The 57,671-nt window shown below is 44.7% G+C and carries 54 protein-coding genes and 1 riboswitch (1 of these 55 running past the window's edge); of the genes, 18 read left to right on the plus strand and 36 right to left on the minus strand.

Annotated features, from left to right (window positions below):
• Positions 1 to 262 precede the first annotated feature (262 nt).
• Positions 263 to 733, plus strand: coding sequence for an RNA recognition motif domain-containing protein (locus BSR11_RS09330; RefSeq protein ID WP_072670143.1), 471 nt, complete (start codon positions 263 to 265; stop codon positions 731 to 733).
• On the opposite strand, the gene murI is transcribed toward BSR11_RS09330, so the two are convergent.
• The gene (gene murI / locus BSR11_RS09335) at positions 687 to 1,496 is read right to left on the minus strand and encodes a glutamate racemase (protein WP_072670201.1); all 810 of its coding nucleotides are present in this window, start codon (positions 1,494 to 1,496) and stop codon (positions 687 to 689) included. The genes BSR11_RS09330 and murI overlap by 47 nt on opposite strands.
• Before the next feature lie 162 nt (positions 1,497 to 1,658).
• Entirely contained in the window at positions 1,659 to 3,509 is a 1,851-nt protein-coding gene (locus tag BSR11_RS09340; protein ID WP_072670144.1) for a TonB-dependent receptor domain-containing protein, read from the minus strand.
• Positions 3,510 to 3,555: 46 nt separating this feature from the next.
• A riboswitch (cobalamin riboswitch) is annotated at positions 3,556 to 3,752 on the minus strand.
• A gap of 154 nt (positions 3,753 to 3,906) precedes the next feature.
• Between BSR11_RS09340 and trmA the strand changes: the two genes are divergently transcribed.
• Positions 3,907 to 5,016, plus strand: coding sequence for a tRNA (uridine(54)-C5)-methyltransferase TrmA (trmA, locus tag BSR11_RS09345; protein WP_072670145.1), 1,110 nt, complete (start codon positions 3,907 to 3,909; stop codon positions 5,014 to 5,016).
• A gap of 24 nt (positions 5,017 to 5,040) precedes the next feature.
• On the opposite strand, the gene BSR11_RS09350 is transcribed toward trmA, so the two are convergent.
• Positions 5,041 to 5,403, minus strand: coding sequence for a YijD family membrane protein (locus tag BSR11_RS09350; RefSeq protein WP_072670146.1), 363 nt, complete (start codon positions 5,401 to 5,403; stop codon positions 5,041 to 5,043).
• Positions 5,403 to 6,044, minus strand: coding sequence for an HTH-type transcriptional repressor FabR (gene fabR, locus BSR11_RS09355; protein WP_072670147.1), 642 nt, complete (start codon positions 6,042 to 6,044; stop codon positions 5,403 to 5,405). The genes BSR11_RS09350 and fabR overlap by 1 nt, the downstream gene beginning before the upstream one ends.
• A gap of 264 nt (positions 6,045 to 6,308) precedes the next feature.
• Here fabR and sthA point away from each other — a divergent pair, with 264 nt between their 5' ends.
• The gene (gene sthA / locus BSR11_RS09360; protein ID WP_072670148.1) at positions 6,309 to 7,709 is read left to right on the plus strand and encodes a Si-specific NAD(P)(+) transhydrogenase; all 1,401 of its coding nucleotides are present in this window, start codon (positions 6,309 to 6,311) and stop codon (positions 7,707 to 7,709) included.
• 64 nt (positions 7,710 to 7,773) lie between these two features.
• Here sthA and dinF read toward each other — a convergent pair whose 3' ends face one another.
• From dinF to lexA, 3 genes are all read right to left on the minus strand, one after another.
• Positions 7,774 to 9,111 (minus strand): MATE family efflux transporter DinF, encoded by a 1,338-nt coding sequence (gene dinF, locus BSR11_RS09365; protein ID WP_072670149.1) that lies wholly within the window; start codon positions 9,109 to 9,111, stop codon positions 7,774 to 7,776.
• 107 nt (positions 9,112 to 9,218) lie between these two features.
• Positions 9,219 to 10,037, minus strand: coding sequence for a class I SAM-dependent methyltransferase (locus BSR11_RS09370; protein ID WP_139299823.1), 819 nt, complete (start codon positions 10,035 to 10,037; stop codon positions 9,219 to 9,221).
• A 79-nt stretch (positions 10,038 to 10,116) separates the two neighbouring features.
• On the minus strand, positions 10,117 to 10,743 hold the full coding sequence (gene lexA / locus BSR11_RS09375) for a transcriptional repressor LexA (protein ID WP_072670151.1): 627 nt from the start codon (positions 10,741 to 10,743) through the stop codon (positions 10,117 to 10,119).
• Positions 10,744 to 11,034: 291 nt separating this feature from the next.
• Here lexA and plsB point away from each other — a divergent pair, with 291 nt between their 5' ends.
• On the plus strand, positions 11,035 to 13,461 hold the full coding sequence (plsB, locus tag BSR11_RS09380) for a glycerol-3-phosphate 1-O-acyltransferase PlsB (protein ID WP_072670152.1): 2,427 nt from the start codon (positions 11,035 to 11,037) through the stop codon (positions 13,459 to 13,461).
• A gap of 89 nt (positions 13,462 to 13,550) precedes the next feature.
• Here plsB and ubiA read toward each other — a convergent pair whose 3' ends face one another.
• The gene (ubiA, locus tag BSR11_RS09385; protein WP_072670153.1) at positions 13,551 to 14,408 is read right to left on the minus strand and encodes a 4-hydroxybenzoate octaprenyltransferase; all 858 of its coding nucleotides are present in this window, start codon (positions 14,406 to 14,408) and stop codon (positions 13,551 to 13,553) included.
• Complete coding sequence (locus BSR11_RS09390) at positions 14,409 to 14,948, minus strand: chorismate lyase (RefSeq protein ID WP_072670154.1); 540 nt, start codon at positions 14,946 to 14,948, stop codon at positions 14,409 to 14,411. It lies immediately after the preceding gene.
• A gap of 166 nt (positions 14,949 to 15,114) precedes the next feature.
• On the opposite strand from BSR11_RS09390, the gene BSR11_RS09395 reads away from it, so the two are divergent.
• Entirely contained in the window at positions 15,115 to 15,522 is a 408-nt protein-coding gene (locus BSR11_RS09395) for a flagellar basal body-associated protein FliL (protein WP_072670155.1), read from the plus strand.
• 28 nt (positions 15,523 to 15,550) lie between these two features.
• On the opposite strand, the gene glpG is transcribed toward BSR11_RS09395, so the two are convergent.
• The 6 genes from glpG to ftsY form a co-directional block, all read right to left on the minus strand.
• Entirely contained in the window at positions 15,551 to 16,390 is an 840-nt protein-coding gene (gene glpG / locus BSR11_RS09400) for a rhomboid family intramembrane serine protease GlpG (protein WP_072670156.1), read from the minus strand.
• Positions 16,391 to 16,395: 5 nt separating this feature from the next.
• Complete coding sequence (gene glpE, locus BSR11_RS09405) at positions 16,396 to 16,716, minus strand: thiosulfate sulfurtransferase GlpE (protein WP_072670157.1); 321 nt, start codon at positions 16,714 to 16,716, stop codon at positions 16,396 to 16,398.
• A 391-nt stretch (positions 16,717 to 17,107) separates the two neighbouring features.
• Positions 17,108 to 17,965 (minus strand): RNA polymerase sigma factor RpoH, encoded by an 858-nt coding sequence (rpoH, locus tag BSR11_RS09410; RefSeq protein WP_004393939.1) that lies wholly within the window; start codon positions 17,963 to 17,965, stop codon positions 17,108 to 17,110.
• 136 nt (positions 17,966 to 18,101) lie between these two features.
• Positions 18,102 to 19,067 (minus strand): permease-like cell division protein FtsX, encoded by a 966-nt coding sequence (gene ftsX / locus BSR11_RS09415; protein WP_072670158.1) that lies wholly within the window; start codon positions 19,065 to 19,067, stop codon positions 18,102 to 18,104.
• Entirely contained in the window at positions 19,054 to 19,731 is a 678-nt protein-coding gene (gene ftsE, locus BSR11_RS09420; RefSeq protein WP_072670159.1) for a cell division ATP-binding protein FtsE, read from the minus strand. Before ftsE ends, ftsX begins: the two co-directional genes overlap by 14 nt.
• A gap of 104 nt (positions 19,732 to 19,835) precedes the next feature.
• The gene (ftsY, locus tag BSR11_RS09425; RefSeq protein ID WP_072670160.1) at positions 19,836 to 20,987 is read right to left on the minus strand and encodes a signal recognition particle-docking protein FtsY; all 1,152 of its coding nucleotides are present in this window, start codon (positions 20,985 to 20,987) and stop codon (positions 19,836 to 19,838) included.
• 212 nt (positions 20,988 to 21,199) lie between these two features.
• Between ftsY and rsmD the strand changes: the two genes are divergently transcribed.
• Positions 21,200 to 21,805 carry a 16S rRNA (guanine(966)-N(2))-methyltransferase RsmD gene (rsmD, locus tag BSR11_RS09430; protein ID WP_072670161.1) on the plus strand — a complete coding sequence of 202 codons (606 nt, stop codon included), beginning with the start codon at positions 21,200 to 21,202 and terminating at the stop codon, positions 21,803 to 21,805.
• Positions 21,806 to 21,874: 69 nt separating this feature from the next.
• Here rsmD and BSR11_RS09435 read toward each other — a convergent pair whose 3' ends face one another.
• From BSR11_RS09435 to BSR11_RS09445, 3 genes are all read right to left on the minus strand, one after another.
• Positions 21,875 to 22,465 carry a YhgN family NAAT transporter gene (locus tag BSR11_RS09435; protein ID WP_072670162.1) on the minus strand — a complete coding sequence of 197 codons (591 nt, stop codon included), beginning with the start codon at positions 22,463 to 22,465 and terminating at the stop codon, positions 21,875 to 21,877.
• Between the two features lie 61 nt (positions 22,466 to 22,526).
• A complete protein-coding gene (locus BSR11_RS09440) occupies positions 22,527 to 23,162 on the minus strand; it encodes a lysoplasmalogenase (protein WP_181397624.1) in 636 nt (211 codons plus the stop codon).
• A 1,002-nt stretch (positions 23,163 to 24,164) separates the two neighbouring features.
• Entirely contained in the window at positions 24,165 to 24,551 is a 387-nt protein-coding gene (locus BSR11_RS09445; RefSeq protein ID WP_072670164.1) for a DUF4145 domain-containing protein, read from the minus strand.
• A gap of 331 nt (positions 24,552 to 24,882) precedes the next feature.
• Here BSR11_RS09445 and BSR11_RS09450 point away from each other — a divergent pair, with 331 nt between their 5' ends.
• The gene (locus tag BSR11_RS09450; RefSeq protein WP_072670165.1) at positions 24,883 to 25,218 is read left to right on the plus strand and encodes a DUF2500 domain-containing protein; all 336 of its coding nucleotides are present in this window, start codon (positions 24,883 to 24,885) and stop codon (positions 25,216 to 25,218) included.
• On the opposite strand, the gene BSR11_RS09455 is transcribed toward BSR11_RS09450, so the two are convergent.
• Positions 25,215 to 26,228, minus strand: coding sequence for an acyltransferase (locus tag BSR11_RS09455; RefSeq protein ID WP_072670166.1), 1,014 nt, complete (start codon positions 26,226 to 26,228; stop codon positions 25,215 to 25,217). The two genes, BSR11_RS09450 and BSR11_RS09455, sit on opposite strands and share 4 nt — an antisense overlap.
• Positions 26,229 to 26,551: 323 nt before the next feature.
• Between BSR11_RS09455 and BSR11_RS09460 the strand changes: the two genes are divergently transcribed.
• From BSR11_RS09460 to BSR11_RS09470, 3 genes are all read left to right on the plus strand, one after another.
• Positions 26,552 to 27,022, plus strand: a complete 471-nt coding sequence (locus BSR11_RS09460) for a Dps family protein (protein WP_072670167.1) — start codon at positions 26,552 to 26,554, stop codon at positions 27,020 to 27,022.
• A 303-nt stretch (positions 27,023 to 27,325) separates the two neighbouring features.
• Positions 27,326 to 28,339, plus strand: coding sequence for an alpha/beta fold hydrolase (locus BSR11_RS09465; RefSeq protein WP_072670168.1), 1,014 nt, complete (start codon positions 27,326 to 27,328; stop codon positions 28,337 to 28,339).
• Between the two features lie 86 nt (positions 28,340 to 28,425).
• Positions 28,426 to 29,265, plus strand: coding sequence for a Cof-type HAD-IIB family hydrolase (locus BSR11_RS09470; protein ID WP_072670169.1), 840 nt, complete (start codon positions 28,426 to 28,428; stop codon positions 29,263 to 29,265).
• 116 nt (positions 29,266 to 29,381) lie between these two features.
• On the opposite strand, the gene BSR11_RS09475 is transcribed toward BSR11_RS09470, so the two are convergent.
• Complete coding sequence (locus BSR11_RS09475) at positions 29,382 to 29,849, minus strand: EVE domain-containing protein (protein WP_072670170.1); 468 nt, start codon at positions 29,847 to 29,849, stop codon at positions 29,382 to 29,384.
• A 47-nt stretch (positions 29,850 to 29,896) separates the two neighbouring features.
• On the opposite strand from BSR11_RS09475, the gene BSR11_RS09480 reads away from it, so the two are divergent.
• Positions 29,897 to 31,441, plus strand: a complete 1,545-nt coding sequence (locus BSR11_RS09480) for a COG3650 family protein (protein ID WP_072670171.1) — start codon at positions 29,897 to 29,899, stop codon at positions 31,439 to 31,441.
• The gene (locus tag BSR11_RS09485) at positions 31,441 to 32,040 is read left to right on the plus strand and encodes a tRNA-uridine aminocarboxypropyltransferase (protein ID WP_072670172.1); all 600 of its coding nucleotides are present in this window, start codon (positions 31,441 to 31,443) and stop codon (positions 32,038 to 32,040) included. The genes BSR11_RS09480 and BSR11_RS09485 overlap by 1 nt, the downstream gene beginning before the upstream one ends.
• Here BSR11_RS09485 and BSR11_RS09490 read toward each other — a convergent pair.
• The 8 genes from BSR11_RS09490 to BSR11_RS09525 form a co-directional block, all read right to left on the minus strand.
• Positions 32,017 to 34,515: a bifunctional diguanylate cyclase/phosphodiesterase gene (locus BSR11_RS09490; protein ID WP_072670173.1), complete on the minus strand. Its 2,499-nt coding sequence runs from the start codon at positions 34,513 to 34,515 to the stop codon at positions 32,017 to 32,019. The two genes, BSR11_RS09485 and BSR11_RS09490, sit on opposite strands and share 24 nt — an antisense overlap.
• Before the next feature lie 85 nt (positions 34,516 to 34,600).
• Positions 34,601 to 35,320, minus strand: coding sequence for a 5-amino-6-(5-phospho-D-ribitylamino)uracil phosphatase YigB (yigB, locus tag BSR11_RS09495; RefSeq protein WP_072670174.1), 720 nt, complete (start codon positions 35,318 to 35,320; stop codon positions 34,601 to 34,603).
• A 3-nt stretch (positions 35,321 to 35,323) separates the two neighbouring features.
• Complete coding sequence (gene xerC, locus BSR11_RS09500) at positions 35,324 to 36,253, minus strand: tyrosine recombinase XerC (RefSeq protein ID WP_072670175.1); 930 nt, start codon at positions 36,251 to 36,253, stop codon at positions 35,324 to 35,326.
• On the minus strand, positions 36,246 to 36,929 hold the full coding sequence (locus BSR11_RS09505; RefSeq protein ID WP_072670176.1) for a DUF484 family protein: 684 nt from the start codon (positions 36,927 to 36,929) through the stop codon (positions 36,246 to 36,248). Before BSR11_RS09505 ends, xerC begins: the two co-directional genes overlap by 8 nt.
• Before the next feature lie 14 nt (positions 36,930 to 36,943).
• On the minus strand, positions 36,944 to 37,774 hold the full coding sequence (dapF, locus tag BSR11_RS09510; protein ID WP_072670177.1) for a diaminopimelate epimerase: 831 nt from the start codon (positions 37,772 to 37,774) through the stop codon (positions 36,944 to 36,946).
• A gap of 11 nt (positions 37,775 to 37,785) precedes the next feature.
• Positions 37,786 to 39,039 carry a diaminopimelate decarboxylase gene (gene lysA, locus BSR11_RS09515; protein WP_072670178.1) on the minus strand — a complete coding sequence of 418 codons (1,254 nt, stop codon included), beginning with the start codon at positions 39,037 to 39,039 and terminating at the stop codon, positions 37,786 to 37,788.
• Between the two features lie 30 nt (positions 39,040 to 39,069).
• Positions 39,070 to 39,186 (minus strand): LPS translocon maturation chaperone LptM, encoded by a 117-nt coding sequence (gene lptM, locus BSR11_RS17645; RefSeq protein WP_419796212.1) that lies wholly within the window; start codon positions 39,184 to 39,186, stop codon positions 39,070 to 39,072.
• Between the two features lie 285 nt (positions 39,187 to 39,471).
• Positions 39,472 to 42,000 carry a class I adenylate cyclase gene (locus tag BSR11_RS09525; protein WP_072670180.1) on the minus strand — a complete coding sequence of 843 codons (2,529 nt, stop codon included), beginning with the start codon at positions 41,998 to 42,000 and terminating at the stop codon, positions 39,472 to 39,474.
• A 413-nt stretch (positions 42,001 to 42,413) separates the two neighbouring features.
• Between BSR11_RS09525 and hemC the strand changes: the two genes are divergently transcribed.
• From hemC to BSR11_RS09545, 4 genes are read left to right on the plus strand one after another with little or no spacing between them, the layout of a single operon-like run.
• Entirely contained in the window at positions 42,414 to 43,352 is a 939-nt protein-coding gene (gene hemC, locus BSR11_RS09530) for a hydroxymethylbilane synthase (RefSeq protein ID WP_072670181.1), read from the plus strand.
• Between the two features lie 3 nt (positions 43,353 to 43,355).
• A complete protein-coding gene (locus BSR11_RS09535; RefSeq protein ID WP_072670182.1) occupies positions 43,356 to 44,078 on the plus strand; it encodes a uroporphyrinogen-III synthase in 723 nt (240 codons plus the stop codon).
• Positions 44,079 to 44,098: 20 nt separating this feature from the next.
• On the plus strand, positions 44,099 to 45,301 hold the full coding sequence (locus BSR11_RS09540; protein WP_072670183.1) for a uroporphyrinogen-III C-methyltransferase: 1,203 nt from the start codon (positions 44,099 to 44,101) through the stop codon (positions 45,299 to 45,301).
• Positions 45,298 to 46,479 (plus strand): heme biosynthesis HemY N-terminal domain-containing protein, encoded by a 1,182-nt coding sequence (locus tag BSR11_RS09545; RefSeq protein WP_072670184.1) that lies wholly within the window; start codon positions 45,298 to 45,300, stop codon positions 46,477 to 46,479. The genes BSR11_RS09540 and BSR11_RS09545 overlap by 4 nt, the downstream gene beginning before the upstream one ends.
• A 62-nt stretch (positions 46,480 to 46,541) precedes the next feature.
• On the opposite strand, the gene hemN is transcribed toward BSR11_RS09545, so the two are convergent.
• The 4 genes from hemN to BSR11_RS09565 form a co-directional block, all read right to left on the minus strand.
• Entirely contained in the window at positions 46,542 to 47,930 is a 1,389-nt protein-coding gene (gene hemN, locus BSR11_RS09550) for an oxygen-independent coproporphyrinogen III oxidase (protein WP_072670185.1), read from the minus strand.
• Positions 47,931 to 48,170: 240 nt separating this feature from the next.
• The gene (locus BSR11_RS09555; protein WP_072670186.1) at positions 48,171 to 48,659 is read right to left on the minus strand and encodes a DUF2489 domain-containing protein; all 489 of its coding nucleotides are present in this window, start codon (positions 48,657 to 48,659) and stop codon (positions 48,171 to 48,173) included.
• Between the two features lie 9 nt (positions 48,660 to 48,668).
• Positions 48,669 to 49,241, minus strand: a complete 573-nt coding sequence (gene yihI, locus BSR11_RS09560) for a Der GTPase-activating protein YihI (RefSeq protein WP_072670187.1) — start codon at positions 49,239 to 49,241, stop codon at positions 48,669 to 48,671.
• The gene (locus tag BSR11_RS09565) at positions 49,241 to 49,879 is read right to left on the minus strand and encodes a class I SAM-dependent methyltransferase (protein WP_072670188.1); all 639 of its coding nucleotides are present in this window, start codon (positions 49,877 to 49,879) and stop codon (positions 49,241 to 49,243) included. The genes yihI and BSR11_RS09565 overlap by 1 nt, the downstream gene beginning before the upstream one ends.
• A 415-nt stretch (positions 49,880 to 50,294) precedes the next feature.
• Between BSR11_RS09565 and yihA the strand changes: the two genes are divergently transcribed.
• The gene (yihA, locus tag BSR11_RS09570) at positions 50,295 to 50,951 is read left to right on the plus strand and encodes a ribosome biogenesis GTP-binding protein YihA/YsxC (protein WP_072670189.1); all 657 of its coding nucleotides are present in this window, start codon (positions 50,295 to 50,297) and stop codon (positions 50,949 to 50,951) included.
• A 422-nt stretch (positions 50,952 to 51,373) separates the two neighbouring features.
• Here yihA and spfP read toward each other — a convergent pair whose 3' ends face one another.
• The 3 genes from spfP to hemB form a co-directional block, all read right to left on the minus strand.
• Positions 51,374 to 51,421 (minus strand): small protein SpfP, encoded by a 48-nt coding sequence (gene spfP, locus BSR11_RS17650; RefSeq protein ID WP_438356636.1) that lies wholly within the window; start codon positions 51,419 to 51,421, stop codon positions 51,374 to 51,376.
• Positions 51,422 to 51,614: 193 nt separating this feature from the next.
• Positions 51,615 to 54,410 (minus strand): DNA polymerase I, encoded by a 2,796-nt coding sequence (polA, locus tag BSR11_RS09575; protein ID WP_072670190.1) that lies wholly within the window; start codon positions 54,408 to 54,410, stop codon positions 51,615 to 51,617.
• A 723-nt stretch (positions 54,411 to 55,133) separates the two neighbouring features.
• A complete protein-coding gene (hemB, locus tag BSR11_RS09580; RefSeq protein ID WP_072670191.1) occupies positions 55,134 to 56,177 on the minus strand; it encodes a porphobilinogen synthase in 1,044 nt (347 codons plus the stop codon).
• Between the two features lie 233 nt (positions 56,178 to 56,410).
• Here hemB and BSR11_RS09585 point away from each other — a divergent pair, with 233 nt between their 5' ends.
• The gene (locus BSR11_RS09585; protein WP_072670192.1) at positions 56,411 to 57,172 is read left to right on the plus strand and encodes a TatD family hydrolase; all 762 of its coding nucleotides are present in this window, start codon (positions 56,411 to 56,413) and stop codon (positions 57,170 to 57,172) included.
• A gap of 31 nt (positions 57,173 to 57,203) precedes the next feature.
• On the opposite strand, the gene tatC is transcribed toward BSR11_RS09585, so the two are convergent.
• Positions 57,204 to 57,671, minus strand: partial view of a twin-arginine translocase subunit TatC gene (tatC, locus tag BSR11_RS09590; RefSeq protein WP_072670193.1) — the 3' portion only. The gene runs 276 nt beyond the window's last position; the window shows 468 of its 744 coding nt (coding positions 277–744); the start codon falls outside the window, past its right edge; the stop codon is at positions 57,204 to 57,206.

Here is a 57,671-nt window from a genome sequence, read left to right on the forward strand (position 1 = left end):
GCCTGAAGCCTTGTGGCGTCTGCCGTGTCAGTGAGGGCGCATTATAGAGATCATCTTCACCTTAGCAAGCACTTTTTTTCATTAATTTTCTGTTCGCTCAAAAAGCCATCGGATCATTAATTTTTGAATAAAATTCCAACATTTGAAGAGGGTCACAGCAATCGATTGGAAAAACTCCAAGCATAAACGTAAGATTCATGTGTCTATATTGTTAATCTTAGATACGCCTCTTACTTTCATTCTGATTAAGTAGTATTTCAATATGAGCTCGAATAAATCTACATTATTTATTATTGCACTGGCTATCATTGGTGCACTGGTTTTTTCTCTATTATCGATTCATCCTGCGGTAAGTTTTGTTATTGGTGTTATTTCTGCCGCGATCACTTTACAACTTTTATCTAATCCTTTAGCAGCATCAGTCAGTGCTCCATCAATCGATGAGCCATCCGGTAATACAAAAACACTTTATGTCGGAAACCTACCTTATAAAGCGAATGAATCCGATGTACGTGATTTGTTTGCGCAATACGGTGATGTGTTTGCGGTCCGACTAATGAAAGATAAACGTACAGGAAAACGTCGAGGATTTGGATTTGTAGTCATTGCCACCGCTCATGCCTCGGCGGCAATTCATGCACTCAATGAAAAAGACTATATGCAACGTACGCTGAAAGTACGAATTGCTAATGATCCAAAACATCCAGATGAGGAAATGGACGAACAGGATTAAAACCCATTTTAATTAAGTTTCCATTCAGAGCGCTCTCTTTCCAAGGGGGCGCACTGGCGAAAATTGTGTGCGGATGCTGATGCTTTAAGCCAGATTCTACATCAAGCAACTGCTGTACTCGACGTGCTATCGCCTGACCAGAATCAATCAACATCACATCATCACCTAATACTTGTTGAATCTCTGCTTTAATAAGTGGGAAATGGGTGCATCCTAATACCGCAACATCTATCCGCTGAATCAGTGGACTTAAAATCGCCGCCAATTCATCTTTATCAACTTCTTGCCCACGCAGCTTCTCTTCTGCCATATCCACTAAACGTGTCGACCCAAGTAATTCAACATTTTTTTCACTCGAGAAATTACGGATCAAATCATGTGTGTATTGCCTGGTAATCGTTGCGGGGGTAGCAATAAGCCCAATCGCTTTATGAGCAACGAGTGAGGCTGGCTTTATCGCAGGAACAACACCTACAACAGGAATGGATAATTTGGCACGTAGCATGGGGAGCACAATAGTACTAGCGGTATTACAAGCTATCACGACTAAATCAAAAGATTGCCGTTTGACTAGCGATAAAATTAAACGCTCAACACGATCAAGCAATACCTCTTGCGCTAACTCTCCATAGGGATAAGCAGCATTATCAAACAAGTAGGTATAATCAAGCTGTGGTAGTAATGAAACTATCTCTTGATAAACTGACAATCCACCAACACCCGAATCAAAAATCAGAACCTTATGTGATGACTGTTGCTGCATACTACACCCCAAGAATAAAGAGTCAGTGATCATACTCCCTCTTTATCATTAGACAACCACTCTCACCCTAATGAAACAGTAATATTATGAGTGATCATAGAAAATGATGGTTCGTCAGGTAGCTCTTCTCTGAACAAGACCGCCTTAAGGCGGTCTTGTATTTTAGAATTGGTAACTGGCATTTAGGTAATAAGCCCGCTCTGGAGCACGATACCCGAGCGCACTTTGATACTGCTCGTTAAAGAGATTTTCTATCCGACTACGAATGACCATGGCATCACTTATCCAGTAACCCACTGACACATCCCACAAGTTGGTTGAATGAATATAATCGTTACTGGTTGGCTCTGGTGTAGGCAAGTCTAGGCGCTTACCCGTATAGGTATAAGTTGTATTTATATCAAAGTTACCCAATTGTATGGCTGTAATCCACTTGTAGTTTTCTTTTGCCCGACGAGCCAACTGCACATGATTATCATCTTTATGATCTTTGTACTCCGCCACTAAAGTATGATTGATTGGACCAGTATCAAAGTTCACTTCCAATTCCACCCCTTTAATTCGTGCATCGGTATTCAAAGTGCATCCTCCCCAATTCACCACATCACACACGGCACCGTTAGGATCAGAATACCAGATAATCAAATTATCCACCTGGTTGTCATAAGCCGACACACTCACTCGCGCTAATGGATAAGTGATATCGAATCCAATCTCACTATTCTTAGACTTTTCTGGTTCAAGATCTTGTGCCGTTGATAAATCGGTGTAACTCGGTGCTTTAAATGCTGTGCCGTAGCTGGCTCGCAAACGATAATGATCGTTAACTTGATAACCGGCAGCGAAAGACCAAGTGGTGTAGTCATCATATTTATCATGCTTATCGTGACGAATATTCGCTTCAAAAATCCAATCGCTCACCGTCAGTTTGCCAGAACCAAAAATACCGTAGGTATCTCGGCTTTCTCCAGCCAACACATGACGACTACCATAACTGAGCGCATCATGGTCTAATTTTTCCCGGCGGCCATCAATACCCGCTCCAAGTTGAATCATGTCATTCAGCTGATAAAGGTTCGCCCATTGCGTCTGGGTAAGGTCGATGTTCGCCTTGGTATTAGCATTATGTTTACCCTCGCTTTGGGTATAATCGAGTTTTTCTGTTTGCTGATAATTAAGCATCAACAAACTTTTTAAGCGCTTCCCTTCGTAATTCATCTTCCCAGTAAAACTCTGGTTGTCGGAGAAACTGTGGTAGAACGTACCGAAAGAATTGTATTCTACATCGCTATCAAACCAGCTAGCCGATACATACCCCAACCAGTTCTGATTGAAGCGATACTCATAGCCACCCATCAGGTTCTGGCTTTCATAGCCATAGTCCACACCTGTCTGAAGGCTTTTTATATCGTAACCATCCGTTTTCTCAAAACCTGCAGAAAGTTGTAGATGCCCCAGCTCGTTCACATCCGTCCTCGTGACCACTTCACCTTTACGGGATTGGTTGCTGCCAACACCAACCGTCACTTGCTTAAGATTATTTCCACGATGAGAACGAGTGATAATATTGATCACACCACCGATAGCATCAGATCCATACATCGCGGCACCAGAACCACGAATCACCTCTAAACGCTCAACTAAGCCAATTGGAAAACGATTAATGGCAACCCCACCAGCGGCTGAATCAATCCGAACTCCATCCACTAAAATGAGAACATGACTACTATTGGTTCCTCGCATAAAAATAGAAGCATTCTGCCCTCGGCCACCATTTTGAGCTATCTCGATTCCGGGTACTCGACGTAAAACTTCCGTCAAAGATCGCGCTTGATATTGTTCAATTTCTTGGCGATCAATCACCGTTGTGGCCGCCAGTACCGATGCCTGCTTTTGCTCAAACCGATTGGCTGTTATCACCATGGTCTCATCAACGGGTGCAGTTTCGGCATAGGTAAGAGGGTGATAAGAGAGCGCTGACAGCATTGTCAGGCTAAGATAAGATTTATTCATTATGTAGTTATCCTAAAACGCGTAGATTCTCCTGAGCAAAACACCACTGCTAGCCCAGTTGCTGGCAGGTATTCGGACTCGAGAGCATTGACCTAGTAACTCGACTTCCCACCGTTAGGCAGTGTCTTAATGAGCGTTCGTTCTCTCTTACCGCTGCGCGTCAGTTCTGGATTTACACCAGATTCCCTTTTCAGAATTCAGCCATCTAGGCAGCTAAATATCACCAGCTACAATGATACTATTGACCAATGGTTAGCTTGTCTAGTATCGCTGATGATAATCAAGTGATTTGTCATTACCTTAACTCAGTAAATCGCCAACAAAACTGGACATGTAGGTCAGATTGAATAAAATCTGCGCTCTTTCAATAAATGCACCAGTAAAAGGTAATACCATCATGGCGACGCTTGACGTAAATCCTGAACATTATTCAGCACAACTGGCTGAGAAAATCACCCGCCTCACTGAAATGTTTCAGCCCTATCACGTCCCAAAGCTAGAAGTATTTGAATCTCCAAAACAATATTACCGGATGCGCGCAGAGTTTCGGGTTTGGCATGAAGGGGATGAAATGTATTACGTCATGTTTAATCCAACCACTCGAGAAAAGTATCGAGTTAATCAGTTCCCCGCCGCCAGCCGTTTAATTAACGACCTAATGCCACTATTAATAGAACTGATGCAAGGTAATAACACATTACGTCACAAGCTGTTTCAGGTGGATTTTTTATCAACCTTGAGTGGCGAGCTATTAGTTTCTTTGATCTATCATCGTCAGCTTGATGAAGCATGGACATCTGAGGCCAAGAAACTCAAACAACGACTGAACGATGAAGGCTTTAATCTCAACGTGATCGGACGAGCTCGGAAAATGAAAATTGTCCTAGACCGAGACTACGTCGTTGAAAAACTTCACGTAAACGGTCAACCTTATCTTTACCAACAAGTTGAGAATAGCTTTACCCAGCCTAACGGAAAAGTCGCAGAAAAAATGTTAGAATGGGCAGTAGATTGTACACAAGAGAGTCAAGGGGATTTACTGGAGTTGTATTGTGGTAATGGTAATTTCTCGCTTGCACTCGCGCAAAATTTTGACCGCGTATTAGCCACAGAATTAGCCAAACCTTCAGTTGAGTCCGCCCAATATAATATTGCTGCGAATCATATAGATAATGTACAAATTATTCGTATGTCTGCAGAAGACTTTACACAAGCAATGGAAGGCAAACGCGAATTTAATCGCTTAAAAGAGGCTGGGATTGATCTCAAAAGCTATCGTTGTAATACGATTTTTGTCGACCCTCCGCGCGCAGGAATGGATATCGACACTTGTAAAATGGTACAGGGGTATGAGCGTATTTTGTATATTTCTTGTAATCCTGAGACCTTAAAAGAGAATCTAGATATCTTATCTACTACTCATAACATCACCCGCTTTGCTTTATTTGATCAATTCCCGTACACCCACCACATGGAAGCGGGTGTAATGCTAGAGCGTAAAGCATAAAAAATTAACGAGCCGTCAGGCTCGTTAATTTTTGCGTCCGATGAAGCCGAGCTTTTTACCGATCCACCACAAAAGCCCTAGTACCACAATCACTGAGAACAAGATTGATCCGGAGTCGGGGTATTGAGCCTTCATAAACGCCGAGTGACCAAAAGCCCCAACAAAAAAGCAGGCTAAACCAACCAACGGAATATCTTCAGCTACCGGATGGCGTAAATAGTCTTGGTATAGCATTTGTACCGATAGCACGAGAGCGATCAGTGGAAAGATGGAAAAAGAGACCTCGCTGATCGTCAGCCATGATAACAGTGCATCGCCACACATGCCGCTAATCAGAGCAAGTAGCAATGTTTTACTATTGGAAGTGGGTGATGTTTCGTTACTCATTACTCTATCCCATTTTTTAGTCGATTACGTTCACGCTCTTTGCGATACCAAAGAGCTCCTTTGGCCATCATGCGCAACTGCATAATCAGTCGCTCTGACAATTCATCACGCGCTTGTCGTTCTAGATCCAGAGCTTGCGCACCTGAACTAAAAACTAATGTGACTGACGCTTCGGCTTGGATCGCCGCTTCCTCTCGTCCCATGCCAGTATTGATCAGATATTCAGTCAATTCAGCTGAGAAATGTTGAATTTCACGTACCACTGCGGCGCGAAACTCAAAAGAGGTCCCAGAGCGTTCGCGCAGTAACAAACGAAAAACATTGGGGCTACTTTCAATAAATTCCATAAAGGTTTCGACTGAAGTACGTATCACACTGCCCTCTTTAACAATTCTCTGTCGAGCCTGACGCATCAATTGACGTAGCAGTAAGCCACCTTCATCAACCATGGTCAGTCCCAACTCATCCATATCCTTGAAATGACGGTAAAAAGAGGTGGGAGCAATCCCAGCTTCACGCGCGACCTCACGTAAACTTAAATTAGAAAAGCTGCGATCCGCGCTCAATTGACTAAATGCTGCGTCAATCAAAGAACGACGAGTTTTTTCTTTTTGTAATGCGCGAATTCCTGTGGATTTCATACTGAACCTATTCTCATAACCCCATCATCAACCGCATACTATAACGCGAAAGGCATTATTGTCGATCCTCACCTGTATTGTGATGTGAGCATTTTCTCAATGGCTTAACAACACAAAAATACCACACTTAAATTCTCCAGCCGCTATCCTATAAAATGTCGTGATCCTAAACACCCTATCAGGGAAATGGGATTTACCTAGCAACACTATCGGTTACAATCTCGCTACAGCACTGATAAGCATCGATAACAACAAGGATATCCTATGACACAAAAGCACCAGTTTGACGTTATCGTCATCGGCAGCGGACCGGGTGGAGAAGGCGCAGCAATGGGATTAGCCAAAGCTGGCATGAATGTCGCGATCATAGAAAAGGAAAGCACCGTCGGCGGTGGGTGCACTCATTGGGGAACCATTCCTTCCAAGGCTTTACGTCACGCCGTTAGCCGAATCATTGAATTTAATAGCAACCCATTGTTTTGTAAAAACAATACTAGCATACACGCCACATTTTCATCCATTCTCGGCCATGCAAAAACTGTTATCGATAAACAGACCCGCTTACGCCAAGGCTTTTATGACCGAAACCAATGCAGTTTAATTTTTGGTAGCGCCGAATTTATCGATCCTCACACTATCGCGGTCCATAAACACGATGGCAGCATCGAACATTATCAAGCCGATAAATTTGTGATTGCCACAGGATCTCGCCCTTACCAACCGAATGATATCGATTTTAGCCATCCTCGTATTTACAACAGCGATTCGATTTTAAATTTAAAGCACGATCCACAGCATATTATTATTTATGGCGCAGGGGTGATTGGCTGTGAATACGCCTCTATTTTTCGAGGATTAGGTGTAAAGACCGATCTGATCAATACTCGCGATCGCTTATTGGCTTTTTTAGATAATGAGATTTCTGATGCGCTCTCTTACCATTTTTGGAACAGTGGCGTAGTCATTCGTAATGATGAAACTCATCAAAAAATTGAAGGCACTGATGATGGCGTGATTGTCCACTTAAAATCCGGTAAAAAAATGAAAGCGGACTGTTTGTTGTACGCTAACGGTCGTACTGGTAATACCGATCAACTGAATTTATCCGCGGTTGGTCTCGCCGCAGACGCTCGTGGTCAATTAACCGTCAACCACAATTATCAAACCGATGTTGAGCACATCTATGCGGTTGGGGATGTGATTGGTTACCCAAGCCTTGCCAGTGCCGCTTACGATCAAGGCCGTTTTACCGCCCAAGCGATTACTCAAGGCCAAGCGGTAAATAAGTTGATCGAAGATATCCCAACGGGTATCTATACCATCCCAGAAATCAGTTCAGTTGGAAAAACCGAACAAGAACTCACCGCAGCGAAAGTCCCTTACGAAGTAGGACGATCCTCATTTAAGCATTTAGCGCGCGCGCAGATCTCCGGCAAAGATATCGGTAGTTTAAAAATTCTCTTTCATCGCGATAGCAAAGAGATTTTGGGTATCCACTGTTTCGGAGAGAGAGCAGCGGAGATCATCCACATTGGACAAGCGATTATGGAACAAAAAGGCCCTGCCAATACCATCGACTATTTTGTCAACACGACTTTCAACTACCCCACCATGGCTGAAGCTTATCGTGTTGCCGCACTGAATGGATTAAACCGTTTATTTTAACAATGGTTGACGACGACGGCTTAAACAAAAAAGTCGTCGTCAGTTTCAACTGTCTCTTCCTGAGTTAGAGAAAATCGCCTCGCTGCCACTGTCGCTTTAATACCCAACCTAAACTTAGTCCGCGCAGCGCCATAAACGTTAACATTGCCAGCCATAAAGCGTGATTTTGCCAAGCAGAAAACAGTATAAACACCAGAAAAAAACCACTGGCGGCAATAAACATGCTGTTACGCATCTCTCGCCCTTTCGTGGCACCAATAAATATCCCATCGAGTAAAAAACACCACATCGCCACCAACGGCATCGCGACTAACCACGGCAGATATTCCTGCGCGGTCTGTTGTACACTTGGAATAGACGTAATGAAACCAATCAAGTTAGACCCTGAGATCGCAAAAACGGCCGTTAACCCAAGGCAAATTAACAAACTCCAAAACGTACTGCCAATGATAGAAGCTTTAAGTTGCGACGGGCTTTTCGCTCCTACCGCTTTGCCCACCATCGCCTCAATCGCGTATGCAAAACCATCCATGCCGTAAGAGATCATCATCAAGAAGCTCATCAGCACCGCATTCGCAGCCACTACCTGATCGCCAAAAGCCGCACCTTGAAAAGTCATAAAACTAAAAGCAGCCTGTAAACATAACGACCGCAAGAAAATGTCACGATTCAAGCGTACAAAACGACTGATCCCTTGCGTACTTTGTGACAATAAGCTCCAAGGTGATGGTAAGCCTTTCGCACACCAAAAACGCCAGACACACCATAAACCAAAAGCCATACCGAGGTAATCAGCGATCACAGAAGCCAATGCGACACCTGAGACTTTCCAACCAAAACCAAGCACAAACAGGACATCGAGCGCTATGTTGGTCAGATTGGTAATGATCACCATCCACATTGGCGCTTTAGCATTTTGCGTTCCTAATAACCAACCAAGCAATACAAAGTTGATCAATGCCGCTGGAGCACTCCAAGCCCGAATCATAAAGTATTGCTGAGCGTAATGTTTCACTTGCTCACTGGCTTCACTTAAAGCAAAAACCCCCTCGCCAATCAAACGATGCAGTACTAAAAATACGGCTGCAAAGCCAAGAGACATTAGCATGCCCTGTACCCAAACTAAGGCCAGTTGCTTCGGATCATCGGCGCCATAAGCCTGCGCTGTTAATCCGGTCGTCGACATGCGTAAAAAACCCAATAGCCAGAAAGAAACGCTGATCAGCATGCTGCCAAGCGCCACGCCGCCGAGATACCATGCGTGCTGTAAATGGCCAATCACCGCCGCATCGACCAAGCCAAGCAATGGAATGGTAATGTTGGACAACACCATAGGAATGGAAAGCAGTAAGACTTGACGATGAATGGTGCGGTTGGTAAGAATTTGGACTAGCGACGCCACAGAGAAACCCTCTTAAAATCAGTCGTCCAGTGTACCGAAAATAACCAGCATTCCCAAATTATGACGACGGACAGAGATCAATGAGCGTCAATCCCAATAAAGCCATATTACCAACGCACTTGGACCACCACGGGGGTTAGGCGATATTTGAATCCATTGATTTTACTCACCAAACGTTGCCAAAGTTTCCAACGATGGCAATGCCTGTCAAGGGGCGACAACAGTAAGGCGCTATGTGCCCAAGGCAAAGCATTAAGTATCGCTTGATCAGGTTTGGCAAAACCATGTTGGTAATCACCGGAACCCATTTTTTGTCCTAGACGAGTCATGGTTTTATCACCAGCCAGTACTAAACAAGCGCGAGCATTAACAAAATGCAGCCCTAAAGCACGGATAAAAGAGGAAAGCTGTCTTGCATGGCAATCTAATAATGCATGTTCACATAAGATAAATATCGGAGCCGAATCAGGAATGATTAACCGCTCTAACCAGTCAAGGTTATCAACACTACCGCAGCAATGCTGATAACGCTCACTACGATGAAAGAGTTTTTGCCGCCATAACAAATGCTCACTCACATCAACTTCCACCCAGTGACAGCGCCCATTATCGACTCGATAAAAACGTGTATCCAAACCAGCGCCAACATTAATGATCCATCCATCTGGATGAGTCGCTAAAAAGCGATGTATTTGCTGATCACACAGTCGAGCCAACGTAACATGTAAGAGCTGTTTTTGCGGAATATCGCCCGCGAGACAATCTGGTGCCAGATGACAACGCTGACAGGCACGAGCGGCTATCGGATCATAAACTAAGCCATCATCGACTAAGCTTTCACGACTACGCAACCAAAGTGGCTGCACTAAACGAGTGGGTACTTGATAACGTGGTGATGAATGAGTGTACTTAGAGGGCATTATCATCTTCCTTATGTCACCATAAAAAAGATGATAATGAATATCAATTAGATTAGCAAGCTAATGCGTGACGTTTGAAAGGTGTTCACATCCAATCAGTATTACGGATGATCCCAACCGCAATCCCTTCAATCGCTAAGTCTTGGCAGGTCAAGTCGACCTCAATCGGTGCAAAAGCGTCGTTTTCAGCATGCAGCCATACTTTAGCCCCTTTGCGCTCTAAACGTTTGACCGTTACATCTTCTTCGACACGAGCGACGACAACTTGGCCATTACGCACATCCTGAGTTTTATGAACCGCGAGCAAATCACCATCCATAATACCAATGTCCTTCATGCTTTCCCCCTGAACACGGAGTAGAAAGTCCGCTTGAGGTCGAAACATGCTCGGATCAACATGATAATGGGCTTCGATATGCTCTTGCGCGAGAATCGGTTCACCGGCCGCAACTCGGCCAATCAAAGGTAAACCAAGATCTTGCTCTGCATCATTGGCAGCCCCTAATAGAATGCGGATCCCACGGGAAGCTCCGGGAACAATTTCAATCACTTGCTTACGTGCGAGGGCTTTCAAGTGCTCTTCGGCTGCATTGGCTGAACGAAAACCCAGTTCGCGAGCTATTTCAGCACGAGTGGGGGGCATTCCGGTTTCTTCGATCTTACTTTTAATTAGCTCGAAGACTTGTTGCTGGCGTGGCGTTAACGGCTTCATGACTCACCTGTCTTTTTATACAGTCAACTGTGAGTATATCCAGTAATTAATCAAAAGCAAAGTGGATTGCTGCTTTTTTGATTACTTCACCGCCGATAAAGATCGAGCGCCTTTCTCATCAGGAATCATGAAACAAATCAAAACCCTAATAGACAATCACCAGACATGACGGAATAGTATTAAAAGGTTTGACCAGTTTCTGGTATTCTTGCGCTTCAAAAAAAGACACCGACTCAAATCGAGCACTCTCGGTTTGCGTTTTAGTACAGCATCTTGAGGCCTTGAACTCTTATGTCTTCCGGACACTCATTTTCTCGCTCTTTATTAAAATTACCACTATCGGTAATGGTAAAAGGCACGGCGATCCCATCGAATCCGATTGATGATTTAGCCATTGATCTGCATAAACCGATTGTTTATGTCTTACCGTTTCGCTCGAATGTTGATCTGCTAACATTACAAACTCATGCGCTTAACGCAGGTCTCCCTGATCCGCTTACCCCACTGACCATTAATGGTCAAACGCTAAAACGCTATGTTTTTATCGCTTCTCGTCCAGCGCTACTGCAAGACGACCATAACGTGCCTAACGAATCGATTACTACCTTTTCTGAACTGTTGGCCTTACATAAGCATGATTCTGAATTGGATGTTCAAATGATTCCTGCAAGTGTGCTATGGGGAAGACGTCCGGGTAAAGAGGGGCAAGAAAAGCCTTACTTGCAAGCTTTAAACGGGTTACAAAAAGCCATTGCGGTGGTGATCTCTGGGCGTGACTGTTTAGTCCGCTTTAGTCCGGTTGTCTCATTACGTTATATGGCCGACGCTCACGGTACCGATAGTTCAATTGCTCATAAACTCGCACGAGTGGCTCGCATTCATTTCTCTCGCCAAAAACTGGCCGCCTCCGGTCCCAATTTGCCTCAGCGCCATCAGTTATTTTCACGGCTAATGAACTCTCCTGCGATAGAAAAAGCGATTGCCGATGAAGCTAATCGTAAAAACATCCCATTAGAAAAAGCTCGTAAAGAAGCGCATAATATTTTGGATGAGATCGCCGCCGACTTTTCGTACTCTTTAATCAAAAAAGGGGATCATGTTCTTGGCTGGCTATGGAATCGTATTTATCAAGGGCTGAACATCAACAACGCGGCCACCGTGCGTCGACTCGCTCAAGATGGCCATGAAATTGTCTATGTTCCTTGTCATCGTAGTCATATGGATTACCTTCTGCTCTCTTATGTGCTCTATCACGAAGGGTTAGTTCCTCCACACATTGCCGCGGGCATTAATTTAAACTTTTTCCCTGCTGGACAAATATTTCGCCGTGGCGGGGCATTTTTTATCCGTCGAAGTTTTAAAGGCGATCCTCTTTATTCCACCATTTTCCGCGAATACCTTGCTGAGTTGTTTGCTAAAGGCTATTCGGTAGAATATTTCAGTGAAGGTGGCCGCTCACGTACCGGACGTTTACTGCAAGCCAAAACCGGTATGTTAGCAATGACCATTCAAGCGATGCTGCGTGGCTTGAACCGTCCTGTAACCCTAGTGCCCGTCTACATTGGCTATGAGCACGTGATGGAAGTGGGTACTTACGCCAAAGAGCTTCGCGGTAAACGCAAAGAAAAAGAGAATGCTGGCTTAGTGTTTCGCACCCTACGCAAACTACGTAACTTTGGCCAAGGCTACGTTAACTTTGGTGAGCCTATCCCTCTTAATCACTACCTTAACGAGCATGCGCCAGAATGGACTCAAGACATTGATGCCATGGGGGGCAGCAAACCACAATGGATGATGCCTATCGTTAATCAATTAGCGACTAAAATGATGACTCACATTAATGATGCCGCCGCCGCCAATGCGATGACCTTGTGTGCGACCGCATTATTAGCTTCAAGGCAGCGTGCATTGGCTCGGGATAATTTGGTCAAACAAATCGACTGTTACTTAGCCTTACTGCGCAATGTTCCGTACTCAACGACCTTTACCGTACCTAGCGATAGCGCAGAACAACTGGTCACCCATGCTGAGTCGTTAGATAAGTTTTTGGTTGAAACCGACAGTATTGGCGACATTATCTCATTAGATCGTAACCAGTCGATTTTGATGACTTATTATCGTAATAACATCATTCATCTATTGGCACTACCATCGCTAATTGCGCAAATGCTGATCCGCCAACAATCATTATCGATCAGTGCTATCCAGCAAACCGTTGCTCAAGTCTATCCCTTCCTTAAGCAAGAGCTATTTTTAAGCTATCCCGATGATGATTTGGATGAAGTTGTTGAGCGTTACTTATCCGAGCTTGAACGCCAACAGTTAGTGACGATTGAGCAGCAAACGGTGACCATCAACCAAGCACAGACACAAGTCTTGATGCTCCTTGGTCGAACGATTTCCGAAACGCTGCAACGTTATGCGATTGCCTTGAATCTACTGGTTGCTAACCCAGATTTAGCCAAAACGGATCTGGAAGCTAAGAGTCAAGAGATTGCCCAGCGACTGGGACGACTACATGGGATTAATGCACCAGAATTTTTTGATAAAGGTGTTTTTTCTGCGCTGTTTGTCACCTTAACCGAACAGGGCTACTTAGGACATGATGGTTATTGCCAATTGGAAAAAACTCAGCAGTTTGCCGACGCGCTTTACCTGATGCTCTATCCGGAAGTCCGTTTAACTATTCAAGAAAGTATCTGTCAAGTTGAGTGGTAACGCTTGATCATCATCGTTATTACAACGCGCATTATCATCAAGCCAATAACACTAAGGCATCCCTCGGGATGCCTTAGTCGTTCATCGAATTACCACCATAGTGAGAGTATCAGCCCCAGTGTAATCACCATACCAACATAGTTATTGTTCAAAAAAGCATGGAAGCAAGGCATACGTTGTCGATGACGAATCAAATGCTGCTGATAAACAAACAAACCACTGGCAATCAAAACCGTCCAATAGTAACTGGCCGCTAGTGAATAAACCCAACCCAACGCGATTAATAAAACGATCGTCATCAGTTGCAACACCCCAATGATCGCTTTATCACGACGACCAAATAAAATCGCGGTCGATTTAACCCCAATCAACAGATCGTCATCGCGGTCAACCATTGCATATTGAGTATCATAAGCAATCGTCCACAGTAGGTTTACCCCAAAGACTAACCAGATAACAGGAGGTAACTCATTGGCTTGAGCGGCCCATGCCATCGGAATTGACCAACTGAATGCTAAGCCCAGAAAAAGCTGCGGCACTTGAGTATAGCGTTTCATGAAGGGATAAATAAAAGCCAGAACCACTCCAACTAAAGAGAGTTTAATCGTCAAAGGATTCATGGTTAATACCAGCAAAAAAGACAAGATCACCAAGACCAAAAACAATCCAATCGCTTCTTTCTCACTGACTTTTCCCGTCGGTAGCGGACGTTGCGCTGTGCGCTTTACATGACCATCAACGTGACGGTCAGCAAAATCATTAATCACACACCCCGCAGAACGCATCGCAAACACTCCAATCGCAAACACCACAAGTACACGAAAATCCGGCATACCTTGCGCAGCTAAGATCAGAGCCCATAACGTTGGCCATAACAACAGCAACGAACCAATAGGCCTATCCATACGCATCAGTTGCCAATAGGCACGAACTTTTGCTTGGTTCATTTACACACTCTCCTTCGCGTAAATTGGGCAATCGGGTAAAAATAACTCGGCGACTAACATCGGTTTATGGTTCATCCATAAACGTGAACGCCGAGCAAGTAACGGGCCATCCGAGGTCATCGCCCACCCAACTTGTAATCCATCCCGTCGAACATGGTCACTGTTGAAAACCGTGAGCCCCAGCGGAATAGGCCCTTGTTGAGTCAAATCATCCGGCTGACCTTGCAAAGAACTTTGGGGAATGAGAGTTCGACCGAATACCCAGGGTCTAGTATCTCCGGCTAAAATAACCTGACGCAGCAAACAAGTTTCCGCCGTTAACCACGCCACTTCTGTAAAATCCAGTTGGGCAGGTTCCAGCCACTGGTTATCGTGCTGAGTAATACTCAACTGCTGACAACGCTGGGCCATCAGACGCGACAACGACCCTTGCTCTAACAGCCAAGATTGGGCGTTATCCGAGGGATAAGTAAAATCTTCCGGCCATTGCCAATCTACTTGGCGTAATGAAGAAAGATAGAGCGGAGTCATTCTATTCATACTAGTATTCAATATGACGCTTAATCGTCATACAATAACGCCGACATGCAGGTAAACCGCGCAGCGTTCAGACTCTATTAAGCATTTTATTTACAATCAGATGCGCTATTGTAACAAGAGTCGGGCGATTCGAATATCGTGAACAGAAGAAAGAACAGGCACAACTATGCTTAAACGTTATCTAGTCCAAATAATGCTCGCCTTTGGCCTGCTAGCCTCCTACTCCGCCATGGCAACCACGGAGAATAGAACCCAATTCGCCTATTTTACACTAGAGCCGGAATTGACCACTAACTTCCATACCCGAGGTAATCGTCTCGGCTATATTCAGGTCAGAATTGATATTATGGTCGCCAATAGCGCCGATCTACCATTAATCGAGCTACATCAACCATTGATTCGTGATGCGGTCATTGAGCAGCTTGGTAAACAAACCGAGGACTCTATCCGTTCCCTTTCTGGCCGAGAAAATTTACGCAGAACTCTCGTCGAAGAGATTAATAACATTTTACTACCCGAAACAGGCCGTACCTTGATCGCTGACTTACTGTTTACTAAATATATTTATCAATAAAACTGAATCACGGTCATCGAAACCGCACTTAATCTAACGCTTTCGATGACCGACTGGCATCATGTAACCCAAGTAACATACCGCTGATTAAGCCGACCAAGTGTGCGGTATTGGCGATCGCCATAAACGGCTGAACAAATCCCAACACTAACCAAATCAGCATAAAACCAATCAATGGTTTAGGCATCTCTAAACCAAGTTGAGGCGCTCGCCAGCCCAGCAACCATAAATAACCGACTAAGGCATACACTACGCCAGATAAACCACCAAAATTCGCGCCTTCCACCCAGTATTGTCCAGCACCAGATAAAGCCGCAGCGATCAATGTTATCTGGGTAAGTTTAAGACTACCCAACCGCTTTTCAATATCACCGCCAAGCTGCCACCACCACAGTAGATTAAACGCTATATGCATGACGGAAAAGTGCAGCAGTGCATGCGTAAACCAACGCCATAACTGCCATTGCTGACCAGCGAAAGCCGGAAAATGCAACGCCGCAAACACCTGACGAGCCAAACCAAACTGTTGTAAAACAAAAATTCCGATACAGACCATCATCATCAGCAATGTGATTGGCCCAGCTTTGGCTTTTACCAGCGACAGAAGGCTTGGGGCTTGATAAGTAAACGGCGTTGGTTGTGTATTCCCGACCTGCCAAGAAGCCGCTTGATATTTACGGTCTTGAGGATGGTGCAAAAAATGCTGAAGTTCGCTTTCGGCTTCTATTTGATGCTGTTCATCGATGAGCCATAAAGAAACCTGACCACCTTCCTCTGGCTGCATCTGTACCTCGATGTGCCTTGAGGCCATGTAATCAATGAAAGCTTGCGCCATCCGTGGATGAGCTAAGGTGATCAATTTTATCATTAGGGTTAACTCGTTGTCGTCGGTAAATGAGCATGCTGCCAGGCTTCAAAGCCCCCATCAATACTATACACCTGTTCAAAACCTTGGTTAACCAAGTATTGAGCTGCTCCTTGACTACTGATGCCATGATAACACATCACTAAAACCGGCTGTATAAGTGGGTGATCCTTAATAAAGGCATTGAGCGTGTCATTGGTTAGATGGAAAGCATTCTGTGGATGAGCTAACGCAAAAGACTGCGGATCACGGATATCAACCAGTATGGCCTTGGATTGTTCAAGTAGCTGTTGCGCACTGATAACATCAATATGCTGAAAATGGTCCATGAAGTGGTTCTCGTTGAGTGATAATTCGTTAGCACACATTGTAACCTAACCCACATTGAACAAGTACATAGCGACAGTAAGGTTATGCCTAATCATCCTTAAGCATAATATTGTGGATAATTCTGTGGATTGCGTTGATAAGGTAGCTTAAGCAAAAAAGATCCACTACATGTTGTGATGATCCTTATTTTTCTGTGCGTAAGAAAAACATATCCCCAAATAGAAAACAGCGTTCAAGCCTTAATTTATCGTCATTGATGATCATTCGTGACACTTTTCATCACAGAGTTATCCACAGAAAAATCGACCAGATGTTGATCAATGTTGTCGATCCCAATAAAAAAGCCGAGATCGATTGATCTCGGCTTTACTCTGATTCGTTGCCTAGCGGTTAAAAATCACCAACCGCCTCTTTAAGCTTTTTCATCGCATTCTTTTCTAGCTGGCGAATACGCTCGGCAGACACTTGATAAAGATCCGCCAATTCTTGCAAGGTCGCCTTTTGGTCATCCAGCCAACGAGAGCGCACAATATGCTGACTACGTTCATCCAAACTGGCCAAAGCTAAACTGAGACGATGATTGGTATGATTTTCCCAGTTTTGCGCTTCGATATTTTCCGCCAAGTCGGATTGCTTATCTTCCAAATACAGTACTGGCGCAGTATAGGCATTCGGATTGTCGTCATCTTCAGCAGAAAATTCAAACGTTGAATCGAGCGCTGCTAAACGAGATTCCATTTCTCGAACTTCGGCAGGTTCAACCCCGAGTTCACGAGCAACGGTTTCAACTTCACCGTTATTAAACCAACCGAGACGCTTTTTCGATTTACGTAGGTTAAAAAACAATTTGCGCTGCGCTTTAGTCGTCGCAATTTTCACAATACGCCAGTTGCGTAATACGTATTCATGAATTTCGGCTTTGATCCAATGCACCGCAAACGAGACCAGTCTGACGCCGACCTCTGGGTTAAAGCGTTTCACCGCTTTCATTAAACCAATGTTTCCCTCTTGAACAAGATCCGCAATCGGTAACCCATAACCCGAATAACCACGAGCAACATGAACAACAAATCGAAGGTGCGATAAGATCAACGTTTTCGCCGCTTCAATATCACCTGAGTAGTGTAACCGCTCAGCCAGTTCACGTTCCTCTTCAGCCGTTAGCATTGGGTAGCTACTAACTGAACGGATGTAGCTATCTAAGCTATCTTGTGAAATAAGAGCCATTGGATACGCTTGGTTAGTCATTCAAATCCTCATCAATCTGTGATTTTGAGTTAATTTTAACCTGACAATCTTGAACCGAAAATCAATTCGTTTCAAGCCTTGATTGCCGATAATTTTACTCTCAGCCATGGTGGCCGTTCAATAAGACCGCTCTATTTTATAACGGTTCAATTTCTTTTAAATGCCGCTGCGCAGAGAGACGCGCTGCCAAACAGCCCAATAGTGTTCCCAACATCAGTAATAACAACGATTCATCCCAATTAAGGCCAATCAATCGAAAACGGCTATCATAAAGTGCCGCCAATTCAGTCACGGCACCATTGAGAATAATCGTCACTAGGGCGGTCAGCAACCAAGCTGATAAGCTGCCCAATAAGCCAAGCCACATCCCTGAATAAAGGTAGGGGCGTAAAATATAGCTGTCGGTTGCGCCAATCAATTTCATGGTTTGAATTTCATCTTTATTCGCTTGAACATTAAAACGCAAGGTATTACCGATAATCAAAAAGATCGACGACAACATGAGTATCGATAAGCTCACCACGATGATCATGGCTAAATGTCGAATTGCATCTAACCTCGCTAACCAATCTTCATCTAATCGGACATCGGTTACGTTGGCTTGCTGACGAGCTTCCTCAGCAATACGTTTGATTTGTTGATTGTCTTCCACGCTGGGAGTGATGACCAATACTCCAGGTAGCGCGTATTCATCCAGTAGGCTGATAGCTTGATCAAACCCAGCATATTGACTGAGTTCTGCTAAACCTTGCTGTGGGGATATGTAATCAACCAAGGCGATATCGGAGCGATTTTCCAACTGATCTTTTAATATCATCACCCGAGATTCAGGCGTTCCTTGTTGAAGGTAGACACTAACTTGTGAAGGACTGGTCACATTGACCGCGACCGAAGCAATATTTTTCGTTAATAGATATAAACTGGCGGGTAACGCTAGCGCCATTGATATCACCGCCAATGTCAGTAAATTACCGAGCGGACGTCGCCATAATGCCGAGAATGCCATTTGGGCTTGCTTACTATGCGTAGTGATAAAACTGTCTCTTGGCGCTCTTGGGTAAGGCTGACTGCGCTTTTTAGGGTTGGCTTTATTGCTGACCATACTCTTCCACCTCACTTAAAAAGCCTTGGTTCAACTCTAAGTGACGATATTGAGGTCGAGATTGCACCAAATTAATATCATGGGTCGCTAATAAAATCGTCACTCCTGCGCGATTAAACTCCTCAAAGAGCCGTAATATACGATTCGATAAATCAGGATCCAAGTTACCCGTCGGTTCATCGGCTAACAATAAGGTCGGTCGATTGACTACCGCACGAGCAATACCGACGCGTTGCTGCTCGCCACCGGATAACTGACTTGGTAGACAACGAGCTTTGTCTAATAAGCCTGTTTTATCTAATGCCGCTGAAACGCGCCGTTTGATATCTTGCTCTGCGATTGATTCAATACGCATCGGTAAGGCAACATTATCAAAGACCGTTCTGTCCATTAATAATCGATGATCTTGAAAAACAATCCCAATATTGCGCCGTAAAAAAGGAATGTCACGATTAGGAATACGGGTAATATCATGACCATTAAAACTAATTTTTCCGTCACTGGGACGCTCAATGGCACAGATCAGCTTGAGTAAGGTACTTTTACCCGCTCCTGAGTGGCCACCTAAAAAGGCCATTTCCCCCCGACGCAGATGAAAATCGACTTTCTGTAAGGCTTGCCGACCGCCACGATAAGCTTTACTGACTTGTTGAAACTTAATCACCCGTGATCCCTCTATGACACATAACGTATCGCTGACTAAACACCTTAACGGCGACATGCGGGCAAATCAGCCACACATGATCGCCAGATTCAACACCGCCAAGCTCACTCTTCTCGGCTAAATAGCGCGTCGATAAATTCTTGAGTAACAAACGGACGCAAATCATCAATCCCTTCACCAACACCAATATAACGGATGGGAATTTGAAATTGGTCAGCAATAGCAAAAATAACACCGCCTTTCGCGGTACCATCCAACTTGGTCAGGGTTATCCCGGTGAGTGGCGCAGCTTGGCTAAACAACTTGGCTTGGCTAATGGCATTTTGTCCAGTTCCCGCATCAAGGGTTAACATGATCTCATGTGGCGCTTGCGGATCAATTTTCTTCATTACACGAACAATTTTCTTCAGCTCTTCCATTAAATTGGCTTTATTTTGTAGTCGGCCTGCCGTATCGGCAATCACCACATCAATACCCCGAGCTTTAGCGGCTTCAATCGCATCATAAATCACCGAAGCACTATCTGCTCCTGTATGTTGAGCGATAACTGGGACGTGATTGCGCTCTCCCCAAACTTGTAATTGCTCAACGGCAGCGGCGCGAAACGTATCCCCCGCCGCCAACATAACTTTTTTACCTTGCGCTTGGAATTGTTTGGCTAATTTGCCGATCGTCGTCGTTTTACCGACGCCGTTAACACCGACCATTAAAATCACATAAGGCATCGTTTGGCTATCAATCTGCAAAGGTTTCTCTACTTTGGCCAACATTTCTGCCATTTCTTGCTTTAATAACGTGTAGAGTGCTTCCCCATCACGTAACTGCTGGCGAGACGCTTTTTCGGTTAAACTGGTGATGATTTTAACCGTCGTTTCCATACCCACATCGGCCATCAATAGTTGCTCTTCAAGCTCCTCGAATAGCTCATCATCGATTTTCTTACCTTGAAACAGCCCAAAAAAGCCAGCACCAATGTTCGCTTTAGTACGGCTCAAACTAAGCTTGAGACGCACAAAAAAACTTTCACTCGGTTTTTCTTGCTCTTGAATTCTAGGTGCTGTTTCTGTTTCTGTTTCTGTTTCTAGACGAGTTTCGGTACTGGCTTGGTGATGCTCAACGGGTAAGGTCGATGGTTCTAAAGCAGGATCGTCCGCTTCTTTTACCGATTCGTTCTCTTCCACTACTGTTGTTGCGTTTGGTTGTTCATCCCCAAACCCTAACCATGACAATAAGCCACGTTTCTTTTTTTCTGTCATTGGGAGCTATCCTGAATTTGACATAACGATGACTCTTTTCTTGCAAGATTATCCCTTTAAGAAAAGAAAAATGACAAAGCAGTGAAAACTTTCTCGTTCGCTTGATAAACTTTGTCATAATATTGAATTCTGCTGGCTATTTATCTCAATGTTTAAACACAAGCTAAATAGAACAGTCATATAGTAACACTTAATTCACGGTCAAAAAATCTATGCTAAAACGTCGCCCGCAAACCCTATCACAAAAACGCCTCCCCAGTGGCCATGTTCGCATTATCAGTGGATTATGGCGGGGACGAAAATTGCCGGTGCATGACGCTCAGGGATTGCGCCCCACCACTGACCGAGTCAAAGAAACCGTGTTTAATTGGTTGGCGCAAGACATCGCAAAAGCGAAATGCTTAGATTTATTTGCTGGTTCTGGCAGTTTGGGATTTGAGTGCGCCTCCCGTCAAGCGAGCTTAGTTACGATGCTCGAACTCAACGGAGCGGCTTACCATCAGTTGAAGAGTAACATCGCTAGCTTACAAGCCAGCAACATCCACGCGGTGCATGGCGATACGTTGCACTATCTCAAACAATCTGCCAGCGAATACGATGTGGTTTTTATTGATCCCCCCTTTCACCAAGGATTGATCAACCAAGTAGTGCCGTTACTTGAATCCAACGGCTGGTTGGCAGAACAAGCCATTATTTACATTGAATGTGAAAAAGAGCTCTCATTGAACGAGCTACCTGACAACTGGCAGTTGCATCGAGAAAAAACTGCCGGTCAAGTCTGTTATCACTTATACCTCAGACAAACAACCTCAGCATAACCTTACCGATGCTCGCTATCATTTTATCGTCCGATGATAGCGAGCGCTCTATCCGTTCTCCACTACGCCCTACGCCGCACCCATGTAGCTTTTCACACCATTCAGGAACATTTGGGTCGAAATCATCACCAGCAACAAGCCCATTAAGCGTTCGACAGCTTTTAGCCCCCGTTCGCCTAATACACGATGGAAAAAATTGTAGAACATCAAAATAATAAAAGTTCCTGACCAGGCAATAATCACCGCTGCAGAAAGCTCAAGCATGTGTTGTGGATGCTGAGTTGAAAGTAAAAGCAGTGCGGCAATGACGGAAGGCCCAGCAATCATCGGGATGGCCATCGGAACTAAGAATGGCTCTTCTCCTGCGGCTAAACCTGTAATGCTACCCGCACTGGGGAAAATCATTTTAATCGCAATAATAAACAGAATAATGCCGCCAGAAATACTCAATGTTTCAGGCTGAACATGTAAGAAACCAAGAATCGATCGCCCTGCAAACAAAAATAACATCAAGATCACCAAAGCAAACAACAGCTCTCGGATCAATACTTTACGGCGACGTTTAGGATCAAGATGCTTAAGAATGGATAACACGACTGGTAGGTTACCCAGCGGATCCATGATTAAAAATAGCATGGTTGCCGCAGATAAAATTTCCATAAAACCTCAATAGACACAGGATGTGATAGAGATAGGCATGCCCGCAGCAGGGAAGACGGAATTAAGAGAGTAAAACAACCGAAGCGACAATCAAAGATTGAGCGAGCAAATAGCTCCCAGATATCCAATACTGTCCCCAAGGTAAAGAGTGTCGATAGTCATGAATCGCCAATAATAGCGCCGACAAAATAAACAGCAAACTACCCAAAAACCCTGCCAAAGACGCCAAAGATGGACTCTGCAGCAACACCTCGCCGGAGGCCCAAGCTAATTGTACCAGCACCAGCCCCATTATCGTAACAGGAAAAAGTAACGTATCGATTTGTGGTAGCAGAAGGAAAAAGGTGACAACACTGGTTGCAATCAATAAGGCAGGTAACCACCAAACCATATTACCGGATAATTGAATCCAAAAAGCTTTACTGTAACAGAGCTGGGCAAATAGAAAGCCAAAAAAACACAATTTGGGCCGATAATGAAACGTATGTAACCCATCAGCCAACATCGCGATGACTAAACCAATTGCTATCCATAGCGCAGGCATAGAGCGAGAAAATAACGGTTCAATGATCATCGCAAGCAATAGCACTAAACTGACCATTTTAAACAATACTGCTTGCCGTCTATGCTGGTTTTCAAACGCAGAAATGCTGATGAATCCCGATAATGCCACAGAAATCCAGCTCCACATGTCGATACCTCTTATCAATTCTGCCGCCAGTGTAGGCATGTCATCCATGAAGTCCAGAAGCGAACTGCAAAAATTGGATCTTGATTGCGATTCAATCACGTTAAATTCATCGTTTAAAACTTATCAGCATTCATCGCTCGTGGACTATTCTTTAACTGAATGAGACAACAGACATAACAACCAAACATTAAAAAACATTGTTTTAAACAATAAACATGGTAATAAAAAACCAAAAAAAACCAATGATAAATTAAAAAAATTAATAAAAGACATTTAAAATCAGTCAATTAAAAACAAAAATCAACAAAAATTAGATTTTGCAGGAAATTCCATTAAATCAAAACAAATAAACATAATAAATCCATATAAACTCATCCAACCAGATGTAAATGATAACTCATATCATTAAAGTGTTAATGATTTATTTAAAAAATAGGAATTAACTTAAAAATGACACAACTTGACAGGTAGCACCAGAAACCATAATAAACACATTAATAAAACATAAAAACAACATAAAAAAAGCATTAAAATTCAAACATATATATAAAAATCAGAATAATTAACCACCGATAAGAACAAGAGACAACCAACCAATAACACCCGCCTTAGTTCGCTATAATCGGAAAAATCATCACACTTTAACAACCACTTTTAAGACTTTCACCAAGATCCCCTTGATCAAGTCAATAAAGCAAGCTATTCTGATTAACAAGATGAGACAGACAACAGAGGAGCAGTGTTATGATTTCTTCATCTCAAAAACAGGGATTGGTAATGATCGCAGTCATCGTCGGCTTAATGACACTGCCTCTACTCTACTAATTCATTGTTTTAAAACAAAAAATAAAAAAGCATATAAAAAGGACGCCTAGCGTCCTTTTTATATGCTTTTTTATTTGGCTGATCCGCGATTAAGCAAAGATGATACTTACAGCTCAACAAGCTTCACTCTGATCAAGTAGCAAAATAAATATCTAACTTTCAGAGAAAAACTACGCCATCGCGCTAGCTCTTCGGTAAAAAGTGAGGGAAAAACTTTGATAATTCATCCCAATGGAGGTAATAAAACGTTACCGCAGCCATAGTCATCAATAACATCAACATTACAGCAACGCGCCAAATAAAACGCCCGCTACGTGGAGCCAGCTCTTTTTCACACTGAACACAGGTGATAAAAAATGCTTTTCTATCCGGCAAATGAAAATGATCTTCATGGACAATTTTATTGCGAATCGTGGCTATGTATCTCAGTTTTTCAATAATATCATGCGGTAGCCGCTCCTCGCAGCTCGAAATAAGCTGATGCAGCCCTTTACCTTGAGCGTGATAACGCTGACGCAATAAGGTTTCTAATCTTCTCGTTCGTAATACGACTTGTTCTATCTCGGACATGTCTGCCTCCTTGCTTATCCCCTTACTACTTGAAGCTGCAGCGGGTTGGCTACGTTAACCTATCTGCAACTCCAAGTGGTTTGGATATACACTACCACGATCTCATTGTTACTGATCGTCAAGCGCAGCACGACTGAATTGTCATGCCAGAAAAAATCCCACCACCAAAGTGTGAACCCAACCGAAAAATCTTGTTGTTCAATGCTGGGTTAATCACGCAATTTCGTTTTACTGCCCCTAAAGTCAACCACTTCGGTAAAATCAGTCTTCACTCTTTGACTATTATCGACATCCGTTATGGGCTTAGTTCAGCGGTTTTCTGGAGAATATGATGTCACCCTCTCTATTACTTATCGTCACTATACTCATCCTTTTATTGGTTGGCTTATGGTTCTTCAGTCGTTTTTTTCGTCAACATTTTCAAGGTGAAAATGCCCCTGAACGTACCGCCTTAGTCACCGTTTTAGACAAACAAATCGTGGTTATAGATAACCCACTTCCCGACCAAGAGGAACAAGAATATTGGATTTATGTCCAAAAAGGGACATTGGGCCCGAAACGAGAATTTCAAATTGGCCCGCATTACTACCACGCTTTAAATCCAGGCGATCAAGGCATATTGACCTACCAAGGACGAAAATTTCTCCACTTTGCTTTGAAAATTTAAGGTAGCAACCAACGTGTAGCTGTCGACCGAGATAAAGCATAACTAGTGAGTAATGCCCCCGCACCACTCAATAGTACCCAAAGTGGGATTACCCATAAGGGATGACCGTCATACCATGCGTAGGTTTTCATTGGCCATAGAAAAATCGGATGCAATAAATAAATGCCTAAGCTGTGCTGGCTGATGATCACCACCCAACGCTGTACTGCATTTGGTAATTGTTCAGCTAATGAGCGACACAACACAAAGACCATGATCGCCGCAGCAACGACATTAAGCGTTTTATACGATAACCAACGCCCAACCGTATACCGCCCGTGTGTCAGACTCAATTCCAGTACCGCTTGGACCGTCATATACAGTGCAAACGAGCCCAGAATTATGACGAATAATAGACTAAAAGACGATAGCCGCAGCTTTTGGTACAGCAGGTAACCTAGAGGCAAATAACCGCTATAGAGCCAAATCTCATGACTCCATGGCCCGTCAATACCGAATAAGTACAAGCCTGTTGTCATTAACCATATCGTCACCAAACTGTACCAAAAGCCATCATCGACTCGATTGACTAACCAATGTAAACAAGGAATAAGTAAATACAGCGGGATAAAATAGTAAAAGAACCCTAAATGGTAATAGGTTTCTTGATGGGGACTATCCAACAGCGTTTGTTTTACAACATTGATATCAAATCCATGGCGACTCCATCCGCTTAAATAAGCGTAAAACAGCGACCAAATCACAAAGGGAACCACCACTTTGCCTAATCTTCGCTGAAGGTAATAGCGTAAATCAAATGGCCTAGGGTCGCTCAACATCAAGGCGCCAGAAATCATAATAAAAATCGGCACAGCCCAGCGACTAAGGCCATTAATCGTCACCGCACTGATCCATTGTGGATCAGGAATGGTCCCCATCATCTGCCGATAAGGCGCTAAGACATGGATCGCAATCACCGCAATAGCAGCAACACAACGCAACAAATCAAAAAAAATCACTCGCTTAGTCATAACATGCTCTAGAGGTGGTGAATAAGCAACAATCCCGCTTCCCCTAAAGCATAGACTGATGAATTTAGAGTTATCCCTAATAAGAATATAACCATAACAAATTGATTTAAAAGAGAGGTAAAAATAAAGCCAATCGTCTGTCAATGATGAGTTCATCAATCAATGCGCAACCCAGTTCCATCGGTTTAACCTATTAAAACAATACCCACAACCGACTTTCTTAACACCTCATCAGGCGATAGCATAGCTTCAACGTTTGCAAAACAGCAAAATCTTGTCATCGATTACCATCGATAGTTATAAAAAATTAATGAGGTGAGTGTATGAAAACCAATCTTATCGGCCTAGACAGTCATCAAAGCCAGCAACTCGCAGCATCGTTAAACCAATTACTGGCCAATTACCAAGTGCTGTATATGAATACTCGCGGCTACCATTGGAACATTAAAGGCAAAGCCTTTTTTGAGTTACACAGTAAATTTGAAGAGATTTACACCGACCTGCAAAGCAAAATTGATGAGTTAGCCGAACGTATCTTAACGCTTGGTGCTCAGCCTTTGCATAGTTTTAGTGCCTATTTACAAGCGGCTGAAATCGAAGAACACATCAATGCCACTGACGGTCAAACAACCATGCATGGTCTCGTCAACGGTTTTGGCGCTTTAATCAATCAACAACGCGCGATCCTCGCTTTTGCGGCTGAAGTCGGTGATGAAGGCACCAGCGCACAAATGGGTGACTACATTCGTGAGCAAGAAAAACTGGTTTGGATGCTTAACGCTTGGTTGCAATAAACCGAAGTCGCCTTTTAAACAAATAACAATTACTGAACCATTAAACTATCCATAAATAATCACCACCCTTTTGACCGGCGCTTATTCTCTCCCCAAAGACAAGGATGAATAAGCGTACGGTCTTTTTTATTGGCGGATCGAATTCATCAACACAGTGAATGGACGCTGCACCACTATTGCCGTGCCTTTAATACAAACGATTTGGTGTTGCAGGTAGGCATTGCAATTCTGGTTGACTGGCTTATGCTAGCCAAGTCGATTCTTTACAGACGGCACCTCATCATCCATAGATTAGATAAGCTCATGCCAAACTCTTATACTCAAGAAACCCATTTTCAACACGCGATGCAGCACGATATCACGCAATGTTGGCAATCTCGTCAGCAAGGTTATCACCTGACGCTTGATAATAAACGGCTCTATTGGTGTTCCCTCACCGCTGCACAGCACAATAAAGTGATTATCATTGTTAATGGCCGTATTGAATCAGCGTGTAAGTATCAAGAATTGTTTTATGACTTATTTCACCAAGGGTATGACGTTTACTCTTTTGATCATCGAGGCCAAGGACTGTCAGAGCGACTGATTGATGACCCACAAATGGGCTATGTGATGCAGTTTGATGATTATGTGCGTGATATGGATGAGCTTATTACGACATTTCGATTACAAAGCTACGCGCAGCGCTATCTGTTGGCCCATTCCATGGGTGGTGCCATTACCACACGCTACCTAGAAAGTTATCCAAACCACCCTTTTGATGCGGCTGTACTCAGCGCACCCATGCTGGGGATCAATATGCCTTGGCAACTGCGGCCGATCGCTCTGACACTAACCAAACTGCTCAGCGCCTCCTATGCAACTCCCCGTTACGCTCCCGGCTATGGGCCTTATCTGCCAAAACCTTTTGCTATCAACCAACTGACCCACAGCGCTGTTCGCTACCAATGGTTTCGTGATCTGTATGAACAACAGCCGCAACTGAAATTAGGGGGGCCAAGTGCACATTGGGTTTGGCAAAGCCTGCTGGCTATCAAACGTTGCTTTGCAGAGATGCAAAATATTCGTCTACCACTGTTATTACTGCAAGCGGGACAAGATACGATTGTCAGTAATCACGCTCAAACTCGCTTCATGACGCAATTAGCACGCAGCAATCCTCAAGCCAAGATCGAGATTATTGATGGTGCAAGGCATGAGTTACTGTTTGAAAGTGATCGTTACCGTACCCCAGTTCTCGATAAAATAATGGCTTTTTTTGCACAGCATGCCAATGGTGGCGAAAGCTCGCCAATAGAGGAAAATAACCATGCCTAGGTTTACCCTCTTTTGGACAATCATTTTCACTTACACTAGTCTGCCACAGTTATGTCTTGGCATTTTAGCAGTACAACGAGGGTTTTATGACCACTGAACAAACAACACCGGTACGTATCGTCGCTTCCGATCTCGATGGCACCTTGTTAGCGCCTAATCATCAATTAAGTGAAGTGACCAAGCAGACGCTGCAGGCTCTTCATCAACAAGGTTTTACCTTCGTATTTGCCACCGGGCGACACCATGTTGATGTTGCCGGTATTCGTGAAATTGCTGGTATTCCTGCTTATATGATCACCTCAAATGGCGCTCGTGTGCATGATCAGCATGACAAAGAACTGTACAGTAAAAATGTACCTGCAGATTTAGTCCAAGCGATCATCGATCTGGTTAAACACGATGACGATATTTATGTACATATTTATCGTGATGAAGATTGGTTACTCAATCGTGAAGATGAAGTATTACGTCATTTCCATGAAGACTCCGGTTTTACTTATCAAGTATTTGACGTTAATGCCGCGCCAAATCAAGGTGTCGCTAAAATCTTCTTTACTAATACCAAACAAGCTCATGAACAGCTCGTCCACTACGAAAACTTAATTAACCAACATTTCGCCGGACAACTGAGTGTCGCTTTCTCAACCCCTTGGTGTTTAGAAGTGATGGGAGCGGAGGTATCGAAAGGCGAAGCGTTGCAAGCGATTGCTCAATCTCTAGGCTTAACACTTGAACACTGTATCGCTTTTGGTGATGGCATGAACGATGTGGAAATGCTTTCAATGGCAGGTAAAGGATTAGTGATGGGAACGGCACATGAAAAAGTATTTCGCGCCTTACCTAATAACACCGTTATCGGCAGTCACGCTGATGACGCCGTCGCTCATTACCTACAGCAGCACTTGCTGAGCCATAACCAGCAATAACATCAACAAACCATATGCAGTCACACCAAAGGGGATAACTACGTCTAACAGTTGTCGTTAGCTTCCCCTTTATGCTGCACCTCTGATAAGAACAATCAATCGCGAATATTAACGAGTCATCCTGACTTAACCCTTTCTTGGTTGATGATGGCTTGCCATTCTGACTCACTGAGCGGCATGATCGACAACCGATTCCCCTTTTTCACCAAAGGTAATGCCGCCAGCTCCCGCACCTGTTTTAGCTCTGACAGTGGGATCACGCGCTGAGTTTTACGTACAAACGCAACATCAACCATCAACCAGCGCGGTGACTCTGGGTTCGATTTAGGGTCGAAATACTCACTGGTTGGATCAAACGCAAAATGATCGACATAAGCTTCCCGTACCACTTGAGCAATGCCCGCCACACCAATATTCTGACAAGATGAATGGTAAATCAGTACGTGATCACCTTCTTTTACCGCATCGCGTAACCAATTTCTTGCCTGATAATTGCGTACCCCTTCCCAAGGTGAAACCTTTTGTGTTCGTAAACTGTCAATAGAGAAGGTATCCGGTTCAGTTTTAAACAACCAATATGCCATAATAAAGCCCTATATTTTTGTATGTTCTGCCACGAGGAAGAGATAACATGAAGCAGCTAACAAGACCTGCCGCCCTTTTCGCGCTGCTTGCCATCCAAGCATGTTCATCAACGCCACCTGAGCAATCAGAGGTAACGCCAAACCCAGAGCGGACACAGGCGACACTCGATAATCCTGCCAGTATCAAAATGCAAACCTTTATTCTACGAGGTGAAGTCGTTCTTGGCCCAGATGTCAGCTCATTAACCCCTTGTGATAGCAATAACCAGTATTGGCTAGACTTATCACCTGAGCTCAAACAACAAGCGAGAGCTGTGGCTCATCAACCTTATCAAGCTCTTTATGGTGAAGTCATCGGTTATCTGACCCCACCGAGTCAAACAGGATTTAATGGTGATTATACCGCTCGCTTTGTCGTCCAGCAGATCAACCAACTGAGTTCGGAAAATCCTCAGCGCTGCCAGCATCCCCCACGTCCAACTCGCGCTTTTGGTACTGAGCCATTTTGGTCCATTCAGTTCACGCCTCAAGGACTAGAATTTCAGCCTTTAGGCGGTGATAAGCAACACTTTATGATTGAGAATAGCCAACTGTCGACCCAACAACGTCATTATCAATTTCCCGAAGGCAAGCTCAGTTTAGTACGCGCCGTTTGCTCCGATAATATGAGTGATACGCTTTACAGTTGGCGGTCGACCTTAACCTTATCCGCAACCACTTATCAAGGCTGTGCGACATTAAGTAACGTCGATACCACACAAACTTGGGCGGGTACCTATTTTGCGAGCGCCAGTGATCAACGCGGCTTTGGTGTCACGCTAGAACTGAACGCTGATCATAGTGCCATCACACGTTATCGTTATCTGAGTGGTGAACGGGAACTGGTTGAAAAAGGCTATTGGCAACAGCTGAATCCTAAGCAAGTACAAGTGGTCATGACCCACCATCAACAGCAATATTTACTATCAGAACGGATTTATACTCGTGATGGCTTCCAGTTGCATGCTGATAAAGAAAAAATTGGCCACCAAGTCTATCCAATCAGTGAGGGGGGACTGACGCTCTTTCAAGCAAAAAGCATCGCCGATCAGCAGACATCCCTCAATCAACGTAACTTAGATGACCATCCACAATCGATCTCTTCTCGTGGTGATTATGATGAGCAAGTTGACCAAGCGATCAAACGCTATTTTGCGTTGCACAAAACCGACCCGAGTCATATCCATTATCGCTGGTTGAAGTACGACTTAAATGGCAATCAAACACCAGAACTGCTCGTCCAACTGGATTGGTGCCAGCAAGAGCAATGCACCTTACTGATTTTCGAGCAAAAAGCCGGAGAGTGGCGTTTTAACAGCCGCATCAATCAGGTCGCTACGCCTTTTCAACTCGGTAAGCTGGCTCATCATGGTTGGCAAGATCTGATTTTAACTCTCAGACGTGATCCGCAAAGTCAGCATTACCAATTGTCTTATAATGGCATCAGTTATCCAGCCACCACTCGTGATGCTCAACCGGCGCAAACAACACAGATCAGCGGTGTCACACTGTTTGCCGATGGATTAGCACCCAAAAGTGGAGTGAAATTATAATGGCTTGCTTAGAATGTGGTCTCGAATGGCAGTGTCTGTGTTCGGTGGTTCCCAGCCTCAGCAGTCCATTGATCCTCTCATTACTGATGCATGAAAATGAATATCAACGCGAGACCAATACGGGTCGCTGGCTGACCAAAGCCCTGCCCGATTGCGCAGACTATCTCTGGCAGCGACGCACTCCACCACCAGCCTTACTCGATCGCATTAATGACCCAGATTATTATTCACTGCTCATCTACCCTAGTGAGCACAGTGAGCCTATCGAGCAGCATCTGCAACATGCACAAGATAACGGGCAAATCCCTCACTTTATTGTCTTAGATGGCACTTGGCAGGAGGCGAAAAAAATGCTGCGCAAAAGCGACTGGTTAAACCTACCCCATGCCCATTTAACAACCACACAGACGTCCCACTACCAGTTAAGACGTAATCAACAAACGGGACATTTATGCACTTTAGAGGTGGCCAGTGAATTGCTCAAGCACATCCACCAACCTCAGCAAGCTCAGGCATTAACTGATTTTCTCGACACGTTTATGAAAACCCTCCAGGCCGATAAAAGCGGCCATCGATTACGCGATCACTCGCTGACGTAAACGCACAGGCTGACCTAAATAAAAACCTTGCAAGTAATCAACCCCCATGTCTTCGCTTATCTGACAGACGGTTTGGTTATGGACAAATTCAGCCACCGTTTTGGCATTCAGCACTTGGCACAGCTTAACCAATTGCTGCGCAATTTTACGCTGCTTAATGTCTTGATCGATATTACAAATTAAGCTGCCGTCTAACTTAATGACTTGCGGCTCTAATTTAATAATCTCGTCAATATTCGAGTAACCACTGCCAAAATCGTCAACAATAATTCGCACGCCTAAACGCTTAAAGTGTTCGCATACCTCAATCATCTGACCATAATCTTTGATCTGTTCATTTTCGAGCACTTCTAACCCCACTCGAGAGGGATCAGCCAATGACTTCACCGCGGCCTCAAGACGCAATAACGTGCGTTCACTCATTAAATCTTGCGGAGAGAGATTAATTGAAAATGCTTCCTGGCGATCACGCATGATATCAAAGGTACTTTTTATCATTTGCCGACTTAGGCGCGTGTAAAGATGACTGCCTTCGATGATCGGTAAAAATCGTCCCGGTAGAATAATCTCCCCTTCGTCTTCAATACGCACCAAACACTCATAGGAAGCCAGTTGATGAGAATGAGCGTGAACGATCGGTTGGCCGTACACCAACACATTATTATCCAGAACCGCCCGGCTCACACACGATAACCAGCCCAATCGTTTTTGACGTAATTCATCTTGAGCACGTAATCGCGTTGCACTGCAAAAATGCCGATTACGCTGAAAGGCGTGCCGACGAGCTTCAATCGCGCGCAGCAATAAATCGTCCGCATCTTCAGCCGGAAACTCTTTACGACTGACTAATCCCGCGCACAACGAAACAGAAACATAATCCACTTCTGGTAAGCCATAAGGTTCAAAATTGACATGCTCAAGCTGCTCAACAAATTGTGAAAACAGGCGATGAATCTCTTCTTCATCGCGATCAGCACTAAACACGGTCGCCCACTCGCCAACACCAATCGCATACAATGAACTCAGGCCCGGTAGATGCTCAGTTAAGTACTCTTGAAAATGCCCAGTTAAATCAACCAATAACTGGTCACCAACTTGATAACCGTACTTCTCATTAATCTGATGGAAGTTGGTCAATTTTAGCGCGAGTAAGTGTTCACCGTTCACCATCTGCAATAACCGTTCACGCAATACCACACGATTGGCTAGGCCAGTACGTCGATCAACGCGATAACTAGCCGTGAGTAATGAGGCTTGATCTTGAATTTTCTTGCTTAAATCACGATTCATCTCGTCCAAATCATCTAACGCATTACGAATCAGACTGAATAACGGGGCAATTTCATCGTGTTTGGTAACATAAGCAGGGCTTAACGTAGCCTGAGCTGGCACGCCTTCACGTAGCGCAAGATAAGTCATACTGTGATGAAGCATGCGTTGTGACTGTCCGTCATGCCACAGTTCACCCGCTAAGTAGCCACCATGAGTGGCCACTTGGTTTTGTAAAGGCAGAAGTTCTTGGTTACCAGCAATAAAGTCCAAACGTGAAGTACAGCTATAGATAATCATTTGCTCAGCTTGGAACTCACGTAGCCGCTCAGCACCGATCGAGATTTGTTCTAAGGTTATCGATGGATGATCGAAACAAAAGCGCACCTCATCTCCTACCGATAATGGTGCGTTGAAAATCAAGCCGCCATCTTGTTCAGCAAGAGGAACGTAGACGTCTTGTAGCGTGACTTCACCTTTCAGCAGTGGGAAATGGCTCAACCTTTCCAGCGGCACCGATTGACCATTGCCTAAGTAACGGTCATACAATTGACGAACGGGTATATCATCGACTCGTTGTACCATGCAGCCAGTGGCAGCCGTGACCCGAAAGGTTCGCCCAACCGGATTCCACTCCGTGTAAGCCCCAGTTTGAACGTGTAAGCTCTCGCTATGCAAGGCAACACTCACCATCGCTTGATGATATAACTGTCGTCCCAATAATACCCACTGCCCTTGCTGGGTTTCGGTGGCTAATCCCCCAGCGACGACAATCCCCGGAGCAAAGGTATTCAAGGCATGAAAACGCGCCTTATCATCGATATGGGTTTGACTGATAAAGCACAACATTGCCTGAGAGTCGGACTGTAACTTCAAGCCATCAATCAACGCTTGAGTGTCTTTTCTTCCAGACAGGGAAAGGGTTTGTGCTGAGCAAGTGAGGTGAGTATTAGAAAAGTGACTGAAAATCAATAAAGTACCGTCGTGGTACAACTGTCCATCATGAATCATCGGCTCAGCGCTCAAACCGATTATCTTGGCCTCAGGATAAAGGGCCAATAACCTATCAACCCATGCTTGAACGCTTTCTATCGATTCACTCGACAGCAATTGGATCAACAATTGACCCGCCTTGGTCAAAGCGGGATGAATCGGTAATTCTGGAACGTCAGATTGTGCCGGAAAAAATAACGATGTTGTGAACATGTTCTCACTAACTCAGACTGCGAATACAACTTGTATCATTTGTGCAACTACGTTAATGATTAACCATGGAAATCACAATGTTTATTCAAGAAATCAATTGATTAAGTTGCTCTAGTCGATGAATTTCAATATCTGGCAAAACCGTTGCGCGAGAGTTTTCACGCAAAGTGAGACCTTGATCATTATACCAACACGATTGGAAACCATTTTGCTTCGCCCCTTGCACATCCGTCACCAAGTGATCGCCAACATGCAAAATCATTCGCGCTGGAAGCGCTAACCTGTGACTCGCTTTATCAAAAAGATCCGCGTAAGGTTTGGCTCGCCCATCGGCACCTGCCTTCAATACGCTCTGAAAATAATCACCTAAACCAATTTTCTCAACATCAACGTTACCATTAGTGATCGCAATCAGCGGCAGCTTTTCCGCTAGAGAGCTCAATACCTGATGCGTCATTAATGGTACATCGACCAAATTGCGTAAGCGTAATACTTCATGGATTGTCTCTTCTGCAACTTGTTGCGCCAAAGATACAGAGTAGCCTAACTGCACTAATCCTTGTCTTACCTGTTCAAAACGCCACTGCGTAACATCGTGACGCAGCCAAGGATCTTGCATCGCAACCTGCCGCTTGAGGCTTACCCACCATGCCTTAGGTTGGCTAGCAGTCAACGGATGTTGCTGATGCAACCATTGCGTCACCTGCTGCTCTAAATGCTCAATCACTGGGTGGTTATCATATAAGGTGTCATCCAAATCAAAGCTCATGGCTCGAATTGGTCCTAACTGACGGTAAAACAGCATCAACTACTCCTTGGCTTTCTTTTTTGCTCGTGGATGAGCTTGGTCATACACCTGAGCAAGATGTTGAAAATCAAGATGAGTATAAATTTGCGTGGTTGAAATGTTCTCATGGCCTAATAACTCTTGCACAGCACGCAAATTATTACTCGATTCCAACACATGAGTGGCAAAGGAATGACGCAATTTATGAGGGCTAATATGACTGGCTACCGACTGCTTATGTCCCCACTCTGCCATGCGCTTTTGTACGCTGCGATGAGAAATTCGACCACCAAGTTTAGAAATAAATAGCGCCACTTCATCGCCTTTCAATAGCGAACCACGAACTTTCAACCACTTACCAACCCACTCTTTGGCTTGCCCTGCAAAGGGTACTTTTCGTTCTTTATCGCCTTTACCGATCACTCGAATCTCGCCGCGGCTAAAACTGAGGTCTTTAAGATCAATCGCCACCAGCTCTGCCAAACGTAAACCAGCGCCATACATTAACTCCATCATCGCTCGATCACGAATCGACAATGGGTCATCATCGGTCACCTCAAGCAACTGAGCCATCTCGTCCACATCGAGATTCTTCGGTAATGGTCGCTGTTTTCGTGGTGCTGAGACGCCTTTGGCTGGATTAGCCGCCAGCTCACCACGTAAAATTAAAAAATCAAAAAAGCTACGTAAAGAGGATAAACGCGTCGCTAAACTGCTGGCCTTCATCCCATCACGCATTCCTTTACTGGCTAGCTGACGAACCCAAGCCGCATCGACGTGTTGCCACTCGCTCACGCCGAGATGATGAAGGTGTCCAGCCATGGCTTGTAGCTGCTGCTGATAATTACGCTGAGTATGCAAACTCAACCCCTTCTCACTGCGCAAGTACTCATAAAAGCGCAATAGTGGCTGAGCCAACGTGTTAGGTAATGCCGAATCTTGCTCACTCATGATGATCAGATTGCCAAGGCAACACCGTAATCAAGTGACTTAACAATAGCGCCAAATGACGCAAAAAAAGCGTATCCATACAAGGTTGAAAATGACCCCCATCGGGGCTAGAAAAGGCTAAAATCCCTTGCGCTGCATTCTGGCCAAGAGGCAATACGACATAAGAGCCCATTTCGGGTGCCGTGCACTGCTCACCAAGTAACAACCAGCGATCGGCTTGCCGCAATCGACCTAAATAGGCTTGTTTTCCATTAAAATGATTGGTTGAAAAGCGTTGTAATTGCTCTTGGCTGATACCGTATTCTGCCAGCCTTGCATCCACTAAACGTAGATAAGCGATTAACCCAAGTCGCTGAGCGGTCGTTTCAATCGCGCGACATACCGCTGATAAACAAGAACACTTTAATAACTGCTCTTGTAAGTCCATAAATTCATGGAAAGTGCGATCATTGTTCGCAGCAAGAGACATCAAAGCCGTGATCTCTTCTTCCAGCTCTTCAATCCGCTGTCGCTGACGAGCCATTTGAACATGCACCAAAGAAACCGCACCAGCTTGTGGATGCGGTAAGGATAAACGCTCCACCAATTGAGAACGGTGCTGGAAAAAATCAGGGTGATCAGTTAAATATTCAGCGACGACCTCTGCCGTCAGAGCTTCTACTTGTGGTTGTAACAAAACACATCCTTACTTTAGCAAGAAACTTGGCCATCAAACACATGGGTTGCCGGCCCTATCATATAGAGAGGCTGTCCCGGACCTTGCCAGCTGATCTCTAAACGACCACCGGGTAAATTAACCGTCACGGTATCATCCAACAGATCTTGCAGGATACCGACCGCAACAGCAGCACAAGCTCCACTACCGCACGCTTGAGTTTCACCAGCACCACGTTCGTAAACCCGCAGATTAATTTGCTGACGATTGACAACCTGCATAAATCCAGCATTTACACGCTCAGGAAAACGTTCATGCGACTCCAACAAAGGACCGATTCGTTCCACTTCTGCGGTAGCAATATCCTCGACAACAGTCACCACATGGGGATTGCCCATGCTAACCGCGCCACAAAACAGCGTCTGTTCATCGACACGCATAATGTACGTTTTTTCTGCTTGCTTAGCGCGAAATGGAATTTTGCTCGGCTCAAACTCAGGGATGCCCATGTTCACGCACACCTGATCATCCTCTTCAATGCTCAAGATGATTTTGCCTTTTTTAGTACTGACACTGAGACTGTACTTATTGGTTAAGCCTTTCATTCGTACAAAACGCGCAAAACAGCGTGCGCCATTGCCGCACTGCTCCACTTCACTACCATCAGCATTAAAAATCCGATAATGAAAATCGCTTTCTGGATCATACGGTGCTTCAACCACCAAAAGCTGATCAAATCCGACCCCAGTATGACGATTCGCCAAACGGCGAATCAGCTCAGGAGAAAAGAACACGTTTTGGGTAATACAGTCAACGACCATAAAATCATTGCCCAAACCGTGCATTTTAGAAAAATGGAAATGCATAAATGGTCACTTTACTCCGGCAAAATAGTTTCTAACGCCCAAAGGCTAGCCAACGATTCACGCTGACGAACAAGATGAATCTTATCGCCATCCACCATCACTTCTGCCGCTCGGGTTCGAGTATTGTAATTCGATGACATGGCAAACCCATACGCACCAGCAGAACGAACCGCCAACAAATCGCCTTGGGCCAACACTAACGGGCGATCTTTCCCTAAAAAGTCACCCGTTTCGCATACTGGACCAACCAAATCATAAATAATGGCTTCACCTGCACGCGGTGCAACAGGCACAATATCTTGCCAAGCTTGATAGAGTGCAGGACGCATCAAATCATTCATTGCTGCATCAATAATGGCAAAGTTTTTATGTTCTGTATGTTTTAAGAACTCAACCCGCGTTAATAACACTCCAGCATTAGCTGCAATGGCACGACCGGGTTCAAAAATCAGCTCTAAATGCGGATGCTTATGCAAACGAGCCAGCAGGGCTTTCGCGTAATCCCCCGGCTGAGGTGGACGCTCATCACGATAGACAACCCCCAAACCACCACCGACATCCAAATGCGCGATAGTGATCCCTTCAGCAGCCAATTGGTCAATCAACGCCAGTAGCCGATCGGTAGCATCAATGAATGGCTCAAGTGCCGTTAATTGAGATCCGATATGGCAGTCAATACCACGCACATGGATATGCTCTAGATTGTGCGCCAAACGATACACTTCCGGCGCACGCTCAAAGGCAATACCAAATTTATTGTCGCGCAGACCTGTCGAAATATAGGGGTGAGTATGCGCATCAACATCTGGGTTGATACGTAATGAGACAGGGGCTTTAACACCAAGCTCCCCAGCCACTTGATTTAATAGCAGTAGTTCAGGTTCCGACTCAACATTAAAACACTTAATCTGCAGTGTCAGTGCGCGTTTCATCTCTGCCGCAGTTTTGCCAACACCAGAAAAAACCACATTACTTGGGTTACCCCCAGCCGCTAATACACGTTCTAACTCGCCACCCGAGACAATATCAAATCCCGACCCTAGGCGAGCGAGGGTATTCAGTACGCCCAAATTGGAGTTCGCTTTCACCGCGTAACAGATCAAATGCGGGTGCGCACCAACAGATTGATCAAAAGCATGCCAATGACGCTCAAGTGTGGCTCTGGAATAAACGTATAACGGGGTGCCGTATTGCTCAGCTAACTGTGTGAGGGAGACGTTTTCTGCCCAAAGCTGACCATCTTCCTGATAATTAAAGTAATCCAAAATAATGTCCCTTAATCTAATGTCTTGAATTTACTGATTCTGTTCACTCGGTTGAGCACGATCAGGCGGATATAGCGGCCCCGTTTGTCCACACCCTGCTAACGCAAGAGCAGAGAACAAAAATAGAGTTGTGATGGCTGTTTTCATTTTGCATATCGTTATTATTGACTCAATGCTCTCTATAATCGCACCACAATCAGGAAAAGCAATAGCATAGACAGGATGAACGAAACTGAATTTCCGCTCCAGCTTGAGCATCAATCAAAATACAGCAGATAAATCACGGGGAATCGGTATCAGTTGGGCTATATTAGCTAAAAAATTATACTTAACCGACCAGAGCCGATTCGATGGGCAATGAATAACAAAAAGCTAGACATTCCAAATCCGTAGACATTGCTGATAGCAGAGCGAGAATCAACGTCAAGAGGACTAAGCGTTGATCACTTTTGAAGGGCGAGAATAAACCGAGGAGTCATTACGATAAGGCACAACGTAGCTTTCTCCTTCTTCAGGATGAATGATTTGATAATACTGTGGCAGGTTAAAGTTAATTAATTTAGCCGCGATCTGATTATCATCTTTCACTGACGTGTAGAAGCTATTAACACTGTTGATCATCTCGTCTTTTTCACCACTACACTGATGATACACCTCGATCCGATTCGCTTCATCGAGTACGTAAATATTAAAGCCCTGCTCGGTATCCTCAAAAAAGAACTGCACCAATCCTTCACTGGCAAAACCATCCACTACATCGGGCAGTTGATAATCTTGCTCACGATCCAACATCAGTAATGGTGAACCTTTGAGTTTATTACTGGATATGCTGCGATAAAAATCGACAGAGTTTTCTAAGCGTTGCACTGAAACGCCTCGCCGCTCAAAAAATAGGCCATACATCTGCTTACCAATCCGCATCGCTTTAAACCGACGGCGTTTCTCTTGCTCAACGGGCTTTAGGCGTAAATCGATGCACTCGGCCAGTAATTGATAAATCAAATTACGCATCACACCACGCAAATGCTTGCTGTAACAAAAGACATCCACCGACTCTGGAGGAATCGCATCTTGGTGCATCTTACCTAATACGGTTTTCAGAGCATCCAATATCGCGGTTTCGCCCTTAAAGTGCAGGGTGCGTACTTCTTGCCAAGAGTTGCGATATACCAAATCAACACTGCCAACCAAACACTGCTGCTGCTCAGAAAAACTGAAAATATCTAAACGCTTAACATCAACCTTAAGCGACTTACCAGTTAACTGAGTCGTTGGATCGTTTTCAAAATTGATGAACATCGCCAGTTGGCTAATTTCACAAGGACTCGCCAGCGCCGCCATGGTCGGGCGACGTTTATGCAATGAAAAGGTATTTCTTAAGTCGCTGACCATTTGATAAAACTTATCGAGGTCGAGATGCGCATCACGGACAACCGAATGCAAACGGGTCGATTCGGTAATCAAGCCATTAAAAAAAGACCAAGCAACCAGTTTACTTAAATATTCATGATGATCTAAACAGCGCTGACCAATCATCCGCTCGGCCAGTGGCGGCTGTTTATACAGATACCATCCTGAAGGGTTCGCTCGCCCCGAACGAACCTCGATAAAAGTCAGATCCGGCTCATGTAAATCTGGGGAGATCTGTGGATTAAGCAGCGTCACTTTGCCAGGCAGCACTTCAAACGCGGCATACAATTTACGCGCTAAAATAGAAATATCTTGTGGGCTGATCGCAGAAGTGATGTCATGACGACGCGCAAATTGAATCAAGTTACGGTAACTGAGCATCAACGCATCCAATAAGGCATGATGAACCGTTTTCACTTGCTCAACTTTCCAATGACGGCGGTTATCCAGTTGTTGAATCGTTGCCTCGTCCCATTGCCAATCTTGAACCATTTCAGTTAGGGCTTCTCGTCGCCAAGCAACAGATCCCGCCCCCGGTTCACGCGATAATTTCTCATGAGTTTTGAGATAAAAACAGCGACGAACTAAATCGAGTCGTGAACGGTCACCAATTCGCTCTAAATAGCGGGTGACTTTTTTCAACATCAAATAGTACGCATCCATCCCATACAGATCAGGCTCATGGGCAAAAAAACGTCGTTTAGTATCAATGCTGAGTAATTGAGTATGGGGATATTCCCAAGAGTAAGCTTCTAATAAAGTCGCTTTTAAGACCGACTTATACGGTGAGTCAATACTCTTATACAGTTGCCATAAATTGGCACCAAAATACTCTTCGGCAGGAATTCGGTTTAGGCGCCCAAAATCAATCCATTCACTGCAATCAATGTAGTGATTAGCACACAATAAATTGACGTATTCATCGTAACACTCCTCCATTTCCGGAGGTACGATTTGCCACAATAAGCGCTTACCCGCCAGACGAACCGCAGAACGATAGAATTCATCCAACAACAAAAGGTGTTGAGAAGAACCGCAGTTCTCACCGGTCATTTGATCCGATTGATTATGGCGAAAACGCTGTTCATCCATAATAAAGAAATTCGCTTCGACACCTTGGCTTTTTGCCCAATCGGTGATCAGCAAACATTTATTGCTTAATCGTTCACGCTGTTCGCAGCTCATGCTGGCCGCCACACATACCCAAATATCCAAATCACTTGAGGTACTTTGGCCAATCGATGACGTGCTACCCATAGTGTATAAGCCTAAAATACTCGGCTGACTAGGTACGGGCAGTGTTGCTCCCAAAGCCAATTGCGTATCATCGATTAATTGTTGCTGAATCGGATCTAGGTTAAAACACTCAATACCGTGTGGAACTTGCTGCTCAAAATAGCCGGGGATCAAAGGATGGTTGTAGTGCAGCAAAGCGGGGATCAGATGAAAAACACGCTGACCTTGTAAATCCATAAGCGCCAGCGCACGCTCAGTGCGTTGCCGGTTAAGATTATCTAATCGCTGAATTAAGGTTTTTGTGTAAGCCTGCAAGGTTGGTTCCTTGGTTGAAACATTAACGCCCGCTTTGGATATGTTTTGTACGACAGACTAAACAAAACGTGATCAATTTAACACTTTAAATCCGCTGGGTAAAGCCATCTGCACTCTCTATCATACTAAAGTCGTAATTGATTTACCAAATCAATACCCTAGGGCATAAACGCGGCAGTACTAGTCATTTACTGTCTATTTTACTCGATATCGCCACAAACACCACTCAACTTGAAGATCCTCTCTCGTCAGCAAAGCAAGACTAAGTGCGATCCCAACGAGAAGCCCATCACACTATTTTCACTAAAAATCATCAATTTAGTCACAAATGAGCATCATCGCCATCTAGTATTAAAACTTTCCTGCGCACAATGTTAGGATGTCAGTATTGTTGACTGTTTATCGGGATTATCATGACTTCCACGCCTCCAATTCGTATTGCCACTCGGCAAAGCCCACTCGCTTTATGGCAAGCGCATTTTGTCAAAGATGCCTTGCAAGCCGCTCATCCACATTTAGAGGTAGAACTGGTGACCATGGTCACTCGTGGTGATGTGCTATTGGATACGCCTCTGGCCAAAGTCGGCGGAAAAGGCCTGTTTGTGAAAGAATTGGAAGTCGCGATGCTGGAAGGACGCGCTGATTTAGCCGTCCATTCGATGAAAGATGTGCCGGTGGATTTTCCTGACGGATTGGGGTTAGTCACGATTTGTCAACGTGAAGATCCTCGTGATGCTTTTGTCTCTAATCACTACCATTCACTGGCAGATCTACCTCATGGTGCGACTGTTGGGACTTGCAGCCTCCGCCGTCAATGTCAAATTAAGGAAGCGCGTCCTGATATTATCATTAAAGAATTACGGGGCAATGTAGGGACACGCCTAGCAAAATTAGACGCTGGGGAGTTTGATGCGATTGTCCTTGCCGCCGCAGGATTAAAACGTTTGGAGCTGGAACAACGTATCGCCAGTTTTATTTCCCCAGAACAATCGCTCCCAGCAGTCGGTCAAGGCGCTGTCGGTATCGAGTGTCGCCTCGATGACCAACGTCTCCTCACATTACTCGAACCCTTAAATCATGCCGACACCTATGATCGCGTGATCTGCGAACGTGCAATGAACCTGACCTTACAAGGTGGCTGCCAAGTGCCTATCGGTAGTTACACCGAGTTAGACGGTGATCAGATCTGGTTACGTGCTTTGGTTGGCGAGCCAGATGGCTCACGGATCATCCGTGGTGAGATTCGTGGCCCACGCCAACAAGCTGAACGCCTTGGTGTTGAATTAGCTCAGCAACTGCTTGACCAAGGTGCGCGTGATATCCTCAATAAACTCTATGCTGACCACGAGTAAACCATGGCAATATTGGTCACCCGCCCAGATCAACAAGGCAAAGCACTGTGCCAATTACTCCAGCAGCATGGGCACCAAGCGCTACATCATCCGTTAATCCGTATCGAAGCCGGAACGGACTTAGCTTTGCTGAGCTCAGAACTGGTTGACTATGAGGTGATTGTTGTCGCCAGCCAACACGCGGTCAGTTGGGTTGAACGCACGCTCCAAGCCGAGCACCTCTCGTGGCCTACTGCAGCTATTTATGTTGCCATTGGTCAAAAAACCGCACAGGTTTTAAGCAAAGCCTGTCAACAACTCGTACACTACCCCGAGATCAGTGATAGTGAACATCTTTTGGCGTTGCCAGCGCTACAATCGGTAGCCGGAAAACGCGTGGTGATCTGGCGTGGTAATGGCGGGCGAGAGTTAATTTACCAAACACTGCACCAACGAGGCGCTAACGTTGATTACCGTGAAATGTACCAGCGACACCCCTTACCTTTTGACGGTGCAATGGCTTTAACACGTTGGCAAGCAGCCAATGTCGATACCTTAATCATTACCAGCGGTGAGCAGCTGGCGTTTTTTTGTTCACAACTGCCTCCTGAAGCTCATGCTTGGACAAGGAAATTACGCTTATTGGTCCCTAGTCAACGTATCGCTGAACAAGCACGAGAATTAGGATTTCAACATATTGTGATAACAGGAAGTGCGGCAAACCGCGATTTAGTGGCGGCTGTTTAGCCTTAACACAGGATTTAGCCATGACAGATAATAACCAACCCTCTCCACAAAAACCGGAACAGACTTCATCTCAATCTGGCGATCCGGTCGATACAAGCAGCAAAGCAAAAAAGACTGAGCGTAAGGCAGAATCAACGAGCCGCTCAAATCCGCCGCAAACTGTCAATCCGCCAACGAGCCCATCCGTTAATCGCCCAACGAACGGTGGTAGTACACTGGCCACGATTGCGATTGTATTAACCGTACTGTTTGGTGGCGGTATCACTTTGCATATGCAACAGCAACGCGCCGACTATCAGGCGCAAATGCATGCGCTACGTGCAGAACTCAATCAAGCTCGCAACACCATCAATACTCAGCTTAGCGAAGCGAAAGAACAAGCGATTGGCGCAACTCGTGATATCGCGACTCAAGCTGAAACGTTACTTAACCAGCAAAAACAGAGTGTCGATAGTTTGCATCTCGCACTTGCCGAAATTCAAGGTCGACGTCCCAATGATTGGCTATTGGCAGAAGCCGACTACTTAGTTAAATTGGCTGGACGCAAGCTGTATTTAGAGCGCGATATTGAAACGGCAACCCAGTTAGTCCAAGAAGCCGATTTACGTGTTGCTGAACTCAATGACCCAAGCTTAACCTCACTGCGTCGAGCGCTAAGTTACGATATTGCTCAATTACAAGCCATGCCGATCATCGATAGAGACGGCTTAGTGCTGCGCCTGATGAGCCTACAACAGCGTATCGACCGACTACCGCTCGCCAATGCACTATTGCCAGAGGAAGCTCAACCTAGCCAACCAACCGTTTCAGAAGATATTGCTGATTGGAAAACCAATCTCCGTACCTCTTTACAAGCTTTTGCCGATAACTTTATTACCTTTCGCGTAAGAGATGGACAAGCGATACCGCTGTTATCACCACAGCAACATCTTTACCTTCGTGAAAACCTTAAAGCAAAATTAGATACTGCAATTAAAGCCGTCTATAGCGAACAGCAAGACATTTACACGCTCTCCCTTAACATGGCCCTAGAGTGGTCAAGGGATTACTTCAATCGATACGATCAACAGGTCAAAGCGTTTAACCTTAGTCTTGAGCAACTGGCAGAGCAACACATTCAGCTTGATACGCCTCAGCTCACGGCTCAACAGCCACTCTCAGATGTGATCCGTGAACGGTTACGTCGCTCTGTAGCACCAATAATGACGGAGGGACAACAATGATTCGTTTACTCTTTTTACTGGTTGTCCTCGGCCTTGGCTTATTTGTAGGTACCCAATACGCAGGCCAACAAGGTTATGTCTTAATTTCCATCGCTAATACCAGCATCGAAATGAGCGTCACCACGCTGATCATTGTGATGGTCGCCTTACTGGCTGGACTATTTTTTCTTGAATATCTGATAAAAAAAATCCTTCGAGCCAGTAGCAGCACATGGAACTGGTTTACCATTCGTAAGCATCGTCGCTCTCGCCGTTACACCGACGAAGGCATGATTAAGCTGCTTGAAGGGGATTGGAAACAAGCCGAGAAAAAAGTCACTCGCTGGGCGAATCATCATGATATGCCGCTACTCTGTTATTTGGCCGCGGCGGCGGCCGCTCATGCACAAGGCGAACAGCGTAAACGAGACGACTATTTGGCGTTAGCGGCCAAGCAGCCGAATGCCACTCTTGCGGTTGAATTAACTCGAGCCAAACAGTTATTAAGTGACCAAGCATGGCAAGCGGCTGTTGATATTCTGACTCGATTAGAACAGGCTTACCCTAATAACCTTTTAGTCTTAAAGCGCTTAAAGCAAGCCTATCTCGCCCTAGAGCAGTGGCAACCGCTACTGGCGTTGATTCCCAAACTCACTAAAAACCAATTAATCACTCCATCACAGGCTGATGCACTGACCTTACAAGCTCAACAAGCAATGCTCAGCGTTGTAGCAACACAAGGAGGCAGCGAAGGGTTATTGGCCTACTGGCAATCTCTCCCAAAAGCTCTTAAACACGAAACCCGTTTAATGGTTGAAGTGATTGAACAGTTATTACAGCGTCAAGCCGACCTAGCGGCGTTTAAATTACTCAAAGAGTGGCTAAATAAGCAGCCTACGACTGAGTTATATCGTTTTCTGCCTAAGTTAACGCTAAAAGATAAACAGCCGCTCATCGCCTTACTGCAAGACAAGCTACGTCGCGATAAAAATAATGCTGAAGCCCACAGCGCGCTAGGGCAAGTTCTGCTTCACGAGAAACAGTGGGCACAAGCTCAGCAGCACCTTGAACAAGCCCTATCACTTCGAGTAAATATTGAAGATTACGCCTGTTTAGCTCAAGCATTAGAGCAGCAAGATCGCCCACAAGCGGCGCACGATGTCAGTCGTAAAGCTTTATCCCTACTGACTACAGCTTAATCAAAAAAAGCGGTTCCTCTTATCGACGAACCGCTTTCTCTCTATTGTCTTTTTTGAACAAATTAAATAACCCGAGAAAACTGCTGCTGGCGGGCACGCTGACGTAAATACTTGTCAAAACACATGCAAATATTGCGGATCAGTAATCGGCCACGTAAGGTGACACGGATAAAACGGGAATCAACCTCAACCAATTGATCATCAATAAAGGTTTGTAATAACGCGAGATCTTGCTGGAAATAGTCATTAAAACGCAGCTTAAAATGCTGTTCTATTGCCTGTTTATCCAACTGAAAATTACAAATAAGTTGTTTAATGACTTCACGACGCAACAGATCATCACTGTCCAATGATACCCCTTTCCACAGCGCGTGACGCATTTCATCCACTTGCTGATAATAACGCTTCAGCTCTTTCTGATTTTGGGCATACACATCGCCAACCATTGAAATGGCAGAGACACCAAATCCCAGCAAATCACAATCGCCCTGCGTGGTGTAACCTTGAAAATTACGATGTAAAACACCGTTACGTTGCGCCACGGCTAATTCATCATCGGGTAACGCAAAATGGTCCATGCCAATAAACTGATATCCCGCTTCAGTTAAAGTGCTAATGGTATCTTGTAAAATAGCCATCTTTTCTTCTACCGATGGCAAGTCGTCAGATTGGATTTTCCGTTGCGCGGCAAACAACTCGGGCATATGAGCGTAGTTAAACACCGACAAACGGCCTGGGCGCATCTCAATCACTTGCTGTAACGTCGCGTGGAAGCTGGCAACGGTCTGCTTGGGTAAACCGTAAATTAAATCGAGGTTGGTGGAGCGAAAACCCAGTTGCTTAGCGCGTGCCACTAAATCAACAATAAACTGTTCATCTTGTTCACGATTCACAGACTGCTGAACTTGTTTATCAAAATCCTGCACACCAATACTGATGCGATTAAAGCCCTCACTCCGCAGATGATCGAGTACCGACAGCTCAATTTCACGCGGATCGACTTCAATGCTGATCTCCGCTTCCGGCTGAAAATTAAACTCCGCCCGCAATAATGCCATTAATCGACTAATTTGAGCGTTAGTTAAAAACGTCGGCGTACCACCACCAAAATGCAATTGAGTAACAGGACGCGACAATAGTAATGGTGCACGTTGACGAATTTCGTGCTCCAGCACATCTAAGTACTCATCCGCTTTATGCGAGTGACGAGTAATAATTTTATTGCAGCCACAGTAGTAACAAAGCTTGTGACAAAAAGGAATATGGATATATAGAGATAACGGCCGCTGTGGATAACGTGCACAAGCCATATCAAATTCAGCAATAGTGAACGCTTCGTGAAATTCCACCGCAGTTGGATAGGAAGTGTAACGCGGCCCCGAGTAGTTGTACTTGTCTAAAATGGTTTGATCCCAAACAATCTGCTGACTGGGTACGACTGGCGACAACATAGTGACTCTTCCGTTATTGAACGTGGACTGATTATTCTGCCACACGACAAGGCATGGCGTCGGGAAGCAAAAGAAGATTTACCGATAAAATAGTCTAAATTGCTAGCCGGATCACTTCTTATTACTCGTTAAATGATGATGGAAGTGGGACTAGACCATTATCGGCATCTTAGCGACTTTCGAGGTATTAGGCGACGAACGTACCTTATCGAAAGCTTTCGCTAAGAGCCTATAAATAGATTAAACGAATTGAATAGGGATCTGTTGATTCAACGGACGAATACGCTGTTGTAACGCTTTCAGCTCCGCCACAATCGCGTCATTTAGACGAACTTCAGCTTTCTGCCGAGTTAAGTTATGGCGCATTCTCTCTTGTTTTGGCATTGCTTGTCGCGCGTCACCACGAGGCATATCTTTGACAATGTGGTACAGCTCAGCCGTCGCTGGATAGTCACGTTCAAAATCGACCCGTTGTTCACCCTGCACATAATCCATGATGCAGTAGACGCGAATGGCAATTTCGGATAAATCACACTGACCTTGAATACCGGCCAAACAGAGTGTATTCACACTATCAAAAATATTGGCATTGCGTTTTTCTATAGCCAATGTTTGATGTTGCTGCTGTAACTGAGTTTGTTTTTTTACTTGTAATAACAAGTAAACGGCATAGCTTGCCAAACCAAGAATGATCAGTCCACCAACCATCACCAACAAAAGCGTATTCATACCATTGCCCTACTGTTTGTATCCATCCACATCTAGATTTTCAAATTGCGCCAACAACTCATCATCAGATTGCACTTTACGTGTCTTAGACTGAGCCGCTTGCGGGATAGGAAAATCATCGTCAAGCTCCTCATCTTCGTCGGCAGCATCATCAAACAAGCCTAGTTGCTTCATCAATACTTCGATCCGATCCAGTTTCTCGTCGACGTATTTTTGTAAACCAGCCCCTAGATTTTCACCACTATCGATTCTATCGAGCAGGACGTTCAATTGAGCATCATTTTCCAGCATCGCTAACTCTTGCTCAGCATCTAAACGGCGCTGCTGTTTGCTGGCTTTTTTCCCGGTTTCCACGATCAAGGGAATTTTTTTCTTGCTTCCCAAACGTGGATCACGAGCTTGCTCAGTGGAACGTTGACTGTGCTCACCACCATCAGAATGGCGACTACCACTTTTCAGTCCTTTACGTTTTTTTAATTTTTTGCGCTCACGGCTTTCTAAATCAGCCTCACTACGGTTACGTTTACGAGCCACGATCAGTTCACCGTTAAAGCCGGTTTTTGCTTTCTTTGTACGAGACATTACTGGGGTTTCCTCAGTAAAATTACATCATTTCCGATAAATTCAAGTTCGAGCTTATCCCGCTCGGCCAGAAACTGAAAGGTATCACAACTAAAAAAGCTTACATGAGTAAGATCATTTTTATAGTGCCATCCAGCAAACGCATCTACGTCTTTCACTAGCTTGGTCATAATACCAATCCAGCCGCCTGGCTTAACTAAATTCAGCCATTGCTGCCAAATACGGTGAGGATCATGTAAATGTTCAATCACTTCACTGGCAGTTATAAAATCATAGTCTCTTTGTAAGACTTCTTGTTGTGGATAATAAAAGAAGTCATACAACGCGACATCGTGTCCTGCTTCTTCAAGCATGACTGACAAGGTTGGCCCTGGTCCACAGCCAAAATCTAACCCCTGAGATTGAGGAGCGAGCCTCTCCAACATTGGCTGAGAGAGACGAGATAAGAAACGGCGATATCCCAGATCGCTGGGATTGTTGTCGTGCAAATCATAAATGCTTTTCTCACGCTCAGCACTCAGTCGATCAGCAGGAGGTACAAACACCAATCGACAAACCGAACACTCTCTATAAGCGCGATGATTATCGGCAAAGTAAGCGTGGGTTTGAGCGCTGTGGCATAAAGGACAAGTATGCATGGTCGCCTCCTGATTGGGGGATGCGCAACATACCAGAAACTGGCGATAGTGTGGAGTCTCTTTGTTCAAAAACAGAGCAATTCTTGTAAAAAGATCATCAATCCATTGATCGCACAATGAAAAGCCTCACCGCAGCTTATGAGCTATCCGCCATACCCAACATCAAAATCCACTGCATTTACTCTTAGCCCATCGAAGAAGACCATTTCTCTCGATTCAGATAAGCGATTGATATCAAGTACCAAAAATTCACTTACAACGAGGAAATCAATTTCTTCCTATCACACGATTGATAATTATCCAGCTTACCTCTGCACTCATGATACAATCACCGATCTTGTACCGAGTACGATTCTTCGACTAAGTTTTTATAAAAGCAATCAATCGACTACGCAAAGTCGAGATGGAGTTAACATTGAGCGTAAAAATTCACTATCAAAACACGCATTTCATTACCAGTGCGCCAGACATTCGCCATCTTCCCGCCGATGACGGTATCGAAATTGCGTTTGCAGGACGTTCAAATGCGGGTAAATCAAGCGCTCTCAATCGCTTAACCAATCAAAGAAGCTTGGCGAAAACCAGTAAAACCCCCGGACGAACTCAGTTAATTAACTTATTTAAAGTGACTGATGGCTGCCATATCGTTGATTTACCGGGTTATGGTTTTGCACAAGTACCACTAGAAATGAAAAAGAAGTGGCAAAAATCACTGGGTGAATACCTGCAACAACGTTCTAGTCTTAAAGGTTTGGTGGTGTTAATGGATATCCGCCATCCAATGAAAGATCTTGACCAACAATTGGTCTTGTGGGCTGTAGAGTGCGCGATTCCCGTTCAGGTTCTGCTCACTAAAGCCGATAAACTAAAAAGTGGTGCACGTAAAGCTCAGCTCAACAAAATCAGAGAAGAGTCGCTATCGTTCGGTGGTGATGTGAGTGTCGATGTGTATTCATCGCTGAATGGTCTAGGGGTTGATACCTTACGCAGCAAACTCGATAGTTGGTTTATGCCTGAAGTGCTGCGTCGTACTGAGCAACCTTTATCGACCGACGAACCTCCTGTCGCTTAGTGTTACCACAGCCAGTAATAAAAATCCCCACCATCCTGGTGGGGCAACGGGAGAGAAATAGGAAGTAATTATTGTTATAGCGTTAGCATTCCTCAATCCCGCCGAAATTACAAGACACCACACAGCATAAGCTTAACTCACCACCATCGCATAATTTCTGTTATTTCACCTATTAATCAATCAATTAAAATAAAAGTACCGCACATCATTGACTTGGTTTTTTGGTAAAAAGAATCGAAAGTGTGAATGACATTTAATTACAACATTGATCAAAAACTATCGTAAGTTTTCTTTATATTGCCGAACAACTTGGCAGAAATAATCAAAGTGTCTTGGTCATAGCCAGTAAGAATGGGATAGATAACAGGTGGCAAGCGCGCAATAAAAAACGCCCCAGTCAATAATCGACTGGGGCGGCTGAATCAGCCTAATCCAATAACGTGAAACAAAAGGTCTGAAAGATAGAACATCTTACCTCTGTACCCTACGGAATTAAATCTACAGCAACTGATCAGAAATGAAAATAGTTTTTGTAGTTTTTTTTCATTAAAATTTTATTAAAATACATAAACACTTGAAAACCACTTACTTTTTTTCGATTAAAAAAAAGCCAGCGACAAGGCACTGGCTAGAATAATCGCTTGATTTTATGCTAAATCGACATTAATGGGCTTCATCCCAGTTATTTCCGTGACCAGCATCAGCCACTAATGGCACGTTAAGTTGCGCAGCAGATTCCATCAATTCTTGTACTTTACTTTCAATTTCGGATAACGCTGACTCTTGTACCTCAAAAACCAGTTCATCGTGTACTTGCATTAACAACTTCACTCGTCCCTGACCTTCGTTTTCGATCCAATTATCCACCAGTAACATCGCTTTTTTGATGATATCCGCGGCTGTCCCTTGCATTGGAGCGTTGATCGCTGCTCGTTCTGCCGCTTTACGACGCATCGCATTGCGCGATTGAATTTCAGGTAAATGCAAACGGCGACCAAATAAAGTTTCCACGTACCCTTGCTCTGCGGCCATACTGCGCGTCTCTTCCATATAGCGCAGCACTCCTGGATAACGTTCAAAATATTTATCCATGTAATGCTGTGCTTCAGAACGCGGAATACCGAGTTGCTTAGCCAGACCAAAGGCGCTCATGCCATAAATAAGGCCAAAGTTGACCGCTTTAGCGCGGCGACGTTGCTCACTGGTTACCTGATCAATACTCACACCAATGATTTCTGCTGCCGTTGCGGCATGAATATCCTTACCTTGTTGGAAGGCTTCCAGCAACGCAGGATCGGCCGAAAGATGGGCCATGATGCGCAATTCAATTTGTGAGTAGTCGACCGCCATGATTTTCCAGCCCGCTGGAGCAATAAAGGCTTGGCGAATGCGCCGCCCTTCCTGATTACGGATGGGAATATTTTGTAAGTTTGGATCAGTAGAAGACAAACGCCCTGTCGCCGTCACCGCTTGATGATACGAGGTATGTACGCGTCCTGTCGTTGGGTTGATCATCTTTGGTAGTTTATCAGTGTAAGTAGACTTAAGTTTTGCTAACCCTCGATACTCGAGAATCACTGCGGGTAACGGGTAATCTAACGCCAACTCTTGCAACACTTCTTCGTTGGTCGATGGGGTACCTGATGGCGTTTTTTTCACCACTGGTAACTTCATCTGCTCAAACAAAATCGTTTGTAATTGCTTTGGTGAACTTAAATTAAATTCTTGATCAGCCAGCTCATAGGCTTTGCGCTCTAGCTCAACCAAGCGCTGGGCAATTTCTTGAGATTGAATCGCCAGTAATTGATCGTCAATCAATACGCCAGTGCGCTCCATACGTGATAATACTGGAACCAATGGAACTTCAATATCGCGATAAACCGTTAATAATGGCGCATCCGCTTCAAGCAAAGCTTGTAAACGATGGTGCAATCTCAATGTCACATCGGCATCTTCAGCCGCGTATGGCGCAGCTTGTTCAAGATCGATTTGATTGAAAGTCAGCTGATTTTTACCCTTACCGGCCACTTGCTCAAAAGAAATGCAGCTATGCTGTAAAAATCGTAGCGCTAAGCTATCCATATCCTGCTTACCACCGACGCTGTTATAGACATAAGAAGCCAGCATCGTATCATGAGCAATACCACGCATCATTATCCCATAACGCGCCACAATACTGGCGTCGTATTTCAGATTTTGACCAACTTTAGCCAATTGAGGATCTTCTAATAACGGTTTTAGCTGCGCCAGTACCCAATCACGGTCCAGTTGCTGAGGCGCATCAAGATAGTCATGCCCAACGGGCACATACGCCGCTTCGCCTTCTGCTACGGCAAACGAAAGGCCAACCAAATTAGCTACCATATAATCGAGACTGTCTGTCTCGGTATCAAAGGCAAACACTTCGGCTTGTTTGAGCTTAGCTATCCATACCGCAAAACTCTGTTCATCGAGTATGGTTTGATACTGACTGCGATCAATCGTTACCGCTGAGTGCTCACTCACGGCCGTGTGTGCTTGACCAGAAGCAATCTCTCGTTGGGCAATAGGTTCACGCGCTTCAACCACGCCAGTACCGCCGTCTAATAGTTCCGTTAACCAAGACTTAAACGCCATTTTTCCATATAAGGCGATTAAGGCGTCGCAGTCTGGGGACGTTTTTAACAAGGACTGAGGGGTGTAATCCAGTGCCACATCAAGTTTAATTGTCGCTAATTGATAGGATAACCAAGCATTGTCACGATTGTCTTCCAGCTTCTTCGCCATGGTTTTTGAACCACGAAAGCCTAAATCGGCAATTTTATCTAAATTGGCATATAACGCCTCAAGGCCGCCGATCCCCTGCAACAAGGCGGTGGCGGTTTTATCACCAACACCAGGAACGCCGGGAATGTTATCAACTTTATCCCCCATCAAAGCGAGGTAATCGATGATCAATTCTGGCGGAATACCGAATTTTTCAATCACGCCTTCACGATCCATCACGACGTTAGTCATGGTGTTAATCAGAGTGACATGATCGTTGACTAATTGGGCCATATCTTTATCCCCAGTACTGATCAGCACTGGCATTCCCGCTTGTGATGCTTGCGCCGCTAAAGTGCCGATCACATCATCCGCTTCCACGCCTTCAATCGAAATCAGCGGTAACCCCATAGCACGAATAATCTGATGTAGAGGCTCAATTTGACACCTGAGATCATCCGGCATAGGAGGACGATTGGCTTTATACTGCTCATACATGTCGTCACGAAAGGTTTTACCCTTCGCATCGAAAATGACCGCCATGCGCTCAGAAGCAAACTGGCGCATCATGGCACGCAGCATATTGACAACCCCATACACCGCATTGGTCGGGATCTCACCATTGGTCATGGTGCCTGGATAAGCGTGAAAAGCGCGGTACAAATAAGAGGAGCCATCGATCAAAATAAGGGGATTATCAGGGATACGAGCCATAGTTTTACTATCCGATCAGAAACAATAAGCGCCTAGGATGCCATGACTGCTGCTTGGTTTCCATGCTGATCAAGCTGACTCTCTCTCGAAGCGTACACCGTTATCGCTTCTGACACCCACCCATCTGTGGATAAGTCTGTTTATAGATTTTATCCACAAGTGATAAGAACCGCTTTCATCATCATAAATTAAATTATAATTAATTGATATTTAAAAGAATTAATCAAGATCGATAAAGATAACAATGATCCTTTTACGATCATCAATTGTGGAAAAAATACTTGCTGCCCTTTTGCTCGGGCTGAGATCTTACTCGAAATTTGCTGATGATAATTGCAGCAATCTCATCCTAACTCGCTAACCCAATGACGTAACATCGATAGATATAGCTATACACACGCCAAATTCAATGCATAAAAAAAGCGACACCCGAAGATGTCGCCTAGCCGTATGCTGGTGAAGCTAATGGTAAAATCAACTCCCCAAAAAGCTAAATATTACACTGGAAGCAATGTGAGCAATGTCGTGTCAAAAAGAATTGGTGTTGCCCAATAACTTCTGCTTATTGATTAGCAATAGAGAAAGCTAAAATCATAAGTAGGTCGGTTGTTGAGCTCGACTTATCCCCTAAGACAAGGTTAATAATAATCGTTCTCATCTTAATGTCAACAGTCAAATGAGAAAAAATCTCATTTATTGATCTAGGCCACTTTTATTTTATGGTTATTCCTGACGTAAATGTTGCGCCGCTTGAGCTTGCTCTTCGGCTAACCATTCGGCAACTTGTTTCGCAAAATAGGTCAAAATGCCATCCGCGCCAGCACGTTTAAAACATAATAGTGACTCCATAACGGTTTCACGCTCTTTTAGCCACCCATTTAAAATCGCCGCTTTATGCATCGCATATTCACCAGAGACTTGATAAGCAAAAGTGGGCACTTGTAATTCACTTTTTACTCGGCGTACGACATCAAGATAAGGCATCCCTGGCTTCACCATCACCATATCCGCCCCTTCATTAATATCCATCGCGACTTCATGCAACGCTTCATCGCTGTTGGCTGGATCCATCTGATAGTTTTTCTTATTGCCCCCTTTTAGGTTGCTTGCCGAGCCGACGGCATCGCGAAATGGTCCATAGTAACAAGACGCGTATTTAGCAGAGTAAGCCATAATCTGAGTATGAATATGCCCAGCCTCTTCAAGTGCTTGACGAATTTTACCAATTCGTCCATCCATCATATCGGAAGGAGCAACGACATCCGCGCCCGCTTGAGCATGAGACAAAGCCTGCTTAATCAACACTTCTGTCGTTTCTTCGTTGAGCACATAGCCACTTTCATCAATGATCCCATCTTGACCATGAGTAGTGAAAGGATCCAAAGCCACGTCAGTAATCACACCCATTTGCGGAACGTGCTCTTTGAGTAATTTGACCGCCCGTTGTACTAATCCATCTGGATTGTAGGCTTCTGCAGCATCGAGGCTTTTGGCGTCTGGAGTCACAACAGGAAATAGAGCAATCGCTGGAACACCTAATTTCGCCAGATATTGTGCTTCTTCTAACATCAAATCGATAGATAAACGCTCAACATCAGGCATCGACTCTACCGCTTCACGGCGATCTTTGCCCATCAAGATAAACATTGGATAGATTAAATCATTGACTGAAATACGGTGCTCAGCCACTAAACGGCGACTAAAATCATGTTTACGTAAACGGCGTAAGCGACGGCCAGGGAACTGACCTTGGATTGATACAGACACTCGACTCTCCTTATTTGTCGAACCGCACAGTCATCATAGGATCACCTGCGGACGTGATTGGAACGTGTAGTCGTGAAATCATATCACTCTGATAACTTGGCGCTAGGATCAATCCTAGAAAAGGCGAAAAATGATCTGCATGATACACTCGCGTATACTGCTCATTGCTCCGATATCATTCCACAGACGATAACTCGAAAGCGACTACAGTAACTAACCATAAAGAGATCATGATGATTGACACCCATGCCCATGTTTACGCCAGTGAATTTGATCACGACCGCGACCAAGTCATACAACGTGCCATTGAACAAGGTATTGAGCGCATTTTATTACCCAATATCGATCTCGACTCTATCGCTCCTATGCTTGCTACCGAAGCGGCTTATCCTGATTTATGTCGATCAATGATGGGGCTGCACCCCTGCTATGTAAACGCCGATGTTAAACAAACGTTAGAGCGAATAGAGCACTGGTTTAGCCAACGCGATTTTATTGCCGTGGGTGAAATTGGCATTGATTTGTACTGGGACAAAACCTACCAAGCCGAACAAGAGATGGCATTCATTACCCAACTTAACTGGGCGAAAAGTCTTAACTTACCGGTAGTGATTCATACTCGTGACTCGATTGATCAAACGTTAGCTTTGCTCAAACAAGAGCAAAATGGTCAATTGAGCGGTGTTTTCCACTGTTTTGGCGGAACGGTTGAGCAAGCCAAAGCCATTAATGACCTTGGTTTCCATTTAGGGTTAGGGGGAGTTTCAACGTTTAAAAATGGCGGAATGGATAAAGTGATTCCCGCGCTCGATTTGAACTATCTGGTATTAGAAACCGATTGTCCTTACCTCGCGCCAGTGCCGCATCGCGGTAAGCGTAATGAACCCGCCTACACCCGATTGGTCGCAGAACGTATTGCTGAATTACGCAGCCTAAGTACACAGGCAGTGGACCAACTCACCACAGCTAATGCCAAAGCCTTATTTAAATTATAATCAGAATGCCTAAGGGAGCCTACGCTCCCGATTACTCTTGCGCCTCGCGAGGCTCTCGCTGACCATAAAAACGCGCAAAAAACAGTCCAATTTCAAATAACAAGCACATCGGAACCGCTAATAACGTTTGAGAAATAATATCCGGTGGCGTGAGTAACATACCGATCACAAACGCGGCAACCACAATGTATGGCCGCTTCTCACCTAATGCTTTCGGAGTTGTCGCGCCAGCCCAACATAACAAAATGATCGCCACGGGAACCTCAAAAGCAATGCCAAAGGCTAAAAAAAGCGACAACACAAAGTCTAAATAGCTGGCGATGTCGGTAGCAAATTGTACACCGCCCAGCGAAATTGCGGTAAAAAAGCCAAATACCAATGGAAAAACGACGAAATAAGCAAAGGCCACACCACAGTAAAACAGTAAAGAACTCGAGACCAATAGTGGAAAAATCAATCGACGTTCATGTTTATACAAACCGGGAGCGACGAACGCCCA

This window comes from Vibrio injensis (assembly GCF_001895205.1).
Classification (GTDB): domain Bacteria; phylum Pseudomonadota; class Gammaproteobacteria; order Enterobacterales; family Vibrionaceae; genus Vibrio; species Vibrio injensis.

Coding starts and splice junctions, on each gene's coding strand:
- dapF (WP_072670177.1), bottom strand. CDS start 37,774: ATGCATTTCCATTTTTCTAAAATGCACGGTTTGGGCAATGATTTTATG.
- BSR11_RS09435 (WP_072670162.1), bottom strand. CDS start 22,465: ATGGAAATTTTATCTGCGGCAACCATGCTATTTTTAATCATGGATCCG.
- BSR11_RS09540 (WP_072670183.1), top strand. CDS start 44,099: ATGACAGATAATAACCAACCCTCTCCACAAAAACCGGAACAGACTTCA.
- ftsY (WP_072670160.1), bottom strand. CDS start 20,987: ATGACAGAAAAAAAGAAACGTGGCTTATTGTCATGGTTAGGGTTTGGG.
- BSR11_RS09330 (WP_072670143.1), top strand. CDS start 263: ATGAGCTCGAATAAATCTACATTATTTATTATTGCACTGGCTATCATT.
- BSR11_RS09340 (WP_072670144.1), bottom strand. CDS start 3,509: ATGAATAAATCTTATCTTAGCCTGACAATGCTGTCAGCGCTCTCTTAT.
- ftsX (WP_072670158.1), bottom strand. CDS start 19,067: ATGGTCAGCAATAAAGCCAACCCTAAAAAGCGCAGTCAGCCTTACCCA.
- BSR11_RS09480 (WP_072670171.1), top strand. CDS start 29,897: ATGAAGCAGCTAACAAGACCTGCCGCCCTTTTCGCGCTGCTTGCCATC.
- hemN (WP_072670185.1), bottom strand. CDS start 47,930: ATGTTGTCGCCAGTCGTACCCAGTCAGCAGATTGTTTGGGATCAAACC.
- glpG (WP_072670156.1), bottom strand. CDS start 16,390: ATGATAAAATTGATCACCTTAGCTCATCCACGGATGGCGCAAGCTTTC.
- sthA (WP_072670148.1), top strand. CDS start 6,309: ATGACACAAAAGCACCAGTTTGACGTTATCGTCATCGGCAGCGGACCG.
- ubiA (WP_072670153.1), bottom strand. CDS start 14,408: ATGAACCAAGCAAAAGTTCGTGCCTATTGGCAACTGATGCGTATGGAT.
- BSR11_RS09555 (WP_072670186.1), bottom strand. CDS start 48,659: ATGAATACGCTTTTGTTGGTGATGGTTGGTGGACTGATCATTCTTGGT.
- polA (WP_072670190.1), bottom strand. CDS start 54,410: ATGGCTCGTATCCCTGATAATCCCCTTATTTTGATCGATGGCTCCTCT.
- BSR11_RS09455 (WP_072670166.1), bottom strand. CDS start 26,228: ATGACTAAGCGAGTGATTTTTTTTGATTTGTTGCGTTGTGTTGCTGCT.
- yigB (WP_072670174.1), bottom strand. CDS start 35,320: ATGCTGTTTTACCGTCAGTTAGGACCAATTCGAGCCATGAGCTTTGAT.
- BSR11_RS09395 (WP_072670155.1), top strand. CDS start 15,115: ATGCTTAAACGTTATCTAGTCCAAATAATGCTCGCCTTTGGCCTGCTA.
- fabR (WP_072670147.1), bottom strand. CDS start 6,044: ATGAAATCCACAGGAATTCGCGCATTACAAAAAGAAAAAACTCGTCGT.
- BSR11_RS09490 (WP_072670173.1), bottom strand. CDS start 34,515: ATGTTCACAACATCGTTATTTTTTCCGGCACAATCTGACGTTCCAGAA.
- yihI (WP_072670187.1), bottom strand. CDS start 49,241: ATGTCTCGTACAAAGAAAGCAAAAACCGGCTTTAACGGTGAACTGATC.
- rpoH (WP_004393939.1), bottom strand. CDS start 17,965: ATGACTAACCAAGCGTATCCAATGGCTCTTATTTCACAAGATAGCTTA.
- lexA (WP_072670151.1), bottom strand. CDS start 10,743: ATGAAGCCGTTAACGCCACGCCAGCAACAAGTCTTCGAGCTAATTAAA.
- BSR11_RS09450 (WP_072670165.1), top strand. CDS start 24,883: ATGTCACCCTCTCTATTACTTATCGTCACTATACTCATCCTTTTATTG.
- BSR11_RS09475 (WP_072670170.1), bottom strand. CDS start 29,849: ATGGCATATTGGTTGTTTAAAACTGAACCGGATACCTTCTCTATTGAC.
- lptM (WP_419796212.1), bottom strand. CDS start 39,186: ATGAAAACAGCCATCACAACTCTATTTTTGTTCTCTGCTCTTGCGTTA.
- BSR11_RS09535 (WP_072670182.1), top strand. CDS start 43,356: ATGGCAATATTGGTCACCCGCCCAGATCAACAAGGCAAAGCACTGTGC.
- xerC (WP_072670175.1), bottom strand. CDS start 36,253: ATGAGTGAGCAAGATTCGGCATTACCTAACACGTTGGCTCAGCCACTA.
- BSR11_RS09465 (WP_072670168.1), top strand. CDS start 27,326: ATGCCAAACTCTTATACTCAAGAAACCCATTTTCAACACGCGATGCAG.
- BSR11_RS09565 (WP_072670188.1), bottom strand. CDS start 49,879: ATGCATACTTGTCCTTTATGCCACAGCGCTCAAACCCACGCTTACTTT.
- plsB (WP_072670152.1), top strand. CDS start 11,035: ATGTCTTCCGGACACTCATTTTCTCGCTCTTTATTAAAATTACCACTA.
- murI (WP_072670201.1), bottom strand. CDS start 1,496: ATGCAGCAACAGTCATCACATAAGGTTCTGATTTTTGATTCGGGTGTT.
- BSR11_RS09545 (WP_072670184.1), top strand. CDS start 45,298: ATGATTCGTTTACTCTTTTTACTGGTTGTCCTCGGCCTTGGCTTATTT.
- glpE (WP_072670157.1), bottom strand. CDS start 16,716: ATGGACCATTTTCAGCATATTGATGTTATCAGTGCGCAACAGCTACTT.
- BSR11_RS09460 (WP_072670167.1), top strand. CDS start 26,552: ATGAAAACCAATCTTATCGGCCTAGACAGTCATCAAAGCCAGCAACTC.
- BSR11_RS09585 (WP_072670192.1), top strand. CDS start 56,411: ATGATTGACACCCATGCCCATGTTTACGCCAGTGAATTTGATCACGAC.
- BSR11_RS09445 (WP_072670164.1), bottom strand. CDS start 24,551: ATGTCCGAGATAGAACAAGTCGTATTACGAACGAGAAGATTAGAAACC.
- BSR11_RS09470 (WP_072670169.1), top strand. CDS start 28,426: ATGACCACTGAACAAACAACACCGGTACGTATCGTCGCTTCCGATCTC.
- trmA (WP_072670145.1), top strand. CDS start 3,907: ATGGCGACGCTTGACGTAAATCCTGAACATTATTCAGCACAACTGGCT.
- hemC (WP_072670181.1), top strand. CDS start 42,414: ATGACTTCCACGCCTCCAATTCGTATTGCCACTCGGCAAAGCCCACTC.
- BSR11_RS09485 (WP_072670172.1), top strand. CDS start 31,441: ATGGCTTGCTTAGAATGTGGTCTCGAATGGCAGTGTCTGTGTTCGGTG.
- BSR11_RS09390 (WP_072670154.1), bottom strand. CDS start 14,948: ATGAATAGAATGACTCCGCTCTATCTTTCTTCATTACGCCAAGTAGAT.
- BSR11_RS09370 (WP_139299823.1), bottom strand. CDS start 10,037: ATGATAATGCCCTCTAAGTACACTCATTCATCACCACGTTATCAAGTA.
- BSR11_RS09350 (WP_072670146.1), bottom strand. CDS start 5,403: ATGAGTAACGAAACATCACCCACTTCCAATAGTAAAACATTGCTACTT.
- rsmD (WP_072670161.1), top strand. CDS start 21,200: ATGCTAAAACGTCGCCCGCAAACCCTATCACAAAAACGCCTCCCCAGT.